General features: G+C 59.1%; 42 protein-coding genes and 2 tRNA genes. 23 read left to right on the top strand and 21 right to left on the bottom strand.

Features of this window, described 5'->3' with window-relative positions:
• Positions 1–437: 437 nt before the first annotated feature.
• The 13 genes from D1641_RS09950 to D1641_RS09890 all read right to left on the bottom strand — a co-directional run bounded on the left by D1641_RS09950 (position 438) and on the right by D1641_RS09890 (position 13,000).
• Positions 438–1,766, bottom strand: coding sequence for a DNA adenine methylase (locus D1641_RS09950; protein ID WP_160665217.1), 1,329 nt, complete (start codon positions 1,764–1,766; stop codon positions 438–440).
• Positions 1,759–2,433, bottom strand: coding sequence for a hypothetical protein (locus tag D1641_RS09945; RefSeq protein WP_160665215.1), 675 nt, complete (start codon positions 2,431–2,433; stop codon positions 1,759–1,761). Before D1641_RS09945 ends, D1641_RS09950 begins: the two co-directional genes overlap by 8 nt.
• A gap of 477 nt (positions 2,434–2,910) precedes the next feature.
• A tRNA-Met gene (locus tag D1641_RS09940) sits at positions 2,911–2,986 on the bottom strand.
• Positions 2,987–2,989: 3 nt separating this feature from the next.
• Positions 2,990–3,076 (bottom strand) — tRNA-Leu (locus D1641_RS09935).
• A gap of 329 nt (positions 3,077–3,405) precedes the next feature.
• Positions 3,406–4,764 (bottom strand): PFL family protein, encoded by a 1,359-nt coding sequence (locus D1641_RS09930; RefSeq protein ID WP_160665214.1) that lies wholly within the window; start codon positions 4,762–4,764, stop codon positions 3,406–3,408.
• Between the two features lie 12 nt (positions 4,765–4,776).
• Positions 4,777–5,046 carry an ACT domain-containing protein gene (locus tag D1641_RS09925; RefSeq protein ID WP_160665212.1) on the bottom strand — a complete coding sequence of 90 codons (270 nt, stop codon included), beginning with the start codon at positions 5,044–5,046 and terminating at the stop codon, positions 4,777–4,779.
• A 104-nt stretch (positions 5,047–5,150) separates the two neighbouring features.
• A complete protein-coding gene (gene yfbR, locus D1641_RS09920; RefSeq protein WP_347707414.1) occupies positions 5,151–5,726 on the bottom strand; it encodes a 5'-deoxynucleotidase in 576 nt (191 codons plus the stop codon).
• A gap of 243 nt (positions 5,727–5,969) precedes the next feature.
• On the bottom strand, positions 5,970–6,629 hold the full coding sequence (locus D1641_RS09915; RefSeq protein ID WP_160665210.1) for a helix-turn-helix transcriptional regulator: 660 nt from the start codon (positions 6,627–6,629) through the stop codon (positions 5,970–5,972).
• Between the two features lie 143 nt (positions 6,630–6,772).
• Positions 6,773–8,416, bottom strand: a complete 1,644-nt coding sequence (locus D1641_RS09910; protein ID WP_160665208.1) for a Na/Pi cotransporter family protein — start codon at positions 8,414–8,416, stop codon at positions 6,773–6,775.
• 235 nt (positions 8,417–8,651) lie between these two features.
• Positions 8,652–9,383, bottom strand: a complete 732-nt coding sequence (locus D1641_RS09905) for a histidine phosphatase family protein (RefSeq protein WP_160665206.1) — start codon at positions 9,381–9,383, stop codon at positions 8,652–8,654.
• A 23-nt stretch (positions 9,384–9,406) separates the two neighbouring features.
• Positions 9,407–10,237 carry a rhamnulose-1-phosphate aldolase gene (gene rhaD, locus D1641_RS09900; RefSeq protein ID WP_160665204.1) on the bottom strand — a complete coding sequence of 277 codons (831 nt, stop codon included), beginning with the start codon at positions 10,235–10,237 and terminating at the stop codon, positions 9,407–9,409.
• Between the two features lie 70 nt (positions 10,238–10,307).
• Positions 10,308–11,726 carry an arabinose isomerase gene (locus D1641_RS09895; RefSeq protein WP_160665202.1) on the bottom strand — a complete coding sequence of 473 codons (1,419 nt, stop codon included), beginning with the start codon at positions 11,724–11,726 and terminating at the stop codon, positions 10,308–10,310.
• On the bottom strand, positions 11,720–13,000 hold the full coding sequence (locus D1641_RS09890) for a rhamnulokinase family protein (RefSeq protein ID WP_160665200.1): 1,281 nt from the start codon (positions 12,998–13,000) through the stop codon (positions 11,720–11,722). The genes D1641_RS09895 and D1641_RS09890 overlap by 7 nt, the downstream gene beginning before the upstream one ends.
• Before the next feature lie 190 nt (positions 13,001–13,190).
• Between D1641_RS09890 and D1641_RS09885 the strand changes: the two genes are divergently transcribed.
• The 9 genes from D1641_RS09885 to D1641_RS09845 all read left to right on the top strand — a co-directional run bounded on the left by D1641_RS09885 (position 13,191) and on the right by D1641_RS09845 (position 25,479).
• A complete protein-coding gene (locus D1641_RS09885) occupies positions 13,191–13,667 on the top strand; it encodes a YbaK/EbsC family protein (protein ID WP_160665198.1) in 477 nt (158 codons plus the stop codon).
• Positions 13,668–13,785: 118 nt separating this feature from the next.
• Positions 13,786–15,081 (top strand): galactokinase family protein, encoded by a 1,296-nt coding sequence (locus tag D1641_RS09880; RefSeq protein WP_243149342.1) that lies wholly within the window; start codon positions 13,786–13,788, stop codon positions 15,079–15,081.
• 135 nt (positions 15,082–15,216) lie between these two features.
• The gene (gene galT / locus D1641_RS09875) at positions 15,217–16,719 is read left to right on the top strand and encodes a UDP-glucose--hexose-1-phosphate uridylyltransferase (RefSeq protein WP_160665196.1); all 1,503 of its coding nucleotides are present in this window, start codon (positions 15,217–15,219) and stop codon (positions 16,717–16,719) included.
• A 123-nt stretch (positions 16,720–16,842) separates the two neighbouring features.
• On the top strand, positions 16,843–17,775 hold the full coding sequence (gene cysK / locus D1641_RS09870) for a cysteine synthase A (protein ID WP_160665194.1): 933 nt from the start codon (positions 16,843–16,845) through the stop codon (positions 17,773–17,775).
• Between the two features lie 381 nt (positions 17,776–18,156).
• Entirely contained in the window at positions 18,157–18,921 is a 765-nt protein-coding gene (locus D1641_RS09865; RefSeq protein ID WP_160665192.1) for an IclR family transcriptional regulator, read from the top strand.
• Between the two features lie 163 nt (positions 18,922–19,084).
• Positions 19,085–19,711, top strand: coding sequence for a TetR/AcrR family transcriptional regulator (locus D1641_RS09860; RefSeq protein WP_160665189.1), 627 nt, complete (start codon positions 19,085–19,087; stop codon positions 19,709–19,711).
• Positions 19,708–21,090, top strand: a complete 1,383-nt coding sequence (locus D1641_RS09855; RefSeq protein ID WP_160665187.1) for a TolC family protein — start codon at positions 19,708–19,710, stop codon at positions 21,088–21,090. Before D1641_RS09860 ends, D1641_RS09855 begins: the two co-directional genes overlap by 4 nt.
• Positions 21,091–21,181: 91 nt before the next feature.
• Positions 21,182–22,354: an efflux RND transporter periplasmic adaptor subunit gene (locus tag D1641_RS09850; RefSeq protein WP_160665185.1), complete on the top strand. Its 1,173-nt coding sequence runs from the start codon at positions 21,182–21,184 to the stop codon at positions 22,352–22,354.
• A gap of 5 nt (positions 22,355–22,359) precedes the next feature.
• Complete coding sequence (locus D1641_RS09845; protein ID WP_160665183.1) at positions 22,360–25,479, top strand: efflux RND transporter permease subunit; 3,120 nt, start codon at positions 22,360–22,362, stop codon at positions 25,477–25,479.
• 39 nt (positions 25,480–25,518) lie between these two features.
• On the opposite strand, the gene D1641_RS09840 is transcribed toward D1641_RS09845, so the two are convergent.
• Positions 25,519–25,743 (bottom strand): helix-turn-helix transcriptional regulator, encoded by a 225-nt coding sequence (locus D1641_RS09840; protein ID WP_160665181.1) that lies wholly within the window; start codon positions 25,741–25,743, stop codon positions 25,519–25,521.
• A gap of 136 nt (positions 25,744–25,879) precedes the next feature.
• Here D1641_RS09840 and D1641_RS09835 point away from each other — a divergent pair, with 136 nt between their 5' ends.
• The 9 genes from D1641_RS09835 to D1641_RS09795 all read left to right on the top strand — a co-directional run bounded on the left by D1641_RS09835 (position 25,880) and on the right by D1641_RS09795 (position 30,943).
• Entirely contained in the window at positions 25,880–26,203 is a 324-nt protein-coding gene (locus tag D1641_RS09835) for a GRAM domain-containing protein (protein ID WP_160665179.1), read from the top strand.
• A 93-nt stretch (positions 26,204–26,296) separates the two neighbouring features.
• Positions 26,297–26,725, top strand: coding sequence for a CBS domain-containing protein (locus tag D1641_RS09830; protein WP_160665177.1), 429 nt, complete (start codon positions 26,297–26,299; stop codon positions 26,723–26,725).
• 49 nt (positions 26,726–26,774) lie between these two features.
• On the top strand, positions 26,775–27,446 hold the full coding sequence (gene tsaA / locus D1641_RS09825; protein ID WP_160665175.1) for a tRNA (N6-threonylcarbamoyladenosine(37)-N6)-methyltransferase TrmO: 672 nt from the start codon (positions 26,775–26,777) through the stop codon (positions 27,444–27,446).
• A 278-nt stretch (positions 27,447–27,724) separates the two neighbouring features.
• Positions 27,725–28,375: a MerR family transcriptional regulator gene (locus tag D1641_RS09820; protein WP_160665173.1), complete on the top strand. Its 651-nt coding sequence runs from the start codon at positions 27,725–27,727 to the stop codon at positions 28,373–28,375.
• Positions 28,359–28,613 carry a hypothetical protein gene (locus D1641_RS09815; RefSeq protein WP_160665171.1) on the top strand — a complete coding sequence of 85 codons (255 nt, stop codon included), beginning with the start codon at positions 28,359–28,361 and terminating at the stop codon, positions 28,611–28,613. The genes D1641_RS09820 and D1641_RS09815 overlap by 17 nt, the downstream gene beginning before the upstream one ends.
• Positions 28,594–29,103, top strand: coding sequence for a hypothetical protein (locus D1641_RS09810; RefSeq protein ID WP_160665169.1), 510 nt, complete (start codon positions 28,594–28,596; stop codon positions 29,101–29,103). The genes D1641_RS09815 and D1641_RS09810 overlap by 20 nt, the downstream gene beginning before the upstream one ends.
• Positions 29,084–29,341 (top strand): hypothetical protein, encoded by a 258-nt coding sequence (locus tag D1641_RS09805; RefSeq protein ID WP_160665167.1) that lies wholly within the window; start codon positions 29,084–29,086, stop codon positions 29,339–29,341. Before D1641_RS09810 ends, D1641_RS09805 begins: the two co-directional genes overlap by 20 nt.
• A 247-nt stretch (positions 29,342–29,588) precedes the next feature.
• Complete coding sequence (locus D1641_RS09800) at positions 29,589–29,900, top strand: YbjQ family protein (protein WP_160665219.1); 312 nt, start codon at positions 29,589–29,591, stop codon at positions 29,898–29,900.
• Between the two features lie 149 nt (positions 29,901–30,049).
• Positions 30,050–30,943 (top strand): hypothetical protein, encoded by an 894-nt coding sequence (locus tag D1641_RS09795; RefSeq protein WP_160665165.1) that lies wholly within the window; start codon positions 30,050–30,052, stop codon positions 30,941–30,943.
• A gap of 34 nt (positions 30,944–30,977) precedes the next feature.
• Here the strand turns inward: D1641_RS09795 and D1641_RS09790 are convergent, their stop codons facing one another.
• Positions 30,978–31,211, bottom strand: coding sequence for a helix-turn-helix transcriptional regulator (locus D1641_RS09790; RefSeq protein ID WP_160665163.1), 234 nt, complete (start codon positions 31,209–31,211; stop codon positions 30,978–30,980).
• A 99-nt stretch (positions 31,212–31,310) separates the two neighbouring features.
• Here D1641_RS09790 and D1641_RS09785 point away from each other — a divergent pair, with 99 nt between their 5' ends.
• Positions 31,311–31,562: a hypothetical protein gene (locus D1641_RS09785; protein ID WP_160665161.1), complete on the top strand. Its 252-nt coding sequence runs from the start codon at positions 31,311–31,313 to the stop codon at positions 31,560–31,562.
• A gap of 397 nt (positions 31,563–31,959) precedes the next feature.
• Here the strand turns inward: D1641_RS09785 and D1641_RS09780 are convergent, their stop codons facing one another.
• From D1641_RS09780 to D1641_RS09755, 6 genes are all read right to left on the bottom strand, one after another.
• Positions 31,960–33,447 carry a DUF1846 domain-containing protein gene (locus D1641_RS09780; protein WP_160665159.1) on the bottom strand — a complete coding sequence of 496 codons (1,488 nt, stop codon included), beginning with the start codon at positions 33,445–33,447 and terminating at the stop codon, positions 31,960–31,962.
• A gap of 82 nt (positions 33,448–33,529) precedes the next feature.
• Positions 33,530–34,600 carry a PTS sugar transporter subunit IIC gene (locus tag D1641_RS09775; protein WP_160665157.1) on the bottom strand — a complete coding sequence of 357 codons (1,071 nt, stop codon included), beginning with the start codon at positions 34,598–34,600 and terminating at the stop codon, positions 33,530–33,532.
• Between the two features lie 357 nt (positions 34,601–34,957).
• Complete coding sequence (locus tag D1641_RS09770) at positions 34,958–35,854, bottom strand: helix-turn-helix domain-containing protein (RefSeq protein WP_160665155.1); 897 nt, start codon at positions 35,852–35,854, stop codon at positions 34,958–34,960.
• Positions 35,855–35,972: 118 nt separating this feature from the next.
• Positions 35,973–36,629 (bottom strand): helix-turn-helix transcriptional regulator, encoded by a 657-nt coding sequence (locus D1641_RS09765; RefSeq protein ID WP_160665153.1) that lies wholly within the window; start codon positions 36,627–36,629, stop codon positions 35,973–35,975.
• Between the two features lie 103 nt (positions 36,630–36,732).
• Positions 36,733–37,578, bottom strand: coding sequence for a class I SAM-dependent methyltransferase (locus D1641_RS09760; RefSeq protein ID WP_201757321.1), 846 nt, complete (start codon positions 37,576–37,578; stop codon positions 36,733–36,735).
• A gap of 49 nt (positions 37,579–37,627) precedes the next feature.
• Complete coding sequence (locus tag D1641_RS09755; protein ID WP_160665149.1) at positions 37,628–39,019, bottom strand: S-layer homology domain-containing protein; 1,392 nt, start codon at positions 39,017–39,019, stop codon at positions 37,628–37,630.
• Between the two features lie 362 nt (positions 39,020–39,381).
• On the opposite strand from D1641_RS09755, the gene D1641_RS09750 reads away from it, so the two are divergent.
• The 4 genes from D1641_RS09750 (at position 39,382) to D1641_RS09735 (ending at position 41,609) form a co-directional block, all read left to right on the top strand.
• Positions 39,382–39,624: a hypothetical protein gene (locus D1641_RS09750; RefSeq protein ID WP_160665147.1), complete on the top strand. Its 243-nt coding sequence runs from the start codon at positions 39,382–39,384 to the stop codon at positions 39,622–39,624.
• The gene (locus D1641_RS09745) at positions 39,621–40,517 is read left to right on the top strand and encodes a peptidoglycan recognition family protein (RefSeq protein WP_160665145.1); all 897 of its coding nucleotides are present in this window, start codon (positions 39,621–39,623) and stop codon (positions 40,515–40,517) included. Before D1641_RS09750 ends, D1641_RS09745 begins: the two co-directional genes overlap by 4 nt.
• The gene (locus tag D1641_RS09740; RefSeq protein WP_160665143.1) at positions 40,514–40,852 is read left to right on the top strand and encodes a hypothetical protein; all 339 of its coding nucleotides are present in this window, start codon (positions 40,514–40,516) and stop codon (positions 40,850–40,852) included. Before D1641_RS09745 ends, D1641_RS09740 begins: the two co-directional genes overlap by 4 nt.
• 100 nt (positions 40,853–40,952) lie before the next feature.
• On the top strand, positions 40,953–41,609 hold the full coding sequence (locus tag D1641_RS09735; RefSeq protein ID WP_243149341.1) for a WYL domain-containing protein: 657 nt from the start codon (positions 40,953–40,955) through the stop codon (positions 41,607–41,609).
• Positions 41,610–41,790: the final 181 nt, after the last annotated feature.

Here is a 41,790-nt window from a genome sequence, read left to right as displayed (position 1 = left end):
ATTCTACAGCTTCAGCTTTGAGACGACAAAAGACACGGCTGGCTGCCGTGCCTTATACCGTAACTATATTGTAGGAGAGCGGATAGTTTTTTGATTTTTCAATTATCCATTTCAAAACAGAAATTTGGTTGAATGCTGAACACTATCCTACTGCCTTCCGTTTTCACCATCCTGCTTATTGAACCGCCTGTATTACAAGGACCACTATCACCAATTTCCTAATACCCCTAGGCCCCATTTTGGTCCCCTCTGGCCCTTTCCATTCCTTCAGCATACCCCTAACCCCTCCAGCCCTTTCCAACCTTCCCAGAACCCTCTGGAACGCTGTACGCTTCAGCTATACACCCCCCTTATTAAATCTACTTACTAATACCAACAAGCCGCAAAAAAAGTACCCACTTCCAAAAGTGAGTACTTTTTATTTTATCTATGCTCTTTTAATAATTGTACCAAATGACCTCTACACGCTTATTATCTTTCTTACTTCCAACGCCTGTTGTTGTATGAAATTCTTCCCGGTGCCATCCTGTGCCCTCATTCAAATATTTGTTGTACAACTGCAAATCATAGTTTGATACCAGAATTCTGCATTTCGCTTTTTGAATACAACGTAAAAACTTTTCTTGGTCGTCATATCCAAATGACATAGAGTATATTTTACCTAAATTCTTAGGCATTCTATCCCCATAATTCTTTTTAATTGCGTCTGATAAACGAGGTGTACTGTCAACATCAATATCCTTTAACAGCTCTTTTTCGCTATCCACGCTGATATATGAAGGGTCACAGTACATCATAACACGGGGATTGTTTATCCACTCATTCAACACTTGAAACGCAGATGGTACTTCATTTAATGGGGTGTCCGGGTCTATAAACATCATATTTCTAAAAAAGGCCATAGCGTCAATTTGAAAAACTTCTACGCCCTCTAATCTTTCAGCACAGTCAAACAGTTTAACGATCTGCCGTCTGTACTGCTCATCTGTTTTAAACTTCTCGGCGCTCCATGTTTGCCCCATTCCATCCCGTGACTGCTGAAATACTACATAAGTTGCTATTGCTAAATCCATGTCAGAAATGTCTATACTATAATCTCTTGACCGCTCAAGAAAACCTTGTGTTTCTTTTAACTGATATGATTCAATCCAGTCAGCAAGATAATTTCTCAATGTTTCTTGGAATTTCCTACGCTCTTTAGCAGTCTTACCTTTTGCGTTGTGTTCTTCCGCTTGCAATACCTGTTGCAACTTATTTAAACCAGCTTGTACTGTTGGTATTATTTTATGTGGTGGTGTTTTTCGTTTTGGGTTAACTGCCTTTTCTGCCATTTCAAAAGACTGCCATAATATTTCATCAAGTAAGTCATTTGCGGTATGGGAACTAACAATCTTTTTATCAATCAATAACCGACGTAACCGAATTTTTGATTGTTCTTCTAAATCTTTTTCAGCACTATCAAAAACGGTCTTTTGTTTATCAAATTCCGCCTGACTATAAACCGTTTCATCTTCCAACCTATGTATAAATTCCACTGATTTAATGGGGTCGGACAGTATACGCATTAGAGCGGTCAAGCCTTCACTGTAATCATTATAACACTCGACTTTATGACGAGGTTTGTTTAACAACACCCGGCACATACCACCAAATGGAGTGACAAAGATGTCCGTATCATCATAATTAAGCCGGTCAGCGATAAAGTGGGCCATGCGGCCCTTGCCGCCATAGTATGGAGCAATCGAAAGAGTATCCCTTTTATTCATCCCCATCATCCCTTTTTTTCCGCTTCTCCTGTTTTTCTGGCATAGTAATGCCTAATTTCTGTCTATGAAATGCAATAACTCTTTCTGGCTTAGTTCCTAATCGTTTTAATATTGCATACCTTCCAGACACCACACGAATATATTCATCTTGGTCAAGCTGCTTTCGCAGCTTCTTCAACTCATAGTCACCATAACCACAGTCATGCGAGAGTTCATTAAACATATTAACCGGAATATAACAAAACTCCTCAGATATGTATTCTGTGCCTTCTGCAAAAAATTCCTTCACTTCTGTAATCAAATTACTGTACCGTGTATCATCCTTGGAGAAAATGACTTCCCCAACTTCAATATTTGCATATTCCTTTTCAATCTCACGGGCCAGATCTCTAAAATAGGTATCCCCCATAACTACACCGAATTTCTTGAAGTCCTTCATATCACGGCCCAAATCTACTATGGAAGTAATTATAGAACCGTTCTCGTTCCCATCCTTAAAATTCGTAATTTTCATGCTTTCTATGTGCGTCTGAGCATCTTTATAAATGACCAGCTTAAACTGAAACCTACTTTCTAATTCAGCCTTAATACTATTTTTCAAGTCCACACTGAAAGTACTGCTTTCCTTATCTAATACCCAAAAAACTTTTTTAGAATTTTCCGCCATAACATAGCCCTCCAAAATCTTTATATATAAGGGTTAACTATTTTAACTGTATCATATATGGCGAAGTTTGTCTATATAAACAAAAGAGATACCTGCCCTAAATTAAGCAAGTATCCTAACAATCAAAAAACATATATCGGTTACAGTGGTTATTGCGGTTACACTGGTTACATTTTCTAAACTAGCTGACTTCTATAAATAGAATAACTTATATGAGCATTTTTGTCAAGTACTAATTTCCTTATTCCAATTTTCACACAGGTGCGAAAAAAGTGAAACTTTTCCCCCACACTTACCAACAGTACTCAACATTTACCAATAGTAATTACAAATAATTCCAATTAGTTTCAACTATTCTTAATCGCTCCAGTCATCACAGAAACACTGTATATTGTAATAAAACTAAGATATTACACAATATATAGCATAAAACAACAAAAAAAGAAGTAGAGATTAGATATCTCTACTTCCTTTTTCTGGTTGCGGGGACAGGACTTGAACCTGCAACCTCCGGGTTATGAGCCCGACGAGCTACCAATTGCTCTACCCCGCGATATGGTGCCGGAGACCGGGGTCGAACCGGCACGGGATCGCTCCCACGGGATTTTAAGTCCCGGGCGTCTGCCAATTCCGCCACTCCGGCATGGGTGGCTTCCGGTCTTAGATGCTTAAATAGAATATCACAAATCCACGGTCATGTCAAGAGAAATTTTTCAATTGATTTCTCAAAACAAATTGTACAAAAATCGTCACATTTTCTTCAGCCTGCCGCATATACTGATATGTATATCACAAATCTTACACATTGGAGGAACCGGAATGAACGACAACAGGCCTCAAAAGCCATCCGATATACCCATACCTAACAGACCCGACCTGGACGACCTGATTTTTCAGGGAGAGAGCTGGCTGGCCAGCGACCGATAAAGTGGCGTCTCCTTTCGGAGGCGCCACTCTATATGTTATATGCGCTCAATTTTTCAAGCTCTGCATAGGGGCCGGGATAAGGCCGCCCCGGGCCACAAAGTCTCTGGCGGAGAAGGGGTGAACCGGCTGGACGGGGGCGGAGCCCAACAGTCCGCCGAACTCCACCGTGTCCCCCACGGTGCAGCCGGGGGCGGGAATAATCCGCACGGCGGTGGTCTTGGAGTTGACCATGCCGATGGCCGCCTCGTCGGCGATGATGGCGGAGATGGTCTCTGCGGGGGTGTCGCCGGGGACGGCAATCATATCCAGCCCCACCGAGCACACGCAGGTCATAGCCTCCAGCTTGTCCAGGGTGAGGGCGCCGCTTCTGGCGGCGGCGATCATGCCCTCATCCTCGCTGACAGGGATAAAGGCGCCGGACAGCCCGCCCACATGGGAGGAGGCCATAACGCCCCCCTTCTTCACCGCGTCGTTGAGGAGCGCCAGAGCCGCGGTAGTGCCGTGGGTGCCGCAGACCTCCAGGCCCATCTCCTCTAAAATCCGGGCCACACTGTCGCCGATGGCGGGGGTAGGGGCCAGGGACAGGTCCACAATGCCAAAGGGGGTGTCCAGCCGCCGGCTGGCCTCCTGGGCCACCAGCTGGCCCATACGGGTGATACGGAAGGCGGTCTTTTTTACCGTCTCGGCCACCACGTCAAAGGGCTGGCCCTTTACGTCCTGGAGGGCATGGTGCACCACGCCGGGGCCGGAGACACCCACGTTAATGACCCTCTCCGGCTCGCCCACCCCGTGGAAGGCCCCGGCCATAAAGGGATTGTCCTCCACGGCGTTGCAGAAGACCACCAGCTTAGCACAGCCGAAGCCCCCCCGATCGGCGGTTTTTTGGGCCAAATCCTTGATGGTCCGGCCCATAAGGGCCACTGCGTCCATGTCGATGCCCGCCTTGGTTGAGCCCACATTGACGGAGGCGCAGACAATATCCGTTGCAGCCAGGGCCTCGGGGATGGAGCGGATGAGAATGCGGTCGGCGTCGGTCATGCCCTTCTGAACCAGGGCGGAGAAGCCGCCGATAAAGTTGACCCCGCAGGTCTTGGCCGCCCGGTCCAGAGCCAGGGCGAAGGGGACATAGCTGTCCGTCTCCGCCGCCGCGGCTACCAGGGCGATGGGGGTGACGGAGATGCGCTTGTTGACGATGGGGATGCCGAACTCCTTCTCGATGGCCTCGCCGGTGGCCACCAGCTTTTCGGCGTATCTGGTAATTTTATCGTATACCTTGTCACAGGCGGTTTTCACATCGCTGTGGGCGCAGGAGAGCAGGGAGATGCCCATGGTGATGGTGCGCACATCCAGATGCTGCTGGTCAATCATCTGGATGGTCTGCATGATCTCGTGTTGATTTAACATGGCAGCCACCCCTTATATGCGGTGCATGGCGTTGAAGATATCCTCCCGCTGGATGCGGATAGACAGGCCCTCCTCCTGGCCGGCCTGAGCGAGGATGTCGGCCATATCGCCGATGGACTGCTCACAGGCGGCGGTGTCCACCAGCATGACCATGGTGAAAAACTCCTGCAAAACAGTCTGCGTGATATCCAGAATGTTGATGTTGTGCCGGGCGAGGAGGGAGCATACGGCGGCGGTAATGCCCACCCGGTCCTTGCCGATGACGGTAACAATGGCTTTCATAACAAAATTCCTTCCTTATGACATTTTGTAGGGCGTGACCACCCGGCACGCCGCGCCTATATTGTCTGTCCGAAAACGGCGCGCCGGGTCGTCGCGCCCTACGGTCAATTCAACTCGTCCAATGTCAATTCAAACCCGTCCAAAAAGTGCTCCATGAAGTATTTCAGGGCGGGGCTGGGATTTTCACGCAGGGCGGCGAAGGTCTGCTCCTTGGCCTTTTTGAACTCGGTATTCCCCGCCTTCAGCTCCTCCACACACTTGAGGTAAGCAGACAGCTTGTCCGCCGCCTTGACAATGGCGTGGACCTCCGGATCAGGGATGGTGACCGCCTCCTCAAAATCGGGGCGCAGGTCAGGGGGGAGCATGGACAGCAGCTTGCGCTCCGCCACCGCCTCCACATCCTTGTAGGCGCTCTGGATGTCCGGGTTGTCGTATTTGATGGGGGTGGGCATGTCACCGGTGAGAATCTCGCTGGCGTCGTGATACAGGGCGGCCACCGCCACAGCGCCTGGGTCGATCTGCCCGCCGAAATAGCGGTTCTCGATGACGGCAAGGGCGTGGGCCAGCACCGCCACCTGGTGGGAGTGCTCCTGGATGTTCTCCAGCCGGGTGTTGCGCATCAGGCCCCAGCGGTTGATGTACCGCATCCGGGAGATCATAGGGAAAAAGTTGTAGGCCACAGTTACAAACGCTCCTTTTTTCAAGTCTCCCTATTCTACCATAGCAAAAGAAGCTTGTAAACCGGAAAACTTCCGGGAGAGCATAAAAAGGCCCCCTTCGCAAAGGGGGCTGGCACGGCAAAGCCGTGACTGGGGGTTTTTCTTCCCAGGAGGCGGGGCGTTTCGATAGAAAAACCCTCCACCACCGGCTTCGCCGGCGGTCCCCCTCCCTTTTAAAAGGGAGGCTTTTTCCGCTGCGGCGGGTTATGTTTCCTCCGGCGGCCGCTTCTTTTTCCAGGCCCTCCAGGTGAAAAACATCAGCGCCAAGGTCAAAGAGCCCCGGACAATCCCTACCGCGATGGCAAAGACGGTGGAGCGATATCGGATTCCCGGCACAGTGATAAAGAGATACAGCCGCTGAAGTCCTCCTACAAGTCCCCAAGGGCACACAGCGACATATGGATTCAAAACCAGACAACTCAACGCTACCGCCAGCCATCCAGTGATTAAAAAGGGGTGCTTCCTTGCCAGCAGCAGGGGCAGGCCCAGGATGACCAGGGCGGCCGCCGCCCAAATCAGCAGGGGAGCGCCCATGATCCCAATGACAGCCAGGGCCACGCCTGTGATCTCCATCACGACGCCCAGAGTTTGGATGGGGGTCAGACCCCGTTTTTCCCGCTCCACATAGACCACCTGGGGCTGGGGCGGCTCCGGGGGCTGAGGGCGCTCCCCCTCCCGGACCAGTTCGTCCACGCTCACGCCGAACAGGTCGGCAAGCTTAATGATCTTGTCCAGGTCGGGGGTGGACTGGCCCGTCTCCCACTTGCTCACACTCTGCCGGGAGACCTCCAGCTTCTCCGCCAGGCTGTCCTGAGACATGCCCTTCTCTGTCCGCAGGGACAGGATTTTTTCCGCCAACGTCATGGTGTTTCCTCCTCTCGATTTTCCTTAATTATAGGAAAAATCGGCCAAAAAGCAATCAAGCGGACTTGGAAATTCCCGCAACCAACAGTTGCGGCCCGCAAAAAACGGCCCCGTGGTTCCACGGGGCCGCAATTTTTCAGGAATCACAGGGGAATCTGAGCCTTGGTCAGCTCCTGGGCGATGTTGAGAACGTGGTCGCCGATACGCTCGAAGTCGGTGAGCAGCTCGGAGTACAGGATACAGGCCTCGTCGGAGCAGACCCCCTCCCGCATCCGGGCCAGCTGGCTCTGCTGGAACTGGCGGGTCATGTCGTCGATCTTCTGCTCCACCTGGGCCACCTGGGCCAGCCAGTTGGGCGTGCCGGCCTCGCTGGACAGCAGGGCGGACATGGCCCGCAGAGAGATATCCCGCATCTGGTTCAGCTCCTGTCTGGCAAAGTCGGACAGGGGGATGTCCTTCTCCTCCAGCATCCGGGTGTAGCCGGCCAGATTGTCGGCGTGGTCGCCGATGCGCTCAATGTTGCCCGAGATGGAAAAGAGACTGCTGACGATCTGGGACCCGCGCTCGTTGGTCTCAATAGAGATGAGCTGGGATATGTAGCGGGAAATTTCCCGGTTGAGATAGTCGATATACTGCTCCCGGCTGTCCACCCGCTCCAGGGGGGAGGTGTCCCGGTCCATCACAGCCTTGAAGCTGGCATCCACATTCTGCCGGGCCATCTCCAGCATCCGGCGCAGCTCACTGCGCAGCTGGTCCACCACAATGGCGGAGACGCCCAGGCCGCCCTCCCGGCCGCCGGCGGCCACAGGGGTCAGATAGAACAGGCGCATCCCGTCCTTCTGCGTGGGCTGCTCCGTGTCCGGGAGAATCCGGGTAGCCAGCCGGGCCAGATATCCGCCGAAGGGGAAGAGCAGAACGGTGGTGGCAAGGTTGAATACCACGTGCATCACGGCGATCTGACCCATAGGCCCGGGGACCAGCTCCTCAATCAGCCCGGTGAGGGGGAAGATCATAACCACAGCGGTGAAGATCACTGTGCCGATGACATTGAAGAGGATATGGACGCAGGTGGCCCGTTTGGCGTCACGGTTGACGCCGAAGGAGGCCATCACGGCAGTGATACAGGTTCCGATGTTCTGACCGAACAGGATGTAGACCGAGGAGGAGAACTCCACCGCCCCGGCGGCGGCCAGGGTCTGCAAAATACCGATGGAGGCGGCGGAGGACTGGATCAGGGCGGTGAACAGCGCGCCGAAGGTAATGCCCAGCAGGGGGTTGGAGAGGGTGGCCATCAGGTGAACAAAGGCGGGAACGTTCCGGAGGGGCTCCATGGCCGCGCTCATCATGTCCATGCCCAGAAAGAGGATGCCCAGACCGGCCAGCAGCTGGCCGATGTGCTGGAGGCCGGGCTTTTTCACAAAGACCATCAGGGCCACGCCGGCGAAGGCCACCACCGGGGCCAGCGCTCCCACGTCCATGGCGATGAGCAGGCCGGTGGTGGTCTTGCCCACATTGGCCCCCATGATAATCCACACCGCCTGGTTCAGAGTCATCATGCCCGCGTTGACAAAGCCCACCACCATCACCGTGGTGGCCGAGGAGGACTGGACAGCGGTGGTAATCAGCGTCCCGATCAGAATGCCCATCAGAGGGTTGGAGGTCAGCCGCTCCAGAACGGCCTTCATCTGTCCGCCGGCGGCGGCCTCCAGGCCGGCGCTCATCATCTGCATCCCGTGCAGGAACAGCGCCAGGCCGCCAAAGACGCCTAAAAGTTCTAATAAATCCATTCTTTTCCCTTCTTCTCCCGTCACATTGCCTTTTTCGAGCAATACTCCGAAATTCTTCCATTATCATTATAGGGAGAAAAGTTGGCCCTGTCAATGTCAATACGTCCAAAGGGCGAGTCTTTTTTCGCCATACTGCCTCATTTTTTTGAAACATATCCAGTATTCCTGCGAAAAATTGTGTTTATCTGGCAAAAACCCTCACCACTGTGCATATTTCCATTTTTTCAAACGGCGCCTAATCCCGCCGCTCCCAGTCATTCTGGTAACACTCTCTGAACCGGGCCGCGAAGGAGGGCTCCTCGCCGCCGGCATACAGGTGGGAGGTATCCCCAAAGCTCAGCATTCTAAAGGAGGCGGTCCCCTCCCGGCGCTCCTCTGTCACCACAGTGGTGACGGAGGAGGGCGCGGCGCAGCAGCCGTGCCACAGGACCATGGGAGACAGGTTCAGCAGGCGGCTCAGGAGGACGCAGGACACGCCGAAGTGGCAGAACAGCACCAGAGTGTCGTTATTTGGGGCCAAAACCCGGTAGAAGCGGCCCTCACGGCGGTAGCCATGGCCTTCCAGCAAGCGGTCCAGCTCCCCTGTGACCCAGTCGTACTCCCTCTTGACGTCCCCCTCCACCATGGCCGGGGCCTGATGCCACTGGTCCTCCCGGAAGAACCGCTCCTCCGCAGTCCAGTCCTGGGGCAGCCAGTCCCAGGGGATTATTTTTTGGCCGGACACGTCGGGGCGCCGGATGGGGGCATGAAATTCCCGCAGCCACAGACACTCCCGGGCAGTCCGGCCTACCCCCTCCAGGGTAAGCGAGGCGGTGTCCTTCGCCCGGCCCAGAGGGGAGACATAGTAGGCCCTCGCCGGTATCCGGGCCAGCCGCTGTGCCAGCAGCTCCGCCTCCCGCCATCCCTTATCCGTCAGGGAGTCACGCTCATAGTCCGGCTCCGCGTGGCGTACAAGCAGCAGCCTCATAAAAGCACTCCTTTTCCAGTTGCTCAGTCGTTCTTTTCGTACAAATACCGCTCCGGCAGCTCCACCTTGAAGTCCTTAGCCAGGTCCCGGAAGTCGTCGGGCCGGATGGTCTGGCGCTTATAGGGCTGCATCGACCGCAGCTTGACCAGAATCTCGGCGGATTTCTCCACTGTGTGCATCAGGCCGAAGGTGAGGTCAAAGTCCTCGCCGGAGCAGAACAGACCATGGTGGGCCCAGACGGCCACATCATACTCCTTCATCAGCTCCGAGGTGGCAACGGCAATCTCCCGCCCGCCGGGGACCATCCAGGGCACCACGCCGATGCCGTCCGGAAAGACGACCGGACACTCGGTGGCCATCTCCCACAGCTCCCGGGTAAAGGCCTCGCTGGTGGGGGGCAGGGCAAAGGTCAACGCGATGATGTTGGCGGGGTGGGCGTGATAGATCACCCGGTGTTTTCCTCCGGCGGCGGCGAGCTTCACCTCGTGGTTCATCAGGTGGGTGGGCAGCTCACTGGTGGGCCGGCCCCCGTTGACCAGGCCCCAGCAGATACGGTAGTTCTCGCCCTCCCCGTCCAGCTCGATGAGGCAGAAGGAGTCCTCGGGCTTAATGGTGACGTTGCGGAAGTACTTGCCCGAGCCGGTGACCAGGAAATACTCCCCGGCCAGCCTGGGGACGGCGGCGCCGATGGGCCTCCACTCCCCGGGGCTCAGCTCCTCCCGGACGGACTCCACCTCCTCGGGCTTGACCCGATAGCTCAGGTTGCCCCCGTTGCGCTCGTGCCAGCCCTGGAGCCAGCCGTCCTCCGCCGTGCGCATGAAGCCCTTGACAAATTCCGCGTCCAACATGTTCATGATAACATTTCCTTTCTGATATCCGCCCCTGCGGACGGCAAATTTCTTCGGTATTGGGTATCGTGCAGTTTTACCGCGTTATGACGTCCACCGGCACATTAAAGATCTTTGCCACCTTCAAAATGGTGTCAATGTGCCGGCCCGAGGCCGCAGCCATATGGTGGGTGGGGCCGGCCTCGCTCCAGCGGTCGCAGAAGGCCCGGGCTCCGCAGGTGAAGCGGGTGCGCATGTTGGTGTCGCCAAAGGTGAAGATGGGGCCCTCCTCGTTGACCCCCTCGGCCGCCACGAATTTGAACCGGCCGTCCCGGTCCTGGGTGATGCCCAGGTAGGTCACCGGACCCAGATGGGGATAGAACTGGGTCAGATACCCGCCCCCCGTCTTGCCGTGGAACACGGGGACAATCTTCATGGTGGGCTTTTGGGCGGAGATGTCCGCGTCGCCCGAGCCGCTGTGGCCAATGATGCAGATATCCTCCTTGAAGTCGATGGAGTACATCTCGGACAGCTGGCCGGTTCCGGAGATGGTCTTGAGGATGCTCATAGCCATAGCGACCTTGATATCTCCCTCCACGGCGCAGGCCACCCCCTGCTTGATGAGCATGGAGAAGGCGGGGATGAGCATACTGTCCAGCACGCCCGCCTTGCCCTGGGCAAAGCCGTCGTAGTGGGAGGCGATGAAGGCGATCTGCTCCTCCTTCACCCACCGCTCGAAGGCCACCACATACCTGGCCATCTCCCAGACCTTCTCTGCGGTGCCGCCCCCCTCGATGTCGAAGGTGTCCAGAATATCCTGGGCCTTGGCCCGGATGGCCGCCTCGTCGGCGACATCGTCGGCGATGGCCCACAGCTTCTCCCAGTCAAACTGCTTGGTGTACAGCCACATCCGGTGGTAGAGGTTGGTCTCGTCGATATACAGGTCCATCATGCCGGGGTAGGGCCGGCCAATCTGGGCCAGATTGGTGTCCCGGAAGCGGCGGCGCACCTGGGCGGCCCTGCACCAGTCCTCAAGCTCCGCCTGGGCATGGGGGTCGCCCCCCTCCACCACCCCGGTGATGACGGCGTGGCGCTTGCCCGCCCGCTCCAGGTCGGCCACCATCTCTCCCACCGCCCCGCAGGCGTACAGCTCGCCCAGCCAGGTGGCGGTGTCGGTGTTGGCATAGTCGGGGGCCAGCTTCTTCTGGAGGTTGACCAGCACGACGGGCACGTCCAGGTCCCGGACGGCGGGGAGCATATTATAGGAGGTGGCATAGGTCAGCAGCTGGAGGATCACCAGGTCCACGTCGGCGCTCCGGAACCTGTCCCCCGCCGCCTGAGACAGCTCCTTGGTGGTGACCAGGCCGCCGTCAATGAGCTCCACGGTGTCCGGAAGCAGCTTCTTAAAGGCCTCATACTGGGCCTGGAACTCGGGTACCAGGGACGGGAACTGGGGCAGATAGGCCCCCAGGGCGATGGCGAACACGCCTACCCGGGCTTTGGTTTCCACTAACATGACATACCCTCCATTTGAATTTTAAGATTTCCCAGGGCGGTGGCCTCGATGGGCAGGGCAATTACTTTTTTCCCCGTCGCTTCCTCCGTCAGCTGGTTCAAGAACTGGTTCTTCGCCCCGCCGCCCACAATATACAGCTTGTCATAGGTCCTGCCCGTGTTCTCCTCCAGCTCCCGGATGGCGTTCTGATAGCTCAGGGCCAGGGAGCGGTAGGCACAGCGGAAGTAGTCCCCCACTCCCTCCGGCTTCTCTTCCAGCGCAGCGTTGAAGGCAGCCTGCATGCTCTCCGGAGCCAGGAAGGCCCGGGCATTTGCGTCTACAGTACCGTCGAAGGCGCTCTTCTCCGCCTCAGCCACAATCTCCGGGAAGGGCTTGTCCGGGCACAGCTCACCCCGGAGGCGGTTGACAATCCACATGCCCATAATGTTCTTCTGGTAGCGGTTGCAGCCCACGCCCCCCTCGTTGGAGTAGTTGGCGGCCATGCTCTTTTCATCGGTGAGGGGCCTGGGGGTCTTGACCCCCAGCAGGGACCAGGTCCCGGAGGAGATATAGAGCTGTTCCTCCTCCATGGGGATGCCCTCCACGGCGGAGGCGGTGTCGTGGGTGGCGCACAGCACTACCTTGATCCCCTCGTACTCGCCGATGACCGTCCCCGGCTGGCTGAGCTTGGGGAACAAATGGGCGGGCAGGCCCAGCCTCTCCACCAGCTCCAGGTCAAATTTCCCCGTCCGGGCGCTCACCAGCCCGGTGGTGGTGGCGTTGGTATATTCCTTTGCCTTCACCCCGGTGAGCCTCCACATGAGGTATTCGGGCACCATAAGAAAGTCGGTGACCCCCTCCAGCCGACCCTTTTGCAGGTCGTCACAGAGCTGATAGAGGGTGTTGAAGGGCTGGAACTGGCAGCCGGTGCGGGCGTACAGCTCCGAAAAGGGGACTTTTTCGTGGACGGACGGGATCACCGCCTCCGTCCGCCCGTCCCGGTAGGCATAGCAGGGCCGGAGCTCCTCCTCCCCCCGGAGCAGGACGTAATCCACCCCCCAAGTGTCGATGGACAAGCTCTCAATGCAGGGGAACCGCCCCAGGGCGGCGTCGATGCCCGCCTTGACGCGGGGCAAAAGGGCGTCCACATCCCAGGTGAGATGCCCGTTCTCCTCCTTTACCCCGTTGGGAAAGCGAAAGACCTCCTGTGTTCTCAGCGCGCCATCCTCCTGCCAGCCCACGATGTGCCGTCCGCTGGAGGCCCCGATATCAATGGCTAAATAGCAGCGTTTCATACATTCCTCCTGTTTCAGCCGCGCTTCTCTCCGCTCAGCTGGTTATTTTTTACTATACCACATCTGCGCCTTCAGGTCCAGCGGAAAAACACTATGTTGACTTTTGTTTTCTTTTGGCGCATTCTTATAATCAGTTACCTGATTTCTAATCTTACGCCGCTCCGGCGGCAAAGCAGCAGGAGGAATATTTATGGCAATCGAAAAGGCAAGGGCCTATCTTAACACCTTCGGGGTCGCGGACCGGGTGCTGGAATTTGACGTATCCAGCGCCACCGTGGAGCTGGCCGCGCTGGCGCTGAGCTGTCAGCCCTGCCGGATCGCGAAAACCCTCTCCTTTCTGGCGGACAGCCGCCCCATCCTGATCGTCATGGCGGGGGACGCCAAAATTGACAACCACAAGTACAAGGCCCAATTTGGCACCAAGGCCAAGATGCTCACCCCGGAGGAGGTGGAGGCCCTGGTGGGCCACGGGGTGGGCGGCGTGTGCCCCTTCGGCGTCAATGAGGGGGTAACCGTCTATCTGGACGCCTCCCTCAGGCGCTTCGAGACGGTCTTCCCCGCCTGCGGCAGCAGCAACAGCGCCATTGAGCTGTCCATACCCGAGCTGGAGCGCTATTCCGGCTGCGCCGCCTGGGTGGACGTGGGCAAGGGCTGGGCAGAGGCCTGAAAATTCACACGCCGTTCCCGGTTTCATGCCAAGAACCCCTTGTCCGTCCCCCTCCGGCATGCTATAATGGCCTTGAACATTTTTCCAGCTTCAGTAATTCAGAAAGAGGTGACCTCCCTTGAGTACCTGCAATGCCCTGCTTGAGGCTCTGCGGGCCGGCCGGCACGACCCGGCGCTGTCCGCCCTGTACGCCCTGGACGGCACGAAGGACAGCCTGGACCGGGCCCGGGATCGGGCCTGCCGCGTGGTCCAGTCCCTGATGGACGCCTTCTCCCCCGCCGGAGACGCCGCTCTGTTCAGCGGCCCCGGCCGCACCGAGATCGGCGGCAACCACACCGACCACCAGCACGGCCGGGTGCTGTGCGGCAGCGTGGACATGGACATGCTGGCCTGCGCCGCCCCCAACGGGAAAAACGTCATCCGCGTCCAGTCTGAGGGCTACCCCGCCCTGGAAATCGGCCTGGAGGACCTGTCCGTCCGGGAGGAGGAGAAAAACACCTCCGCCGCCCTGGTGCGGGGGGTGGCCGCCAAGGTCCGGGAACTGGGCTATCCCCTGTCGGGCTTTGACGCCTACGCCACCTCCACCGTCCTGTCCGGCTCGGGCCTCTCCTCCTCCGCCGCCTATGAGACCCTCATCGGAAACATCCTCAATTACTTCTGCTGTGGAGGCGCCCTGGACGCCGTGACCATCGCCAAAATCGGCCAGTACGCCGAGAACGTCTACTTCGGCAAGCCCTGCGGCCTGATGGATCAGATGGGCTCCTCGGTGGGGGGCGCGGTGTTTATCGACTTCAACGACCCCGCCAACCCCATTGTGGAGCGGGTGGACTACGATTTCACCAGGTCGGGCCACGCCCTGTGCATCGTGGACACCGCCTCCAGCCACGGCGACCTTACCGACGACTACGCCGACATCACGAAGGAGATGGGCGCGGTGGCCGCCCATTTCGGCAAGCAGGTGCTGCGGGAGGTGCCCCAAGAGGAGTTCCACGCCGCCGTCCCCGCCCTGCGCCAGGAGTGCGGCGACCGGGCGGTGCTCCGGGCCATGCACTTCTACAGCGACGACCGCCGGGCCGCCCAGGAGGCAGGCGCGCTGAAAAAGGGGAATTTTGAAGCCTTCCTGAATATGGTAAACGCTTCCGGCCTGTCCTCCTCCCTGTGCCTGCAAAACACCTGGTCCATCCACGACCCCAAACAGCAGGCCATCCCTCTGGCTCTGACGGTGGGGGAGTATCTGCTGGACGGCATGGGGGCCATCCGGGTCCACGGCGGCGGCTTCGCCGGCACCATCCAGGCCTGGGTGCCCGAGGAGTACCTCACCGTGTTCAAAAACGGCATAGAGGAGCTGTTCGGCCCGGGCAAGTGCCACGTGCTCCACATCCGCCCCATCGGCGGCTGCGTGGTGGCGGAATAAAAGAGAACCCCTCTGCGAGACGGACTGTAGGGCGGGACGACCCGGCCCGCCGCCCGTGGAATATCTCTTACAACAGCACGGCGCGCCGAGGTCGTCGCGCCCTACATTAAGTGCAGGCAACAAGGAGAGATGACTATGATTGACAACGCCATTTCCAGGCTGGCAGGCTACGCCTTCCGCTCCGGACTGATTGAGGAATGTGACCGGACCTGGGCCATCAACACAATATTGGATGTATTAAAGCTGGACAGTTATACAGAACCGGCGGAGAAGGACTGGGAGACAGGGGACATCGAGCTGGCCCCCATCCTGGAGGAGCTGTTGGACGACGCCTACGCCCGGGGGGTGCTCACCGAAAATTCCGTGGTCTACCGGGACCTGTTCGACTCTGAGCTCATGGGCCGGCTGACGCCCCGGCCCAATGAAGTGCGGGAGAAGTTCCACTTCCTCTATAAGGATGACCCCGAGGCGGCCACCGACTGGTACTACGCCTTCAGTCAGGACACCAACTACATCCGCCGGGACCGCATCGCCAAGGACATCCAGTGGAAGGCCCCCACGGAATACGGCAACCTGGACATCACCATCAACCTGTCCAAGCCGGAGAAGGACCCCAAGGCCATCGCCGCAGCCAAGAACCTCCCCGCCTCCGCCTACCCCCGGTGCCAGCTGTGCGCTGAGAACGAGGGCTACGCCGGCCGGGTGAACCACCCCGCCCGGCAGAACCACCGCATCGTCCCCATTACCATCAACGGCTCCCCCTGGTTTTTGCAGTACTCCCCCTATGTCTACTACAACGAGCACTGCATCTGCCTGAACAGCGAGCACGTGCCCATGAAGATTGACCGGGCCTGCTTTGGCAAGCTTCTGGATTTCGTCCGCCAGTTCCCCCACTACTTCGTGGGCTCCAACGCCGACTTGCCCATTGTGGGCGGCTCCATCCTGGCCCACGACCACTTCCAGGGGGGGCGGTACACCTTCGCTATGGAGGAGGCCCCGGTGGAGACCCCCTTCACCTTCCCCGGCTTTGAGGACGTGGAGGCGGGCATCGTCAAGTGGCCCATGTCGGTGGTGCGGATTTCCTCCGAAAATCCGGAGCGGCTCATCGACCTGGCGGACAAGCTTCTGCTGGCCTGGCGGGGCTACACCGACGAGGATGCCTTCATCTTCGCCGAGACCGATGGCGAACCCCACAACACCATCACCCCCATCGCCCGCCGCCGGGGGGACAAGTATGAGCTGGATCTGGTGCTCCGGAACAACATCACCACGGAGGAGCACCCCCTGGGGGTCTACCACCCCCACGCCGAGCTCCACCACATCAAGAAGGAGAACATTGGCCTCATCGAGGTCATGGGCCTGGCCGTCCTCCCCGCCCGGCTGAGGGAGGAGCTGGCCGCAGTGGCCGACGCCCTGGTCTCCGGAGCCGACCTGCGCTCCAGCGAGCTGACCGAGAAGCACGCTGATTGGGCGGAGGGCTTTTCCGGGAACTACACCATCACCAGGGAAAACGCCCTGGACATCGTCCGGAAGGAGACCGGCCTGGTCTTTGCCCAGGTGCTGGAGCAGGCCGGGGTCTATAAGCGTACCCCGGCAGGCAGGGAGGCCTTCCTCCGTTTCCTGAACGCCGCAGTCTAACCTCTTCAGCGCGCCTCGGGTTCCTCCGCGGCGCGCTGAATGTTTGAGAAAATGCCTATTGACAGGTCCCTTGTCCCGGAGTACAATCCATATAAACCCACTTGAAAGGTAGGGAAGCCATTTATGAGCCAAATCCATACATCCGTCGATCAGCTCATCGGCGGAACTCCCCTTCTGGAGCTGACACACATTGAAAGGGCCCATGGTCTCCAGGCCCGCGTTCTGGCCAAGCTGGAGTACCTCAACCCCGCCGGCAGCGTGAAGGACCGGGTCGCCAAGGCCATGATTGACGACGCCGAGGCCAGGGGCCTCCTCAGGGAGGGCTCCGTCATCATCGAGCCCACCTCGGGCAACACAGGCATCGGCCTGGCCTCGGTGGCCGCCGCTCGGGGCTACCGGATCATCATCGTTATGCCCGAGACCATGAGCTTGGAGCGCCGGCAGATTATGAAGGCCTACGGCGCCGAGCTGGTTCTCACCGAGGGCACCCTGGGCATGACCGGGGCCATCGCCAAGGCTGAGGAGCTGGCCAGGGAGATTCCGGGCAGCTTCATCCCCGGCCAGTTTGTCAACCCCGCCAACTCCGCCGCCCACCGGGCCTCCACCGGGCCGGAAATCTGGACAGACACCGATGGAAAAGTGGACATCTTCGTGGCCGGCGTGGGCACCGGCGGCACCCTCACCGGCGTGGGGCAGTATCTGAAGGATCAAAACCCCCAGGTGAGGGTGGTGGCTGTGGAGCCCGCCTCCTCCCCCGTCCTGAGCGGGGGGGCCGCCGGCAGCCACCAGATTCAGGGCATCGGCGCAGGCTTTGTTCCCCAGGTGCTGGACGCCCAGGTCTATGACGAGGTCATCGCCGTGGAGGACGACGACGCCCTCGCCGCCGGCAGGCTGGTGGGCAGGGCCGAGGGTATACTGGTGGGCATCTCCTCCGGCGCGGCGGTGTGGGCGGCCATCCAGCTGGCCAGTCGGCCGGAAAATCAGGGAAAAACCATTGTGGCCCTCCTCCCCGACACCGGCGACCGCTATCTGTCCACCCCCCTGTTCGCCGGCTGATTTTGATTGGAATGTGTTTCCGCCGTCCTCACAGCGGAGATCCGTTTTTGTTCAAAACAGCCCCTGTCCCACATACCTTGCACAAAATCCATCGCATTTTTTAGTATATTTTACCATTGGGATTCGAATGTTTTTTAGAAAACGCTGTTTTTAAACAGAAAACAGCAGACTTTTCTTTAAAAAACAGTCCATCTCCCCCAATTTTTTACAGAACACGCCTTAAAAACCGGCTTGCAAAACCGGGAGCTGAATGATATTTTAGTTGCAGAATCAGGCGCTGTTTGAAAAATGGAACTATGCACAGCAACGAGGGTTTTTTTGCCAGACAAGCCCCAAGCTGGTTTTTACCCGGAGCTGTCAAGCGAAAGGATGGATAAAGCGATGGACAATCAGGAGCCCAAGGCAAAATCCCTGGCCAAAGCGCTGAAGGTGCTCTCCTGCTTCACCTCTCAAGAGCCCGTACTGGGCGTGACGGAGCTGGCGGAGCGGATCGGGGTTACGAAATCTAATATTCACAACATCCTGTCCACCTTTACCTCAATGGGATATCTGGACCGCCGGCCCGACGGAAGGTATACCCTGGGGCTTAAATTTTTGGAGTACGCCTTTATCATCAATCAGAATCTGGGCTACCCCAACGCCATCTACGACATCATGCAGGACACCGCCACCCTCACCGGAGAGATCGTCTACTTCGGCCTGCCTTACGGCACCAATGTGCTCTACCTCTATGTGGCCCACCCCAAGGACCGCATGGGGATGCTCCCCTACCGGGACGTTCTGGGCCTGACCTCCCCCTTCTACTGCACCGGCATCGGCAAGGCCATCCTGGCCCACATGCCCGAGGAGGAGTGGATGGATCACATCCCCAAGCACCCCGCCGCCTATCAGCCCAACACGATCACTGACGTCAGCGCCATTTTGGACGACCTGCGCCGGACCAGGATGCGGGGCTACTCCATCGACGACATCGAACGGGACCCCAATATCCGCTGCGCGGGGGTGCCGGTCTACAACTCCCACGGCAAGCTGGTGGCCGGCCTGAGCACCGCAGGCCCGTCCATGACCATGACCGACGCCAAGCTGATTGAGTGCGCCAGAATTTTGCAGAGCGCGGCACTGAGAATGCGGGAGCGAATTTATTAAGGAAGCCGGGAGCCGCTGCTGACGCAGCGGCCCCCGTTTTTTGCGCCGGTAAAAATTTAACGAAAGCTTCACAATTCTTTTCTTGACAGCGTCCCGCCTGTTTCGTATAATTTGTGACAGCCTGTCATGAAATGACAACCTGTCACAGAGAGGAGGGAGTCCCATGCCAAGCTCCACATTTTTCCGGCTCCCCGAGGAAAAGCGGCATCGGCTGATCGACGCCTGCTGGGGAGAACTGACCCGGGTCCGGTTTACCGACGTATCCATCAACCGGATTATCGCGGCGGCCCATATCCCCCGGGGCAGCTTTTACCAGTACTTCTCCGACAAGGAGGACCTGATCCGTTACTTATTGGAGGATCTGCGGCAGTATTTCATCACCCTGCTCCGGGAAACCCTGACCGAGGCGAAGGGTGACCTGTTCGCCCTGCCGCTGATCGCCTACGACCGCTTTATCAGCCGGCAGGGGCACACCGACCCCATGCTCACCCTGTTCATCCGGCTGATGACCCTGAACAAGGGCATGGATTTTCAGAGCCTTATTGGCGGCCACGAGAGCTTTCTCCCCGACCCGCTCTGGGAGGTGGTGGACCCCTCCTGCCTGCGGCGCAGTGACCGGGAATATGCCGACCAGGTCTTTCATCTGGCCTGCGCGGTATTGGCCTTCGCCATTGTAGAGACTCTGGAGGGCTCCGTACAGAGCCCGCAGGTGCGGGAGAAGATCAAATTGCGGACGGACCTGCTCCGTTACGGCGGGGCGGCCGAGGGATACAAGGAGGAAATTGCATGAAGCAGCGAACCACAGCTCTTCTGCTGGCAGCGGCGCTGGCCTTGGCCCTGCTGGGCACCGCCGCCCTGGCGGAGGAGGGGGGCGCCCCTGGCGCCGCCAGCGCTCAGCCGGAGGCCGTTCAGCCCTATGAGCCGGAGGACAGTACCTCCCCCGACGCCTCCGCCGCTCCGGCGGAGGGGGAACCCAATCCCGAGGGGGAGGAAGGCGCTCCGGCAGAGGATACGGAGTCCGAGACCTCCGAGGAGCCCCAGGAGGAGGAGTACATACCCGACCCGGTGGGGGCCATCTCCTTTCAAAATCTGGAGCGCCGGATGCGGGAGGGCAACCTGTCCCTGCTGGCCCTGGAGGAAAACATCCAGGCCATTCAGGTCATCGACTACGACAAGCTGGAGGACAACCTCCGGAAGGGGATGAACGCCATCGCCGACCAGCAGTGGATGCTGACCACCACCATGCCGGGCATGGGCAGCATGATGGCCGCCTCTCTGGATTCCCAGTACGACGCCCTGCGCAAGACTTTTGACGACATCCGGGAGGGCAAGCTGCAAAAGGACAACGCCGGCCTGGTCTGGCAGCTGGAGAACGCCCAGAACCAGGTAGTCATGGCTGGAGAGACGCTGTACATCGCCCTGCTGGAGCTGGAGAACACCGGCCGGGGGCTGGACCGCCAGCTCACCGCCCTGGACCGGACGCTGCAGGAGCTGGACCTGCGGTATCAGCTGGGGCACATCTCCTCCCAAACCCTGAAGCAGACCCAGGCGGGCCGCACCGCCCTGGCCAGCGGCCGGCAGACCCTGAGCAGCAATATCCAGACCTGCAAAATGCAGCTGGAGCTGCTCATCGGAGCGGAGCTCACCGGCAATCTCCGGCTGTCCGCCCTGCCCCAGGTGACGGGGGCGGAGCTGGAGGCCATGGACCTGGAGGCCGACCTGGAGGCCGCCAAGGCGGCCAGCTACAGCCTCTATGACGCCGGGCAGACTCTGGAGGACGCCCGGGAGGACTACAAGGACGCCCAGGACAAGTACGGCCCCAGCGAGCGGCGCTATGAGTTTCTCCAGGCCAAGCACCAGTGGCAGGCGGCCCAGTACAACTACGACAGCACGGTGCAGAACTATGAGATGAGCTTCCGCACCCTGTATCTCCAGGTAAAGGACTATAAGCAGGTGCTGGACGCGGCCAGGACCGCCATGGCCGTAGAAAAGGACAACTGCGCCGTCTCCCAGCTGAAGCACAGCCAGGGAAAACTGTCTCAGAACGCCCTTCTGGAGGCTCAGGACAAGGTGACCGAGGCCCAGGAGAAGGTGGACAGCGCCGCCATCGACCTGTTTACCGCCTATCACAACTACCGCTGGGCCGTGGATTACGGCATTTTGAACTAAGGCTGCATTTCCTCCCCTCCGTGGGGAAGCAGCATGAAGTGGAAAACCGGGCCGTAGTCTACGGCATTCTAGAATGAAAAGGAGACCGTCCATGAAGCACACTCGAATCTTTTTCACGGCCCTGGCGGCGGCGGCTCTGCTGTCTCTGGCCGCCTGCCAGCAGGAGGAGGCTCCCTCAGACAGCTCCGGCGGCGCCCCCGCCGGCGTGGCCGTCCAGGTCCAGGAGGTCAAAATCGACACCATCTCCACCGAGAACAAGGTGTCCGGCCGGGTGGTCACCGACGGCCAGGAGTCCCTCTTTGTGATGACCAACGCCCAGTGCACCGCCGTCTTTGTGGAGACGGGGGACACAGTCACCGCCGGACAGAAGCTGTGCGCCCTGGATCTGGCCAGCACCCTGTCCTCCTACAACGCCGCCAATATCAGCTACAGCTCCGCCGTCCAGAGCTACAGCGACCAGGCCGCCATCTTCGACAAGCAGATCGCTCTGGCGGAGAAGAACGTCAGCGATTTGAAGGCCCTCTTTGAGATCGGGGCCGCCTCCCAGCTGGAGATCGACCAGGCCGAGCTGTCCCTCCAGACCGCCCGGGCCCAGCGGGCCTCCACCCTGGCCCAGCTGGAGGCCGGGATGCAGAGCTACAAGTCCAATGTGGAGCAGCTGTCCTCTGTGCTGGAGAACGTGGACGCCGCCGGCAACGTCATCGCCCCCATCGCCGGCACTGTGGTCACTCTGAACGCCTCGGAGGGCGGGTTTATCTCCGCCTCCGCCCCGGTGGCCGTCATCGACGGGGTAGACCGGATGGAGGTGGCCGTCTCGGTGTCTGAGGCCCTGGTGCCCAAGCTGGCCCGGGGGGACGAGGCGGATGTGTCCATCAGCTCCCTGGGCGTCAATGTGGTGGGCACCATCAAGAGCATCGACCTGGCCGCCAGCATGCAGACCAAGCTTTACAATGTCACGGTCTCCATCAATGAGGATGTGGACGGCCTGCTGGCCGGCATGTTTGCCGACGTGTCCTTCCGCACCGACACCTCCGCCAACGCCATCGTCATCCCCACCGAGGCCATTCTCACCAGCAACGGCCAGCAGTACGTCTTTATCGTGGAGGACGGCGCCGCCCGCTATGCGGCCATCACCACCGGCCTGACGGGCAGTGGTGTCACCGAGGTGACCTCCGGGCTGGAGGCCGGCGACCAGCTGGTGGTTGTGGGCCAGGCCTATCTGTCCGACGGTGACGCGGCGCGCATCGTCTCCGGGGAGGGCTGAGGCTGGTGAGTATCCCTAAATTTTGCATCAAGCACAAGGTCACCACCCTGATGGCGGTGATTATGATCTCCATTTTCGGCGTGGTCTTTACCACCCGGCTTCAGCTGGCCCTCCTGCCCGACATGGAGGCCCCCGCCGCCCTGGTGATGTGCTACTACAACGGCGCCACTCCCACCGATATGGAGGAGCTGGTCACCCGCCCTCTGGAATCGGCCATTATGTCGGTGTCCGGTGTGGACGGGGTGAGCTCCACCTCCTCCGACGGGGTGAGCCAGGTGCAGATCACCTATGTGGAGGGGACCAATCTGGACATCGCCGCCACCAAGCTGCGGGAGCAGTTTGACCGGCTGTCCCTCCCTGACGGGGCTATGGACCCCATCATCGTCAACATCAACATCGGCGACCTGATGCCCTCCGCCCTGATCGCCCTCCAGGGGGACGACCTGGCCTCCGTCCAGGCCCTGGCGGAGGACACCGTGGCCCCCGCCCTGGAGCGGATCGAGGGCGTTGCTCAGGTCACCATCTCCGGCGGCGTGTCCCAGCAGATCGCCGTGGAGCTGGACCCCATCCGGACCTCCGGCCTGGGGCTGTCCAGCTCCTATATCGCCCAGATCCTCACCGCGGAGAACCTGCTCTTCCCCGGCGGCGACATGCACAACGGCACCCAGACCCTCACCGTCACCACCAACGCCAAGCTCCAGACCGTGGAGGATGTGGCTAATGTAATCATCCCCCTCCAGACCGGAGGGACGGTCCGGCTGTCCGAGGTGGCCAGCGTGGCCCTGGAGACCGAGGACCCGGAGGCCATCGCCAAAACCGACGGCACCGCCTGCGTGGTGCTCCAGGTCTCCAAGCAGTCCGGGGCCAACGAGGTAGCCACCGCCGACGCGGTGGTGGAGGAGATGGAGAAGCTCCACGCCAAAAACGGCGCGGTGACCTATACCGTGCTGTACACCGCCTCCGACTACATCAACATGGCGGTAAACGCCGCCGTGCAGAACATCGAGATGGGGGTCGTCCTGGCCGCTGTGGTGGTTTTCCTCTTCCTGCGCCGGTGGGGAGCCACCGCCACCATCGCCGTGTCCATGCCCGTGTGCATCCTCACGGTGTTCGTGCTGATGAACGTGTTCCACCTCACCCTGAACATGATGTCCCTGGGGGGCATCGCCATGGGCGTGGGCATGATCGTGGACAACTCCATCGTGGTGCTGGAGAACATCTACCGCTACTCCGCCGAGGGCCGCAGCCGCCTGGAGTCCTGCGTGGAGGGCACCCGGGAGGTCTTTACCTCCCTCACCGCCTCCACTCTCACCACGGTGGCCGTCTTTCTCCCCCTGGGCCTCACCGGGGGCATGGCTGGGATGCTCTTCGACGACTTCTGCCTGACCATCTCCTTCCTCATCCTGGGCTCCCTGGTCATCGCTGTCACCCTGGTCCCCCTGCTGTGCTTCTTCCTGCTGGATGAGAAAAAGGTCCACCAGCACGCCCTGAAAAAGGCGGCAAAGAAGGCCCAAAAGCGAGCGGAGGGCAAGCGGAGCTTAGGACACCGCCTGAATGAGCTCTACACCAGGCTGCTGAACTACTTTGTCCACCACCTGTGGGTGGGGATGCTGGCCTCCGCCGGGCTGGTGGCCATCTTCATCCTGGCCTGTCTGTCCACCAAAATGGTCCTCATGCCCTCTATGGATCAGGGCATGGTCCAGATTTCCGTCAGCACCCCCGTGGGAACCGAGGTGGAGGCCACCGCCGCCATCGCCGACCGCATTGTGGACCTGGCTATGGAGAACATCCCCGAGCTGGAGTCGGTTTACCATCTGACTCAGCCTGAGTCCTCCAGCGTCAACCTGGTGCTGACCGATAAGGAGGACCGGGACCGCAACTGTGACGACATCGCCCAGGCCATGCGGGAGCTGATACAGGACATCGCCGGGTGTGAAATTACCATTACCGCCTCTGACATGACCGCTCTCATGGGCAGCGGGGCGGATATCAGCATAGACATCACCGGCAGCGACTACGAAACCCTGGTGATGATCGCCCGGGACCTGGCCGCCCAGATCAGCCAGCTCCCCGACGCGGTGGACGTGTCCACCTCAGAGGCCAGGGAGGTGGAGCAGGTCACCGTCACCATGAACCGGGAGGCCGCCTCCCAGTACGGCCTCACCGCCGCCTCCGTGGGCGCCGCCGTCCGGTCCGAGCTGTCCGGCTCCACCGCCACCACCGTCACCATCAACAACAAGGAGCTGGACGTGGTGGTCCGGGGAGACGGCACAGCTGCCGCCAGCCTGGACGCCCTGAAGTCCATGGCAATTCCCTCCGCCTTCGGCGGGACGGTGCCTCTGTCCGCCGTAGCCAATGTGGACATCGAGCTGGCCCCTCAGAGCATCACCCGGGTCAACCAGTCCCGGCAGATTTCCGTCACCGGCGACACCATCAGCGGCGACACCACCGCCATCACCCGGGAGATCACCAAAATCCTGGAGGGCTACACCCTCCCGGACGGTTACACCGCCCAGATTTCCGGCGCCTACGAGGACATGATGGACAGCTTCGGCGACCTGCTGCTGGCCCTGCTGGTGGCCCTGGGCCTGGTGTATTTCGTCCTGGCCTCCCAGTTTGAGTCCTTCCTCATGCCGGTCATCGTCATGATGATCCTGCCCGTGGCCTTCACCGGAGCCCTCTTCGCCCTGCCTCTCACCGGACGGGATCTGTCCATGATCTCTCTGGTGGCCCTCATCATGCTGGCCGGCACGGTAGTCAACTCCTCTATTATCCTGGTTGACTATATTCGCCAGCGCCGGGAACGGGGGGAGAGCCGGGAGGATGCCATCCTCCACGCCTGCCCGCTCCGCGTCCGCCCTGTGCTTATGACCACCCTCACCACCATTCTGGCCCTGGTGCCCATGGCTTTGGGCCTGTCCGAGGGGGCGGCGGAGATGATGAGCGACATGAGCATCACCATGATCTCCGGCATGGTCATCTCCACCATTATCACCCTGCTGTTCACGCCGGTTTACTATTCTGTCATCGACAATCTGAGCCACATCTTCTCCCGGAAGAAGAAGCCCGAGCCCCCCGCTCCCCCTCCCGCGGAGGAGGAAGCCCTCCCCGCGGCAGCGGAGTAATAAAAAAAAGGCGCTGAAGGTGAAGCTTTCAGCGCCTTGCTATCTCTTGGCCTTTGGGTAAGGGTCTCGCACATCGGTGAGCCCCAACAGATAATCCGTGCTGGTATGATAAAATGCGGCCAACCGAATCAGCACATCTGTGGGAATATCCCGCTTCCCCAGCTCATAGTAGGAGTAGCTCACCTGGCTGCACCCCAGATATTCCGCAAGGTTTTTTTGAAGCAGATCGCTATCTTCTCTCATATCGCGTATCCGTCTATACATTTTTGCTGCCCCTCTCTAAAGCATAAGTTGATACAAAAAAGTATAGATAAAACATTTTGTTATCTTGACGTTTAAAACAAAATGTTATATAATGAGCTTGCTGCCCAGCCGGCGAAACAGAAAGGAGACAACAGCTATGGCAAAATTCCAGCTACAGGCCAATGAGACACTGGTGGGAAAGGGTCCAATGTCTCTTTATCAAAAGCAGGGTCTGACTCAAAAGCCCTTTCAGGGAAAAATCTATGTCACAGACAAGCGAATTTGTTTTCACATGGACTTATCCGGCACAGTCCTCATGGACCTCCCTCTTGACAAAGTCAGCGGCTTTACCGTGGGAAAAGCTCTCTTTGTCACGAAGGTCACAATACACAGCGGTGCGGGAGAGCATTACACGCTGACAGGCTTTCCCGCAAAAAAATTGCAGAGCTGGCTTCTGCAATTAGGCATTCAGCGGCTGTAAGACCTCACACGCTGGAAGGCTCGCAGATGAATAAAAAACCACCCTTTCGGGTAAACTGGCCACAAGCCAATTTGTACCGAAAGGGTGGTTTTCATGCAGGTAAAGGATTTGATGAACCCCAGCGCGGTGACGGTGGAGCCCGCCTCCTCGGCGGCGCTGGCGGCCCGGCTCATCAGCCGGCATAACGTGGGGGCGCTCCCGGTGTGCACACCGGACCGGCGTCTGCGGGGGATGGTCACCGACCGGGACATCGTCCTGCGCTGCGTGGCCGCCGAGGAGGACCCGGCCCAGACTCCGGTGCGGGACATCATGACCCGGGGCTGCGCCACCGTCTCCCCCGGTGACGACTGCCGGGAGGCAACCCGGCTCATGGCCCTGCACCAGGTCCGCCGTCTGCCGGTGGTGGAGGGCGGGAGGCTGGTGGGGGTGATCTCCCTGTCCGACCTGGCCCGCAGCGGCCGGTACGACATGGAGGCCGCCCAGGCTCTCAGCGAGATCTCGGAAAATATCATCGTCCGGTGATTGGACAAACACCCTCCCGTGCCTTATAATAGGTCTGGGAGGGATTTTTATGGAACTCACACCCATCGCCCACATTCAGAGCGATTTTTCAGAAAAATTCGGCATCCCCCGCCAGAGCGGCCTGGTGGAGGAGCTCACCGCCACGGTGGTCTTTGAGCCGGAATACCGGGAACCCAGCGCCCTCCGGGGGATCGAGGACTTCTCCCATCTGTGGCTGATCTGGGAGTTCTCCAAAGCCCGGCGGGAGGGCTGGTCCCCCACCGTCCGCCCGCCCCGGCTGGGAGGAAACAGGCGGCTGGGGGTGTTCGCCACCCGCTCCCCCTTCCGGCCCAACCCCATCGGCCTGAGCTGTGTCCGGCTCCTTGCGGTCCGCAAGGACCGGGAGTTGGGGCCGGTCCTCCTGGTGGCCGGGGCTGACCTGCTCAACGGCACTCCCATCTATGACATCAAGCCCTATCTCCCCTACGCCGACTGCAAGCCGGACGCGGCGGGCGGTTTCGCCACCCAGCCCAAGGGGGCCGACCTGGAGGTGGATTGTCCCCCCCTTTTGCTGGAGGGCGTTCCAAACGACAAGCGCGCCGCCCTGCTGGCCGTCCTGGCCCAGGACCCCCGGCCCCAGTACCAGAACGACCCGGCCCGGGTGTATGGCATGGCCTTCGCCGGGGTTGAGGTGAAATTCCGGGTAGAGGGGGAGCGGCTGGTTGTGACGGAGATTCTGTAGGGCGGGACGACCTCGGCCCGCCGTGTATCTTGCCTGATTCGGCGGCGCGCCGGGTCGTCGCGCCCTACAGGCAGCCCTCTGTAGGGGCGCACATTGTGTGCCCGCCGTTAATCGACCGGGCAGAAAAGAGCGGGCGGACAATGTCCGCCCCTACATACGCCAATTCGGGCAGCACTGTACCGCCCCTACAGTAGCTGGAACCCTAAAAAAATTTAAAAAACCTCTTGACTTTCCCCCTTGTGGAAGGTGTAGAGTAGGCCCAGAAAGGGGGAACAACCGTGAAAATCAACGAGGTAGAGGCCCAGGTAGGCATCACCAAAAAGAACATCCGCTTTTACGAGGAGCAGGGCCTGCTGTCCCCCCGGCGCAACAGTGAGAACGGCTATCGGGACTATGGCGAGAACGAGGTGGCCGTCCTGCGGCAGATCAAACTCATGCGGAAGCTGGGCGTGCCTCTGGAGGAGATTCGCCGGATGCAGGCCGGGGGCACGGTGGCCGACGGGATGCGCCGCCATCTGGTCACTCTGGAGCGGGAGCAGAAGAGTCTGGAGCAGTCTATCCTGCTGTGCCAGCGTCTGAAGGACCGGGAGGAGCGTCTGGAGACTCTGGACGCCGCCGCCCTGTTGGAGGAGATGGACAAGCTGGAGCAGACGGGCACCATCTTCCAGGACAGACAGAAGCAGGACCTGAAGCCCGTCCGATATGTCGGAGCGGTGGTCATGGCCCTGCTCACCACCGCCCTGATGGCGGCCCTCATTGTGCTGATGGTCTGGGGCTTCACCTCAGACCCCGCCGACGCCCCGCCCATGGCTCTGCTGGTGGTGATGATAGCCATCCCGGGGGTCATTATCCTGGGGGTGCTGCTGGCCCTGTTCCAGAGAATCAAAGAAATCCAGAAAGGAGAAGAAGACGATGCGAAAAACTACTAACGGAAAGGGCTTCGCCGGGGCGGTGGTCATCACTATCCTGGTAACAGCCCTCATGTTCCTGGCTACCGGGGCTATGCTGGTGGGGTACTTCAGCGAAAACCCGGAGCCCTTCGCCACCGGCCTGATCCTGTTTGTGGCGTTCCTGTACCTGGCTATTGCCGTGGGGGTGATTATCGCCCTGTATCAGCGGTGGCAGGAGATTCGGGGAGGGGAAGAAGATGAAGCAAAAAAATACTGACGGCTCCTTCTGGCCGGTGCTGTTTACCCTCTTCTTCGCCGCCATTATGGTCCTGATGGCCGCCTCTGTCCTGCTGGGGCTGGTCAGCGGGGAGATGAGCCTGAACAATCTCTCCGGCTCCGGAATAGACAGAGCCGCCTTCCTTCTCAATGAGCTAAAGAGCTTCGTCCTTCTGGGCGTCGCCGGCTGGGCCTTCTGGATAGGATGGCGGGAGGTAGTGAAAAGAAGGCGTGCCGCCCAGGTCAGGTGGTGGCAGCTGGGGTGGAAGACCATTGCTGCCTTTCTCGTCTTTGCCCTGATTGCCGCCCTTGGATTTGTCATCCGGATCGGGTCAGACAGCCTGGGGGAATGGCTCTTGATTTATGCCCTCTATCTGCTGGCGGCTTGTCTGGTGCTTGCTCTCCCCTGTTTTTTAATCTACAGCCTGGGGAAGGCGCTGGGGGAGCGGGAGATGGAACAGGAGGAGCAGAATGAAGCTAAAAAGTACTGACCCCCAGGGCGAAAAGCGCTCGGCTATGCGGTCTGTTGTCCTCAGCACCCTGCTTCAGCTGATGACGATAGGGGTGCTGCTGTACGCCCGGTCCTGCACGGACATCGGCTGGCTGCGAAACCTGACGCTCCTTCTGGCCGTTATCAACCTGATTACCATCCCGTTCAGCTTCACCGCGCTGCGGCAGCGGCTGCGGGAGCTTGAGAGAGGAGAGCTGGATGAAGCGAGAAAGTACTAGGGCGAAGCGGGAGGCCGTCATCGGGGTTCTGCTCTTCGGCCTGCTGATGTTGGCCTGTGTCATTGGCTTCTGGACTCTGTGCACCATCCCGGGACTTCCTAAATGGCTCTTTATTCTGTTCGCTATCTGTGGAGTATTCTGTGCGGCTTTGACTCTGCCCGCCCTGTGGGCGCTGCGAAAACGCTTTCAAGAGATTGACGCTCTGGAAGATACAAAATCTGTGACATTGTATAAGGAGGAAAACATTATGCTGCTGGTAAACATCGACTATATCCCCGGAAAGGAATTTGAGGTGCTGGGCATGGCCAAGGGCACCGTGGTCCAGTCCAAGAACTTCGGCAAGGACTTTATGGCCGGCATGAAAACCCTGGTAGGCGGCGAGATCACCGGCTACACCGAGATGCTCAACGAGGCCCGGCAGATCGCCGTCAAGCGCATGGTGGACGAGGCCGAGGCCCTGGGGGCCGACGCGGTGGTGAACATCCGGTATGGCTCCTCCGCCGTGATGCAGGGGGCCGCCGAGGTCATCGCCTACGGCACGGCGGTGCGGTTCAAGTAAGCCCGCAGGGGCGGATATCATCCGCCCGCATGTATGCAAATAATTTCAGTGGGGCGGGTAATACCCGCCCCTGCATTTTGTTGACAACACCCTCCAGCCGGCTTATAATTCAGTCAGCGCTCCCTAAAACAAAACAGGAGATGACTGCCATGTTTGGATTTGGAAAGAAAGCGGAAAAGGCCCCGGAGGACCGGCTGGCCGAGCTGGAGAAGAAAAAGGACTGGGCCGGCCTGGTCAAGGCCTATTATGAGATGGGGGTCGCCGCCATGGAGGCGGGCGACCTGAATCACGCCCAGCTGTGGCTCCACCGGGCGGACACCATCTACAGCGCCGACGACGCCATCTATGAGAAGGTAGGGGACAAGCTTATCGACGACTGCTCCGACCGCATCGGCGATCTGGAGGACGAGGACGAGCTGCTGTACAACGCCGTTCCCGCCCAGATTGAGGAGAAGGCGGAGGAGCTGAACGATCCCCAACTGCGCATTTGGGGGCTGCTGTCCATGGCCCGGCTGGTAAAGCTGGGCCAGCGGCTGGCCAGTCTGCCCGGCTGTCAAGTGCTGGGCGAGCTGGGCTGGGCGGTGGACATGATGTTCAAGTCCATGCGGGAGGCCCCCACCCAGGAGGAGTATCAGCATCTGATGGATGTGTGCAACGGCCTGTATGAGCTGGGGGACAGCCCGGCCGTCTCCGGCGGAGAGGCTGTCGAGGTCCCCGACCGGCCCCCCTTCCAGGTCTTTGACCTGAACGGCATGATGACCTTTTTAGAGCTGAACGGCTGCATGGACAACCACCTGCGGCTGCTGGCCGCCCTGAGCCAGGGCCGGGAGGACCTCCCCGAGGCTGAGAACGGCATTGTGGGCTGCGCCCTCCTGCCTGACTACTATGTCCGCACCGGCGCGGGCCGGCTGGAGGAGGTCCCCCAGATCAAGGCTGAGCTGGAGCGCATCTGGAGCGACTACGCCGCCGTCCGGGACCAGCTCCCCCTGGAGGAGCTGGAGCGGCGGATTGGGCAGTACAAGCAGCTGGATATTCTGGGATAAGCGCAAAGGAGCTCCGGTCCGAGGACCGGAGCTCTTACTTTTTTCTGGGATAGGGGGCCGGGTCGTCTGTCAGGCCCACCAGATAGTCAATGGAGACCTTGTAAAATTCCGCGATTCTCATGATGATGGACAGCTTTGGCTCCTGCCTGCCCACTTCATAATTTTGATAAGCCTTCTCAGTAATATCGCAGTAGATAGAGATTTCTCTCTGCGTAAATTGACGCTCCTTCCGACAGGTTCGTAACCGCTGAGCTAAAACTTCCCGCATTCCAATCAACACCTACATTCGTTCTTGACAACTTCTAGTATAGGATGTTACAATCGAAGATATTCTAATGAATATTCCCCGACGATTGGTGTGATTGCGGTGGAGCCAAAGATAACCTACATTGTGGGCGACGATTTGATTGCAGGCGTCGTTGCGGCGGCAATATGGTCAGAAAAACGGCGGTTTGGGCTGTCCCAGGACATGCTGCGCGCCCTGAACCGGGGCGCGGCCAAAACCGAGCGGGGAACCACCAGCGCCTTTCTCTTCCGGGCCATGGTGGACCGCCTGCTGGAAGAATATCATGCGCTGGAAGCTGAAAAGCAGGAGCCGTCAAAGCAGCATGGAGAATAGAGGCGGAAAAAAGCCTCCTTTGGAAAGGAGGTGGCATCCGCGAAGCGGATGACGGAGGATTGCGTTTTGCGAAGCAAAACATACGAAGTATTCTATATTTAGGATTATTTCATACATTTCGGCTTCGCCGAAATACAATCCTCAGTCAGCCTGCGGCTGACAGCTCCTTTCAAAAGGAGCCTTTTTTCGCTACGGCGGGACGGGAGTTTTGAGCTTTCTGTAGGGCGGGACGACTCGGCCCGCCACGTTGCCGTCTGATTCCAACGGCGCGCCGGGGTCGTCGCGCCCTACACGCATCCCGTCCCCCTTATGGAGAAAAGGAGCCTTACTCTGCGGGGGACGGGAGTTTTTTGACAAAGCGTGAGGGCTGTCCGCGTAAGCGGACAGCCCTCAGACGTTACCGATGATACAGCTTATTGGTCTGATATTTGGGCTCACAGGTGAGCTGGAGGCCCAGCTTTTTATAGGTCCCCGCGTCCGCCGGGGAGAGAATCACCGAGCAGTGGGCCTGACAGCCCTTGAGGGCGGCCAGCTGCTCCAAGGCCCGGGCAGCCTTGGGCTCTGCATTGGCGGAGGAGGCCAGGGCGATCAGCACCTCGTCGCTGTGCAGCCGGGGGTTGGCCGAGCCCAGATACTCCACCTTGACGGTCTGGATGGGCTCGATGGCGCTCTGGGCGATGAGGTGGACGCCGTGTCCCCCCGCCCCGGACAGGTGCTTCAGGGCGTTGAGCAGGGCGGCGGCGGAGCAGCCCATGAGCTCGGAGGTCTTGCCGTCGATCAGCGTGCCGTCGGCAAGCTGGATGGACATGGCCGGTTCGCCGGTGGCCTCGGCCAGCTCATTGGCCCGGGCCACCACCGGACGGATGTCGGTGGAAATCCCGGCCTGCTGCATGAGCAGCTCCAGCTTATACACCGCCGAGTCGGAGCCCCTGCCCTGGCGGCGCTCGCACACGGCATCATAGTACCGGCGGACAATCTCCTGCCGGGCCGCGTCCTGACAGGCCTGGTCATCAAAGACGCAGTTTCCCGCCATATTCACCCCCATGTCGGTGGGGGATTTGTAGGGGCAGGAGCCGGTGATCTTTTCAAATATGGCGGCCAGCACGGGAAAGACCTCCACATCCCGGTTGTAGTTCACCGTGGTCTCGCCATAGGCCTGGAGGTGGAAAGGGTCGATCATGTTCACGTCGTCCAGGTCGGCGGTGGCCGCCTCATAGGCCAGGTTCACCGGGTGCTTCAGGGGCAGGTTCCAGATGGGGAAGGTCTCAAATTTGGCGTAGCCCGCCACAACGCCCCGCTTGTGCTCGTGGTAGAGCTGGCTGAGGCAGGCGGCCATCTTGCCGCTGCCCGGGCCGGGAGCGGTGACCACCACCAGAGGGGCTCTCGTCTCGATGTAGTCGTTCCGGCCGTAGCCCTCGTCACTGACAATTTTTCCAATGTTGTGGGGGTAGCCCTCGATGGGGTAGTGGCGGTAGACCTTCAGGCCCAGGCTCTCCAGCCGGGCCTGGAAGGCGTCGGCGGCGGGCTGGCCGGTGTATCGGGTGACCACCACGCTGCCCACATACAGGCCCCGGCCCCGGAACTGGTCAATGAGCCGGAGGACGTCGCTGTCGTAGGTGATGCCCAGGTCTCCACGGACCTTGTTCTTCTCGATGTCCCCGGCGTTGATGGCGATGATGATCTCCGCCTTGTCCTTCAGCTGCTCCAGCATTCGCAGCTTGCTGTCCGGCTCGAAGCCGGGAAGCACCCGGCTGGCGTGGTAGTCGTCGAAGAGCTTGCCGCCGAACTCCAGATAGAGCTTGCCCCCAAACTGGGCGATCCGGTCCCGGATGTGCTGGGACTGGGTAGTCAGATATTTCTCGTTGTCGAAGCCTGTTTTGGCCATTGCGCTTTCTCCCTTTCTCTCTGCGGTAAAACAACATATACACCAGTATTTTACATCGGGAAGGGGAGCAGCGTCAAGGGATTTATTGAGGCAGAGTCAAATCTCCCTCCTTGATCCAGCCGATTTTCCGCAAAATCTCGCAGAAGATTACCGACAGCACAGCGGGCAGAACGAAGGAGATGAGAATCAGCCCGATCCAGTGGAGGGCGGTGGGCGTCACGGCAACCGCCCCCACCTTCTGGATGGCCGCCTCGCTGGGGGCCAGCCAGCCCGTCCACACGCCGATCTGCCCGCACAGGCCGCAGGTGCCCATGCCCGAGTTGATGGCCGCGCCGTTCATCTCCAGCTTGAACAGACAGGTGGCGATGGGCCCGGTGATGGCGGAGGCCAGGGTGGGGGGAATCCAGATCCGGGGGTTCTTCACGATGTTGCCCATCTGGAGCATGGAGGTGCCGATCCCCTGGGAGACCAGCCCGCCCCAGCGGTTCTCCCGGAAGGACATGACCGCGAAGCCCACCATCTGGGCGCAGCAGCCCGCCACGGCGGCTCCCCCCGCCAGACCCACCAGGCTGAAGGAGTGACAGATGGCGGCGGAGGAGATGGGCAGGGTGAGGGCGACGCCCACCAGCACCGACACCAGGATGCCCATCCAGAAGGGCTGGAGCATGGTGGTAGTGTTGATGAGGGTGCCGAAGGCATCAGCCGCGGCGCCGATGGGGGGCGCGATGAGGTAGGACAGGACCACGCCGATAAAGATGGTGACAAAGGGAGTGACCAGCAGGTCCACACGGGTCTCCTTGGACACCGCCTTGCCGAACTCGGCGGCGATGATGGCGATGAACAGCACCGCCAGGGGGCCGCCGGCGCCGCCCATGGCGTTGGCCGCCTGGCCCACCGCCGCCAGAGAGAACATCACCAGAGGCGGGGCCTGGAGGGCGTAGCCGATGGCGATAGCCATGGCCGGGGCGGACATAGCGGAGGCGAAGCCCCCCATATCCACCAGGAAGGGCAGGCTCAGCTGAGTGCCCAAAGTCTTGATGATGGTGCCGATGAGCAGAGAACAGAACAGGCCCTGGGCCATGGCCCCCAGGGCGTCAATGCCGTAGCGCCTGGCGGAAATCACAATATTTTTTCGCTTTAAAAACTCCTTCATTTCAATCTCCTCTTTTACAAAAATAGTCCACACAGATGTCTTGACACCTGTGTGGACTATTATAGCGGCTGAGAGAAATTTGTCAAGGGAAAGGTTTCGGGTTTCCGCCCAAAAGCCTCCTTTTCGCTGCGGCGGGACGGGAGCTTTGAGCTCTCTGTAGGGCGGGACGACTCGGCCCGCCGTGTATTTGCCTGATTCCGGCGGCGCGCCGAGGTCGTCGCGCCCTACAAACAGAAACGCAATCCCCAGTCAGCCTGCGGCTGACGGTCCTTGGGCGCGTTGTAGGGGCGCATATCATGCGCCCGCCGCAGTCTAGCAGGCTCAGCTGGAACACGGGCGGCCAAGTACAGGTCGGAATCAATCCTCATTCCGGTAGGGGTCCAGCACAATGTGGACCACGGCGCACAGGATTCCGGCCACAGCAAAGACCCACCAGGCGGTGCGCCACAGGTCCAGGGCCAGGCCCAGGCCCACATAGAGGGCGGTTGTGACCACCATCAGCGCGGCACAGATGGTATTGATGAGGCCCTTGCGCTTTTTCACCTCCGGGGTAGGGTTGTTGTCCCGGTTGTACTCGTCAATCTTATACTTCTCCTCCTGGATGCCGGCGTAGACGAAGGCGGCCACCGCCCCGGCCACAATGAACAGGAAGATGGAGGCCGCAAAGGACTCAAAGGGCTCCTCCTCGGGGAAGCGGAAGAAAAACAGAATCAGCAGGGCCACGCCGAAGAGGATGGCCCCCACACCCCCGGCGATATACCAGACAAATTTCTGCCGGAAGGCCTGTCGTTCCTTCTCTGTATAGAAGTCGATAATTGTGGGGTACTGCTTGCGGAAGTTGTCCTCCTGGAGTGCGCTGACCACGATGACCACCACACAGACCGCAATAATCAGCAGCAGGACCGCGCCGGTCAGATACTGAGAGATGCCCTTGGCCTCCAGCAGGCTGCACAGGCCCACACCGGCGACGATCCCCCCGATGGCGAAGGCCATTCGCTTGGAGAAGCGGTTCATAAAGCTGTCGTACTGGGCGGTGTCCTCCACCAGGCTGTCCTCCACGCTGCCCCGCATCAGGGTGTCCAGGTCCGCCTGATACAGGTCGCAGATACGCAGGATGGTGTCCATCTCGGGAAAACTCTGGCCGCTCTCCCACTTGCTCACCGATTGGCGGGAGACCTCCAGCAGCTCGGCCAGCTGCTCCTGGGTTTGGCCCTGGCGGGAGCGGAGAAATTGCAGATTGTCGGAAAATGCCATTTTCTATGTACCTCCTCGGGTTTAGGATGGTCTCAGCATACCCCAATACCGCCCGCAACTCTACCGATTTCCTGTTGCGTTTGAAGATTTTCCTGTCAATTTCAGGTTGCGGAGGGGTCTAATCCCCTTTTCTGCCGCTTTTCCACAGGATAAACGCCAAAATCAGGCCGCCCAGAATCATTACAATGCCGATCACCAGAATCAATGTGGCAAAGCCCAGGAAGAAGCCCTGGATGCCGGAGAGTGGGGAGGTCTGGGGGGCGATACCCAGCGCGTCCATCACAGCACCTTCCAGCTCCGGAGGGCCGCTGTAGCTCCAGCCCATTCCGCCCATGCCAAAGCCGCCCATCATCTGGTTGGACGCTTTGAACATGCTCCCGAAGCCCCACCGGGCGATCAGGCCCACAAAGGCCACCCCCGCCCCCTGGAGGGCGATGTAGATGCCGGCCAGCCAGCCCCACCGGCGGACCATTCTGCCGATGAAGCCGGGGAGATTGGAGAACTGTCCCTGTTCGGGCAGCGGGGGCGGGGCAGGCTCCTCCTGGGGCTGGACCGGGGGCGCGGTACGCTCCGGCTCCTCGTCCTCATTTAAGAGGTGGTCGGTGGTAACGCCGAAGGCCTTGGCCAGGGCCAGCAGCTTATTGATGTCGGGGGACGCCTCCCCAAGCTCCCACTTGCTGACGGCCTGGCGGGACACCCCCGTCCGGGCAGCCAGCTCCTCCTGAGACAGCCTCCGGTCCCGGCGATACCAAGCGATTTTTTCGTTCAATTTCATATATGTGCCTCCTTTCCGGCCACTCCAGATTAACAGAAAAGGCGGTTGCGGTCCACCAGCGGGGGCTGGAAGTTTCCGCAACCGCCGGTTGCACAGGGGCATTTTATTGCTTTTGGATAATGCAGACCCCCATTTTCACGAACATTTCCTTGATGCCCGGGGTCTTAGCCAAGGGAGCCATCCAGCCGCGCAGGGGCACCTCCCGCCAGTAGGCCGGCTTGATGTTCAGCTCGGCCAGGATCTTTTTGAACTTCTTCAGGGTCATCTTGTTGATATAGCCGAAGTACTCCCTGCCGTTCTCGTCCCTGGAGATGCGCAGCTCCAGCCGCTCCCGCTCGTCGGGCAGGCCCTTCACCAGCTCCTTATAGGCCTCCACCAGCATCCTCTCCGTGAAGAAGAGGTGCACCCAGGGCATATTGATCACATCGCTGAGGTGGGCGCCGGTGGGGTGGTAGTAGGGCGGGAAGTTGATATAGATGGCTCCAGTGGGCCGGATGAGGCGCAGAGCCTCCTTCAGGGTCCGGGCGGGGTCGGAGACGTGCTCCATGAAATCGTTCATGATGATGGTGTCGAAGGAGTTGTCCGGGAAGGGCAGCTCAAAAGCGGAGGCACAGATAAACTCAAATTTGTCCGCGAAGCCCAGCTCCTCCGCCAGGGCGTTGGCCTCCTGCTCATAGTGGGCGACGATCTCCACGCCGGTGACCTTTTCCGCCCCCAGAGAGCAGTAGTACAGGCTCTTCCCCGCCGCGCCGCAGCCCATATCCAGCACCTGCTTGCCCTGGAACATCTCCTCCGCCGTCCGGGCCTCCAGGAAAAACCGGATGGTGTCCCTCCCCTTCCGGTACTGCCACTGGGCATAGGTCTCCGTCCCCTGGTTCTGGAGGTTGAAGGGGTGGACCACCTTGGGGAAAATTTGATTGGTGAATTTGATGATCGAGGTAGAAATCATAACGTTCTCCTCCCGCGGGCCCGAACGCCGGGCCCGCATGATTTTTTTGTTACCCGGGGAAGTTTTTGCCGCCCCAGGTGGACCAGTCAGTGAGGCAGATGTTCAGGTCCACATTCCCCTCTATGCCGTCCACCCGGCCGGTGCTGGAGTACTGCCACATGCTGTAGTGGTAGCGGAAGCTGGTGGGGACGGTGTCCTTGGTGTAGTGGGCCAGCCAGAAGGCGGGGTAGTCCTGGAGGCGGTCCAGCAGCAGCCGCTCCTTATAAATCTTGGTGGGGCTGCCGTAGGTCATGGGGATGTAGCCCGCCTCAGAGATGACCTTGCAGAAGGCCAGCGCGCAGGCGGTGACGGTATTGCCGTCCGCCCCCTGGGTGCGGGAGTTGTCGTGGTCCTGCCGCTCCCAGTCAAAAACCACGGGGTAGGTGATGGGGTAGCCCTCGATCCACTCCAGCAGGATACGGGCCTCCTCCTCGGCCTCCTCCGGGGTGACGGCCTGAGAGAAGAAGTAGACCCCCACCTGCATCCCGTTGTTCAGAGCGCCCCGCATGTTGGCCTCAAAATACTCGTCCTTTACAATAGTGCCCTTTGTGTAGCCCCGGTAACCCGCCCGGACCATCGCAAAGTCCAATCCGACGGCCCCCACCCGGGCCCAGTCGATCTCCTTCTGGTGGGCGGACACGTCAATGCCCCGGGAGCAGGGCACGTCCCCTATGTAGGAGAGATAGCCGTTCTCGTCCAGCAGAAAGTTCTCACTGACGTACTTGTTGGGGGGAACCTCCCGGGACTCGGGCAGGGGATAGCCGGGCTCCATACCATAGAACTGCCGGGCGTAGTTCATCACCAGGGTGGCCCCGTCCGCCCGGCCGGCATTGCCCTGGGGGTTGAACAGGTTGTCGTTGGAGCCTACCATCACGCCGGCGCTCCGGGCCCAGTTCACGGCGTCCCGGGCCCAATCGGAGATGTCGGCCCCGTCCCCATAGGCCGCCGCCTCCGGGGCGGAGGGCTGGCCCTGAGCGTTCCAGAGCAGGGCGGCGATCTGCTCCCGGGTGATGGGGTCCTCCGGGCCGAAGGTGCCGTCGGGGTAGCCGTTGACCACCTTGTTCCGGGCCGCCCAGGCGACGGCGCTCCAATTAGGGTGGCCCTCCTGCACATCGGAGAAGGGCATCTCCTCCCCCTCCTCCGGCGCTGGCCGGCCCGCCAGGCGGTAGAGGGCCTCGGCCAGGGTGGCCCGGGTCATGAGCACATCCGGCTCAAAGTCGGTGTAGGAGCTGCCGTCCATCAGGCCATGCTGCTGGCAGAACTCCACTGCCGGGGCGTACCACAGCTTGTGGTCCACGTCCAGATAGGTGGTCGCGGCCCCCTGGGCCGGAACCATGGATGCGGTCAGCGTCAGGGCCATCAGGCCGGCCGCGAGCTTCTTGGTAATGTGTTTTGCTGTCATTGCTGTCCTCACTCTCTATCGTATCTCGGGGTTTTGTCGTACCCTGTCAGTATAACACGAATGCCCCGCCCGGCTCAACTGTATTTTTCGTCCCAGAAAAATTTTCCTTACCCCGCCCATATTGCCAGCGCCTAGGGCTTATTTGAAAAATGTCAATACACCCAAGGGGCGGGTCTTTTTCCGCCATACTGCCCCAATTTTTCTTGAAATACATCCAGTATTCCTGCGAAAAATCCCTCGCCGCTGTGCATATTTCCATTTTTCAAACGGCGCCTAGTTGTACGCCAGCATACATCAAAGGGGCGGGTTTGCCCCAGGGGTAAAGGGGCTGATCTGCCCTGAACAGAAAGGATAGGTATTTTATGGACAAAATCAACTGGAAACGCAAGCTGAGCTCCCGGAAGCTGTGGGCGGCCGTGGCGGGGATCGTCACAGGCCTGGCTATGGTCTTTGGGCTGGATGAGGGCGCCATCAGTTCTGTGGCGGGTGCTGTGGTGTCTGTGGCCTCCGTGATCGCCTATATCATTACGGAGGGCAAGGTGGACGCTGAGGGCGTCAAGAAGTCCGTGGAGGACATTCAGAAGGCGGAAGAGGCGGTAAAATGAAATATAGCTCTTCCAAGCCGCCTCTGCAATGCTTCATGCGGCAGAGTACCTGGTACAAAAGTGTGGGGCCTGTTAAAGTCCGGGGCGTCCTGCTGCACTCCACGGGGGCCAATAACCCATATATCAGCCGGTATGTCCAGCCCGATGACAACGCTCCAAACCGAACAGAGCTGCTGAAGCTTCTGGGCGTTAACAAAAACCACAATGACTGGAACCACACCGTCAGACAGGCTGGCGTGCATGCTTTTGTGGGCAAATTGGCCGGCGGTGAGGTGTCTACAGTTCAGGTGGGCGAGTGGAACAAAAAGGCCTGGGGCTGCGCCTCCGGGCCCAAGGGTTCCTGCAACAACGGATGGATACAGTTTGAGATTTGTGAGGATGGGCTGAACAGCCGGGCGTATTTTATTCAGGTTTATCAAGAGGCCGTAGAGCTCACAGCTTATCTGTGTACCATCTACGGCCTTGATCCAAACGGGGTGGTATCCTATAACGGCGTCAGGGTTCCCGTGATCCTCTGCCACCAGGACAGCCATCGGCTGGGCCTGGGCTCCGGACACGCCGACGTCCTCCACTGGTTCCCCAAGCACGGAAAATCTATGGATGATTTCCGGGCCGATGTGGCCCTGGCTATGGAAGGAGAAGAAGAGATGGATCAGTCAAAATTCAATCAGATGTTCGCCGCCGCTATGCAGCAGCACAACAAGGAGCTGCAGGACAATGACTGCGGCGCCTGGAGCCAGCAGGCCAGACAGTTCATCATAGACAATGACATCTTCGCCGGCGGCACGCCTGGAGAGGACGGCCAGCCCAATTACATGTGGGAGTCCCCGCTGACCCGGGAGCAGTTCGCCCAGGTGCTGTACCGCTTCGCTCAGAATTTCGGCCTGGTATGAACGGTAAAGTATGGGAACAGCGCCCCCGGAAACGCAAAAACCAGGCGGACTATTCCAAACAGATGATTGCTGACATCCGCTCCCTGCTCTGGGTGGTGACGGTGGGCGGGCTGCTCCTGGCTGCCTACTGCATCCGCACCGGCTACACCGGGGCCCTGCCCTGGCTCACCGCTATGGTAGGCCTGCCCTGGTCGGCCCACGGTGTAGTCTGCGCCAATTACCTCGGCATGGCCAAGTCGGACCACAAGCGGGGCGGCATTACCTACGAGCAGCCTTTTGGCTCTACGGGCAAAACAAGAACTTGTCCCTGCTGTCCTACAGCTATTGTATCATAGGCATCTCTAAGCCTGTTGACCCAAAAGTGGACTAAGCAGATCCACTCTAAATCATCTGCAAATCTTATTATACGAGGAGCAAAACAATATTGTACAGGCGTTGCAGATTTTAAAATCGTCAAATTACCCCGATGCAGACAAATCATTAAACAAGGTTGCCGGACTGTTTAGCCATAATTTACAATCTGAATGGTTGGAAATTGACTTTTCCTATTGGGGCAGTCCTGAAAAAGAACGAAATAACATTACAGCTTTGGAACGTGCGATAATCAACAAATATGTGATTACATTTACTTATTTTAATGCCGAATTGACTGTAACTCATCAGACTGTTGAGCCGTTGAAATTAGTGTTCAAATCGCATTCATGGTATCTTGTTGCTTATTCAGAAAATAAAAAGGATATTCGCACTTTCAAAATGTCCCGCATAAGGGAACTTCAAATAACGAATCAGTTATTTGACCGTGAACTGCCAAAGGATTTTTCCATTACCCCTGTCTATAAGGAAGAATACAATACGCCCGTATTCATATTGCATTTTTCAGAAAAGATAGCGTATAAGGTTTATGATGAATTTCAAGAGAAGTATATTAAAAAATTAGATGATGGCACATTGGAAGTAACTTTCAGATACCAGCTTAGCGACTGGACTTTTCTTTATCTGCTTTCTTTTGGTGAATACGTTGAAATTATCGAACCGGTTGAAGCAAGAAACATTCTAAAGGAAAAAGCCAAAAAAATATTTTCTATGTATTAACAAAATATCTGCCACTACGGAAATAAAAAAACCGTTGTTGTGGCGGCAGAATTATCATGCGTTTTTAACAAAATAAAGCGGCTTGACGGCGGTTTTGAAACAACATGATATGCTCCCTCTAAAGTAGACAGTGGAAAAACAAAACTGTCGAAATAGAGGGAGCAATTAACATGAGCCTAAA

The organism is Colidextribacter sp. OB.20, assembly GCF_009911595.1.
Taxonomy (GTDB): domain Bacteria; phylum Bacillota; class Clostridia; order Oscillospirales; family Oscillospiraceae; genus Lawsonibacter.
Note: the sequence above shows the minus strand (reverse complement) of the source record. Positions and strands in the feature narration are given on the sequence as shown.

What these genes read in the sequence shown, in the direction of transcription:
- D1641_RS09800 (WP_160665219.1), top strand. Translation starts at nt 29,589, where the DNA reads ATGCTGCTGGTAAACATCGACTATATCCCCGGAAAGGAATTTGAGGTG.
- D1641_RS09905 (WP_160665206.1), bottom strand. Translation starts at nt 9,383, where the DNA reads ATGAGGCTGCTGCTTGTACGCCACGCGGAGCCGGACTATGAGCGTGAC.
- cysK (WP_160665194.1), top strand. Translation starts at nt 16,843, where the DNA reads ATGAGCCAAATCCATACATCCGTCGATCAGCTCATCGGCGGAACTCCC.
- D1641_RS09780 (WP_160665159.1), bottom strand. Translation starts at nt 33,447, where the DNA reads ATGGCCAAAACAGGCTTCGACAACGAGAAATATCTGACTACCCAGTCC.
- D1641_RS09815 (WP_160665171.1), top strand. Translation starts at nt 28,359, where the DNA reads ATGCGAAAAACTACTAACGGAAAGGGCTTCGCCGGGGCGGTGGTCATC.
- D1641_RS09925 (WP_160665212.1), bottom strand. Translation starts at nt 5,046, where the DNA reads ATGAAAGCCATTGTTACCGTCATCGGCAAGGACCGGGTGGGCATTACC.
- D1641_RS09860 (WP_160665189.1), top strand. Translation starts at nt 19,085, where the DNA reads ATGCCAAGCTCCACATTTTTCCGGCTCCCCGAGGAAAAGCGGCATCGG.
- D1641_RS09945 (WP_160665215.1), bottom strand. Translation starts at nt 2,433, where the DNA reads ATGGCGGAAAATTCTAAAAAAGTTTTTTGGGTATTAGATAAGGAAAGC.
- D1641_RS09790 (WP_160665163.1), bottom strand. Translation starts at nt 31,211, where the DNA reads ATGCGGGAAGTTTTAGCTCAGCGGTTACGAACCTGTCGGAAGGAGCGT.
- D1641_RS09765 (WP_160665153.1), bottom strand. Translation starts at nt 36,629, where the DNA reads ATGAAATTGAACGAAAAAATCGCTTGGTATCGCCGGGACCGGAGGCTG.
- D1641_RS09910 (WP_160665208.1), bottom strand. Translation starts at nt 8,416, where the DNA reads ATGGATTTATTAGAACTTTTAGGCGTCTTTGGCGGCCTGGCGCTGTTC.
- D1641_RS09890 (WP_160665200.1), bottom strand. Translation starts at nt 13,000, where the DNA reads ATGAAACGCTGCTATTTAGCCATTGATATCGGGGCCTCCAGCGGACGG.
- D1641_RS09885 (WP_160665198.1), top strand. Translation starts at nt 13,191, where the DNA reads ATGGCAATCGAAAAGGCAAGGGCCTATCTTAACACCTTCGGGGTCGCG.
- galT (WP_160665196.1), top strand. Translation starts at nt 15,217, where the DNA reads ATGATTGACAACGCCATTTCCAGGCTGGCAGGCTACGCCTTCCGCTCC.
- D1641_RS09805 (WP_160665167.1), top strand. Translation starts at nt 29,084, where the DNA reads ATGAAGCTAAAAAGTACTGACCCCCAGGGCGAAAAGCGCTCGGCTATG.
- D1641_RS09810 (WP_160665169.1), top strand. Translation starts at nt 28,594, where the DNA reads ATGAAGCAAAAAAATACTGACGGCTCCTTCTGGCCGGTGCTGTTTACC.
- D1641_RS09775 (WP_160665157.1), bottom strand. Translation starts at nt 34,600, where the DNA reads ATGAAGGAGTTTTTAAAGCGAAAAAATATTGTGATTTCCGCCAGGCGC.
- D1641_RS09855 (WP_160665187.1), top strand. Translation starts at nt 19,708, where the DNA reads ATGAAGCAGCGAACCACAGCTCTTCTGCTGGCAGCGGCGCTGGCCTTG.
- D1641_RS09770 (WP_160665155.1), bottom strand. Translation starts at nt 35,854, where the DNA reads ATGGCATTTTCCGACAATCTGCAATTTCTCCGCTCCCGCCAGGGCCAA.
- D1641_RS09850 (WP_160665185.1), top strand. Translation starts at nt 21,182, where the DNA reads ATGAAGCACACTCGAATCTTTTTCACGGCCCTGGCGGCGGCGGCTCTG.
- D1641_RS09795 (WP_160665165.1), top strand. Translation starts at nt 30,050, where the DNA reads ATGTTTGGATTTGGAAAGAAAGCGGAAAAGGCCCCGGAGGACCGGCTG.
- D1641_RS09950 (WP_160665217.1), bottom strand. Translation starts at nt 1,766, where the DNA reads ATGAATAAAAGGGATACTCTTTCGATTGCTCCATACTATGGCGGCAAG.
- D1641_RS09835 (WP_160665179.1), top strand. Translation starts at nt 25,880, where the DNA reads ATGGCAAAATTCCAGCTACAGGCCAATGAGACACTGGTGGGAAAGGGT.
- D1641_RS09840 (WP_160665181.1), bottom strand. Translation starts at nt 25,743, where the DNA reads ATGTATAGACGGATACGCGATATGAGAGAAGATAGCGATCTGCTTCAA.
- tsaA (WP_160665175.1), top strand. Translation starts at nt 26,775, where the DNA reads ATGGAACTCACACCCATCGCCCACATTCAGAGCGATTTTTCAGAAAAA.
- D1641_RS09830 (WP_160665177.1), top strand. Translation starts at nt 26,297, where the DNA reads ATGCAGGTAAAGGATTTGATGAACCCCAGCGCGGTGACGGTGGAGCCC.
- D1641_RS09915 (WP_160665210.1), bottom strand. Translation starts at nt 6,629, where the DNA reads ATGACGTTGGCGGAAAAAATCCTGTCCCTGCGGACAGAGAAGGGCATG.
- D1641_RS09740 (WP_160665143.1), top strand. Translation starts at nt 40,514, where the DNA reads ATGAACGGTAAAGTATGGGAACAGCGCCCCCGGAAACGCAAAAACCAG.
- D1641_RS09895 (WP_160665202.1), bottom strand. Translation starts at nt 11,726, where the DNA reads ATGTTAGTGGAAACCAAAGCCCGGGTAGGCGTGTTCGCCATCGCCCTG.
- D1641_RS09750 (WP_160665147.1), top strand. Translation starts at nt 39,382, where the DNA reads ATGGACAAAATCAACTGGAAACGCAAGCTGAGCTCCCGGAAGCTGTGG.
- D1641_RS09930 (WP_160665214.1), bottom strand. Translation starts at nt 4,764, where the DNA reads ATGTTAAATCAACACGAGATCATGCAGACCATCCAGATGATTGACCAG.
- D1641_RS09745 (WP_160665145.1), top strand. Translation starts at nt 39,621, where the DNA reads ATGAAATATAGCTCTTCCAAGCCGCCTCTGCAATGCTTCATGCGGCAG.
- D1641_RS09865 (WP_160665192.1), top strand. Translation starts at nt 18,157, where the DNA reads ATGGACAATCAGGAGCCCAAGGCAAAATCCCTGGCCAAAGCGCTGAAG.
- rhaD (WP_160665204.1), bottom strand. Translation starts at nt 10,237, where the DNA reads ATGAACATGTTGGACGCGGAATTTGTCAAGGGCTTCATGCGCACGGCG.
- D1641_RS09760 (WP_201757321.1), bottom strand. Translation starts at nt 37,578, where the DNA reads ATGATTTCTACCTCGATCATCAAATTCACCAATCAAATTTTCCCCAAG.
- D1641_RS09755 (WP_160665149.1), bottom strand. Translation starts at nt 39,019, where the DNA reads ATGACAGCAAAACACATTACCAAGAAGCTCGCGGCCGGCCTGATGGCC.